Source organism: Bradyrhizobium sp. WSM471 (assembly GCF_000244915.1).
Lineage (GTDB): Bacteria > Pseudomonadota > Alphaproteobacteria > Rhizobiales > Xanthobacteraceae > Bradyrhizobium.
In genome coordinates this window covers 2,099,469-2,155,740 of record NZ_CM001442.1, presented here as the reverse complement: position 1 = coordinate 2,155,740, position 56,272 = coordinate 2,099,469, and the positions used below count along the sequence as shown (strand labels likewise).

The window sequence follows — 56,272 nt, the reverse complement described above, 5'->3', positions numbered from 1 at the left end:
ATCGTCCGTGGTGCGGAAAACGTTCTCGGACAGATCACGGAGCCGAGCAACGGCGAGTCCGAGGAAAAGACCCGCAAAAGCTGCGATCGGCATCACGAAGCTGAGCTTCGGCGCGCTCGCCTTCAGTGGACGAGACGCTTGCGTAATGACCCGCGCTTCGGTGATCGGAAATGACTGTTGCTGCACCGATTCCATGTAACGTTGCAGGAAGTTGTCATACAGCGCCCGATAGGTCTGCGACGAACTCTCAAGGTCACGCAGCGAAACTTGAGCCTGATTGGTGGCTTGAGACTCCGTTACCGCTAGTGATAGCTGCTTCTGAACACCAGCTTCACGCTGCGTTGCGATTTCGAGATCGCTTTTGTAGGACTCCGCCAGGCGACGCAGCTCATCCAGGATAGAATTACGAATTCCTTGCATCTGATTGCGCAGATTAACCGCCGCAAGATGGCCGCGGCCATAGCGCGCTGACCAATCGGCCTCGCGCGTCGCCAGGTCGAGATATTGCGATCGGAGCTTGCTCACCACTTGATTGTTCAAGGTATCGGCGACCGTTCCATCGACCGTCGATTCCGGCGAGTCCGTTTGGAGGACCGCCTGAATGCGATCCAATCGCGCCTTGGCCTCCGAGGCCTGCGCTCTCGCAACAACGAGCTGGCTGTTGAGCTCAGCGAGCTGTTGTTCGTTCATCAAGCGACCGCCTGACTCCACGATATTGTTGTTGGCCTTGAACGCGACCACGGCGCGCTCGGCTGCAGACGCTTGATCGCGAAGCTCCTTGATGCGGTCTTGCAACCAGACACTAGCCCGCTTGGTCGCTTTATATTTGGAGTCGAGTTGGTCGACGACGTAAGCCTCGGCGACCGCGTTGGCGATCTGGGCGGCGCGATCCGAAGAGAGGGACGTAAAGCTGATCTCGATGATGTAGGTGAGACCCACTCGGCGTACGGTCAGATGCTTGGAGAACGCCTCGGCCGTCCGTCGCAGGGTTTCAAAGTCAGAGCGACTTGCGTCCCCTGCAAACAGCCACGCGAGCCCGCCGGAAATCATCCCAAGCAGCCCCGACCTGCCACCGAATTCCGGATCATCGGTTAGATGAAGATCTTTGATGACGGCGAGCGCGATCGTTTCCGATTTGAGAATTTGAACCTGGCTTTCGACGGCCGCGCTGTCGATTGGAATGTCTCCCACAACCGACTGCTGCTGAAACAGCTGATTTTTGCGGGTATCGATGATCAAAGTGGCCGTCGCCGTATAGCTTGACGGCGTCGCGATCATATAAAGCAGCCCGAAACACAAGCTCGCCGCCACGATGGTCAGGATGAGGCGGTACTGCCGGCGCAGAAAACCGAGAAGACCCTTGACCGCTTCCGTGGACGAGGCGGCCTGATCCGTTGCCGCCCCGGCGTAGGCCACCGCCCGATCAAGACTGGGAAGTACGTTCATGGGTGTCCGCTATTCGAAGAAGGCCCGGCCTGTCGATCGTCGCATGGAGCGGTAGCGATCGATTGACCGCAATCGCGTCTATTGACTGGTACCAGTTGCAAGCAGAGTGGTCGTTCCCGACGTCGTCCCACCGCCGGAGACGCTGGAGGTGTAGCTGAAATTAGCGGTTGGCGTGTTGCCTCCTCCGATGGCTTGAGGCGCACCGGTGCTGCTTGGGGTCCCGGCAAGCGCGCTCGTCTGGCCGCCAACGCCGCCACCACCACCGGCGCCGCCACCGCCGGTTGCAGCGGTTCCCTGGTCTGGCGCAACGCCCGAATAAGCCAGGAAGACGTCCTGGTCCTTGGTCTTGGCGATCGCCTGCAGGATGTTGTTGGCATAGGCCTGGTCGGTCTTCACGACCACCTTTGCCGCCTGCCCAAGCGCCGAGCCGATTGCCGCCTTTTGGTCTTTGCTGGCGTTGGGGATAAGTCCCATGATCGCGTCAAGGGATTTGGGATCTGCGATCGCAATCTCGCGAAGCTGCGAGATCATGGCCGCGCCTCCGTTTGGAAATTGCTGCAAGATTTGCTGCGGATTGGCGTTGAACTGCTGGACCAGGCCCTGCTGCTGCTGACCCTGCTGAGCGAGCGCGCCCGCCGGCACAACCAAGGTGCAGGATGCCGAGACCGCCAGCGCGACAATCAAGCGTCGCGAACAAAACCGAGCGAAAGAGATCATATTCAACCCCTATTAAATATTATAATATCCATAACATGGCGGGTGGCAGCCCGCCAAGGCAAATGGCCGCTTCGAGCATTTCGAAAGAGCCTATCACTGGGTTAACCTTTACGCTGTGTCGCCTCCGTAACGTGCCTTGTCCGAGCTTGAGAGGACCGCTGAGCGAGCCCCATCCCGACAAGCGTCATCACGGTGACTGCCAGACCGGGCACCTGCAGCGAGAAGTCGACCATCGAATGCAGGACCGCCATGGCGCCGCAGACAAAGCCTGCAAGTGGAAAGATTGCCCCCTTTTGCCGCCGCAGCGCTCCGCGGAACAAGGCAACGAGCGCCAACATCCAGCCGAATCCCACGAGGGCCGCCAGCGGAATTCCGACCTCGGCGGCAATTTCGAGCAGCGTGTTGTGCGCGCGGTCCCAGATCCCCCAAATCGAAACATCGCCGCTCCGAAAACGCGGGAAGACGGATACAAAAGTCCCCAAGCCCGTTCCGGAATAGGGATGTTCGGAGATGATTTGCCAGGTCGAGGCATACGCCTCCCATCGCCCTCCACCGCTCAAGCCATATTGACCCAGGCGCTCCCCAACCTGACCGCCAAGCAAGAGGAAAGACAGTGCGGCGGCCCCAAGGACCGGCAGAACCAACCATAAGGCGGCCGGCCGGGATCGGATCTCTCGATTAAAAAGGAACGCGATTGCCGCGCATATTCCAATGAGCGAGATCGCAATTCCGGCCCTAGAGCCCGTCAACATCATTGCAAGAAAGCAAAGCAGGAATCCTCCACAAGAGGCGCTAAGGTTGACGTCCCAGCGCAGATTTACGATCCGCCATCGGCCCTCCCAGAATACGCGCTGATCGAGCATGTTGCGAAACACGCGCAACGTCCAAAGAGCCGAGCAAAGCCCAAAATAGATCGCCGCAGTATTGCGGTTTAGAAAGGTGCCGCTCAGCACCGACCGAAACAGGACCTTCTCCCGCCACAGCACCATTTCCGGCGCGACGATGTAGGTTGCTATACCGAAGGCGGCATAGACAACACCCGCCCATGCGATGATCTTTAGCAGGCTTTCGGCATTTCGCCTGCCCATGCAGACCAGGTAGGAGCAAAGCAGCGCGCCACTACAAGCAAGGGTGTTGCCAAGTGCAAAAAAAGGCTGATCCCTCACAACGGAGAGGGGCGCGCGCCCCTCGCCCAGCAGCGAGGACAATTGCAGCCAGGCCATGTCGGGCCGGCCTTGCAACCAGGGATTGGCACTTAGCTGCTCGTGTAGCACCAGGGCATATCCGATCGCGACGAGAGCAAGAAATGCAATGAAGCCAAGGTCCCGTGGTGTTCGTAATCGGGGCCGCACGCACAACAAGGCGATGCCCAGACCTGCAACCAAGGCGCTGACTGCACTGGGATCGGTCGCGCCAAAGGGAAGAGGCGCAACGGCAACCATTGCGCCAAGCAGCCCAGTCGCAAGGCGGTTTTCTTGCGAGCGCTGTCCGTTCTTGGCTTCAGGCGAGATGCTCACGTCCCCAGCTCGCGATCCGCCATGGCCGGGCCGCCGGGAGCGTGACCGACGTCAAGGCGCTGTCTTGATCGCCGTCCGAAGCAGGACAGCATTCTGCGCAGCCACGATCGGATCGTTGACAGTCGCTGTGACCAGTCGGATGAATTGCATTACCTTGGCTGCCTCAACCGACGACGCATTCGAGATGAACACGACATCCTTCGCCCGCATCTGGAATTTCGTCGCAAGGAAGAAACCGCTGGGATCGCGAAAATTCACGTTATAAATGACCGGAACGATATCGCCGGGAAACCGCCTGGTATCAACTCCGAGACGCTCTGCGACGTCGCGCATCTCTCCGCGATAGAGAAACACTGACGCTGGATCGGCCGAGCTGTCGTTCAACCCGCCAGCCTTTGCGACGCCCTCAGCGAGTGAAATTCGCCACGCGTCGAAATTGAACTGTCCCTGCGAGCCGGACGCGCCGAAGGCGACGAAATTTTGCGGCTCACGATAGACGTAGATAGTGTCGTTAGGTTGCACGTAGATATTGTTGATCGGTTCATAGACCAATTGCCCGAACGGCACCGTGGTGCGCCGTCCGCCCCGTTCCAGCATGACCCAGGTATCAAATCCCTGTCCTTTCGGGCCCCCAGCTCGGGTAATCGCGTCCAGAATTCGCTCGCCAGCGGCGTTTGCGGGAAAACGTGAAGGTGAGTTGACCTCACCCAGAACGCTGATCAGCGAGGTTCGCTGATCGATCAACGTCACCACGGCCTGAGGTTCGATGGCCCTGTTCTTGAGGGCTTCCACGATTGCCTGCTGGACCTCTGCTGGCGTCCTCCCCTTCGCGCGGATGGCACCTGCGTACGGCACGGAAACAAAGCCGTTGTGATCCACATTCTGATTCGGGATAGTCACGAAATTGCCCGGGCGCACACCTGCTTCCAGCGGAATGAACAGTCCACCAGCCGCCGCCTCGAAGATGGTGACGCTGACTACGTCGCCCACGCCGAATCGAATCTCGGTCGGATCGGAACGGAACGCCTTGGTCGCCTGGTTGGACAAACGCGGCGAAAACGCAGCGAGCACCGCCTCTACGTCCGGGGTTACTTTAACCAAGGCGTAGGGCAGACTTTCCGGACTTCCGGCTTCCGATGCACGAACCGCATCGCCCTGGGGACCGCTTGCCGGCATCATTGAGCAGCCCGCCGACAAACATGTCACCAGCGCAACCAAGCTCAGGCTCGCGATAGTCCGGAACTGCATCTAACCTCCAACCCTAACCCTGCCGTATCACGGCAGGATGGGTGAGGGTAGCATCGCAATCGCTAACTATTATTGGCAACGGAACGTTGATGGCGAGTGTTGCAACCACGCAACATTTAGTCAACTTGCTCAAATCACTTCCGTAATTCAGCCATCAGGCCGGCGTCGATGCTCGAACGGCGCAAGACTTGCGGTTTTATCCTTAGCGGTCCGTTAACAAAGATCGGTTTCGCCATCACGCCGGCTCTCTGCCCTAGGGTCTTGGCCTCTGTCGCTTGGCACGCTGGACGGTATCCGTAGGATTGAGGCACCTGGCGCCACCATGCCGAACCGCTATTGGCGAACCAAGGTGCCAACTATTTGGCCGCAAGGCGCGCCGCTGTTTGAGCCCGGCCCCGTCGAACGCCCGAATACGCGCACCCAAGAAGATGCGCAAACGAGACTTAGACCGCGACCTTCGACCAGAATTGCGGGTTTTGCGGCGACTGCATCCTGACCCACTGATAATTGGTCTTTGACCACGGCCGGACATTCGCGTTGAGGTTGTCGATGACAACGTCACCCGAGCGGGTTCTGACCACAACTACAAGATGATGCTCACCCGAGCCGGTCACGACTTCCGCCAACAGCAAGGCACGCGCCGGCCATCCTCGCTCGAGCAGCGCGTGGCGCTTAGTGACGGCGTAGTCGTTGCAGTCCCCCTGCGAAGGCGCCACGATCCATTCTTCACCGATAACGCCGCGCTCGTTGCGCACGGGCGTAATCGATCGATTGACGTCCGAGTTGATCTTGACGAGATCGGCATAGCGTTCTGCCGTCAGTTTCACACCGCCGCCGCGGAACAAGGGCTTGCCTGTCTTGCAGTCCGAGGGATAGCGAAGGCAGAAATTGATATGCGCCATCGGCGGCAGGACAGCGCCGGCGAGTTTAATCCGCTCAAACTGATATTTGAGATTGATCGGTGCACCGATCATTGCTGCTCGCGTATCCTGAACGGACAGAACAGCGGTAAAAAGCAACGCGAAGCAGATCCAGAATTTGCGCAACATCCCGCACTCCCCAAGCATCGTGATCCTTGAGGCAGTAATAACAGCGACAATTTAGAAACGCGTTTGGCCGGACGGTCGGACTTGCCTCAAATTGTGCAGGTCTGGACGAGGAGCTCTTAACCAAAACCGAGAGGCGGAGGCCGATCAGCTGGCGCGCTCGTCTTTATGAGCGATCCCCGGGGAGGACCCCTCTTCCAGCTGCAACTTCTCAAGCAATAGATCGGTAACGATCTTGCGGAGCCGTCTGTTCTCAAGGGTTAGCTCTTCAACCAGGCGATGCATATGCTCGGCACTTGGCTGTCCTTCCGGCCCCAAAGCCTCCATTTGGACAGCGTCCTCGCCGCTTTGGAACTCCCCGGGCCGGCGCGGAAGCCTGCGCCAACGATGCAGGGTCATCACACTGACACCGAGCGCCTTGCTGATCTGGACCTGGGAACTGCCTGCCTGAACCAGCGCATCCGCCTGGTTAAGCTTGAGGAATATTTCGTGTCTCGAATGCTTCTTCATCGATTTCGAAGGTCATCGAGCCTGCAGCTTCGAGACGGCGCAGCAGGATCGCTGCAGCGATTAGCCATCCAGCCAATGCGCGAACCATAAGGCAGTAAAGTTAACATATGGGAACTCAGGCAAGAAGCGCCCACCAGTTGCAGATCGATGCCCGACTCGCCCGCCGAGTGGCGGTCTGGCGCGATCGAAGGCTTCCGGCTTGATTAATCGAAACGCATTGGACAGTTTCGTGAACCGCCTGCAGTCCGCCGGCGGGTGGGAAACTGGGGGCTTTCGGACATCACATGCGGCGACGAGATTTATTAGCCGGTGGGCCGGCTTCGCTATTGGCCGCATCCGATGCAATGGCTCAATCGCCACCGCGTGCGCCGGGCACAAGCCCGACGCATCAGGTCGACGTCCGCCGCGATTTCGGTGCGGTCGGGAACGGTCTGGCTAACGATTGGGCAGCCATCGAGACGGCCGGGCTCTATTTGGAGCGCCTTGGCGGCGGCCGACTTTATTTCCCGACCGGCCGATATCGCCTCCCCGAAATCGCTAAAAACATCACAGTTCGCAGCAATGTCGAATACTACGGAGACGGGCACAGCTCAGTCATCATTGGATCGAACGCCGCCTTCATCAGCCCAGAAGATGCTGCCTTCGGACGGACGGCGTACGACTCCTACAAATACATGCCGATCAGTGACATTGTGGCCGGCGATCAATTCATTGATCTGCGGGATGCTCGCGATGCGGTGAATTTCAAGCCGGGCGACATCGTCATTGCGCGTTCGGTCAACGCGATCGTCACACCTGGCGACACCCTGCCCTATTACGTGGAGATGAACCGTGTCGTCGGCGTCGACGGACGACGCCTCTTGCTCGAGGATCCGGTCGATGACGGCTGGAGGGGCTTGATCGTGGCGAACGTCACGAAGCACATCGCGCAAGGTTACAGCATCCATGATTTGCGGATCGAGTGTGACAATGGATATCCGTTCTTCATCCAGGGAAGCTACAAGAGCGTCATTCGAAACTGCTGGACCCGTGGCTATGCCGTCGCTTGCTTCAATGCTTTCACGCGAAGCGCCGCACACGATATTAACGCCACGGTTCTGTGGAATGCAGCTGGAACGTCAGCCTCTTTGTTCGAGGTCGAAACCGGCTCCGTACGCGCCAATTTTCACGACATCGACGTTTACATGGCAGGCTCATCGAAGCCTGGAACGCAGTTTCCTCTGTTCTACTGTCAAGAATTCTCACGACGAACGTTGATACGAAACATTCGGGTGGCCGCCGCCGGTCTCGACGTTGGCATGGTGTTGCAGATCATGAGCGGAGGCCACCGGCTGGAGAACATCGAGGTCACGGCAAAATCAATCGACAAAGTCCTCGACTATTTCGTACCCGATCCGGGCGAATATCAGCTCGGCCATCTGGGGTTAACGCTTGCCAATACCTCGATCGAAACACTCGATCCTGCGAACGGATTTCACCACGGCTTTGTTCTGCATAACAATCACAACGATGGAGAAGTTCAAAACGTAACGATCAGTCATTGCTCGCTGCGTGGCGCGACTGACCAGAGCGAGCACAATTTGATATGGTTCTACAAGGGCGTTCAAAGGAATGTTATGCTCGACGGCGTCAGTGGGCCCGGATGCGTAACGATGGATCCACCTCCAGGCCTGGGTGTCCCAGACAAGCCCTATCAGTTTCATGGCGTCGTTCTACGGAATTGCGATTATACTCACATAGCGTCGCAAGCCCTGCTGGACCAAAGTCGGTTTGTTGCCTGCGCGCGAACTTTTGGCCGATTGCCCACAATAAGGCGGTTGTCCGAGTCGCCTTGGTCGAGCCCTGTAGCAACACCGGAGCTCGTGATGACCATTCCGCCCGATCCCTCGATCTGTAGAGGCGATGCGATCCTAATCGAGTTGTCCGGCTGGTACGCCCCCCTGCCGTTCCCGGCGTATGTCCAGGTTAAGGCAATGGGAACCGTCGTCGCCACGCTCGCCCTAACACCTCACGAATATCAGGACATCCGGTTGATGCTCAAACTTGAGTTCGTTGGCACGAGGTTTCTCAAGCCAGACAGGTACGTCATCCGTGGACCTATTATGATCAACAACAGAATGCTTTCCAACTGGAGTTACGTCGCGGGTTCGCTCGCTACACAGGAGCCGAACGCAATCGAACTTCTCGCTTGGATTGAAAAGCCGACGCGGTCAGGGGCCGCACTCAACGTGGGACACGCCAACATCACGTTTCGAGCGATTGAAGCAGCGCTCTGAGCCGCACCGGGTCGCCGCCCTAACCATGAATTTCATTGGCGACGGTTTGTGCCGAGAGAACAGGGCGATCGCACGCAGCACCCCCATCGGTGCGCGGTCCAAGGCGAAGATTCCGTTGGTCGGCCCCATTGGCGCCGACAGTGCGCAAGATGATCGGAAGGGCATTGCCGGACCTCACCTTCGTGAGCTTGCAGTCGATTTAGGAGGCGATCAGCCGCGCTACTTGTTAGCAATCAGCAGTCGTCTTCAAACTGGACCTCGACCAGCCTGGGGCTGCGGCCGATCGCCTCTACAATCGCGTTGGGCGGGGGTGATTGAGCAGCCTAAGCGCCTCTCAGCCGGTGTCCCCTTCCGGCATTGTAGGGACCTTAGTAGGCAAGGAATCGCCGGGGCCCCCCGTTACTTCCCCTAAACTGTCACGCGTTAATCTCGAAAAGTAACGCGTTAATCCGGTTCGATGGACCTCGAAAAAGTTCTCCGTCGGATCGCCAAGGCCGGTCGCTCGCTACAAATTCGAGACAGTGGCCATGGGCACATCCGCGGCTCCCCCCTGGTCTTGCGTCGTAGTGTAACGCCATAATCGAATTATTCAATTTCAGGGGCGCGCCTAAAGTCATGGACTCGAGGAGTTTTTGCCAGAAACCTGTTCCTTCACTGTAACACCATAATCTTCATTAGTAACGCTATACTCTTATTTTATCCCACGAACGAATAGAAGTGAATCGCGAAACTCCGGTGCTGTAACTACTTAATCCGCAATTGTAACGCGAAAATCGCGAGAATCACACGGTCACTCACGGCCAACCTACCGGCAAGCGACGGACACGATTCACCAGGCCATCAGTGGCGGCTGTCGAGGCCGCATTCCCGCGCAAGTGCGGAGCTTCGGAAAGCGGAAGCGCCGTTCAGCCGTACTCGACCGAAAGGAAGCCATAGTCGAAGTGCGGCGAAGAGATAGGGATCGGCCGCTACGGGTTGACGGCGACTGCCACTCATCGTCAACCGACAGTAGCGGATCCTGACCGCGCCGCTTTCGCTGATCCTATCACCGGACGGCCGGCCCCCACGGTTTCAAATCTACGACCAGGTGGTCCTATTTCGGCTCGAACCCTAGTCCACACAGCAAATCTCGGCCGTGATGCCGGCGCACTCCATTTGGCGCAGACGGCTCAGTTGATTGCGGCGCATAGCGTCCGCTTTCGCCTTTGACCTCGAAAGGACACCTTGCCGTCGCGAACGTGTAACAGATCGGAGACGCCGTCCCGGATGAAGTCTTCGCACATCGCCCGAACAATCTCGGCCAAGCCGTCCGCGCCAGTGCCTTTGAGCAAGGCACCCGAGTTCGCAAGTATCCGGGTCCTTCCTGTCGCCGAACAACAGCGGATAGTATCTGGTCGCGCGGCAGCTTTCTTCCGATGTGCGGCCCACACGTGGGGAAGCCCTCAATATCTCTTAGTGATCAGCGAGGTCCGCCAGAGCACGCAACAACCATCCAGTTGCGGCCCTGGAGATTCGACGCGGCATTCCAGCGCCGACTGCTCGGACGCCAGATCCGACGGTTCGTCGTCAAGACCCATCGCAATTCAGCTGGATCGCGACGGGCCACCACAGATGATTCCGCGCTCTAGTTGATTTTGCGAAGCGAGCCCTTGTCGAGCAGCTTTGAGCGCAACTCCGTCTCGGCGTTCTCGACACGCTCTCTCAATTTCAACAATTCTCGATATTGTATTTCGAGAGAATCTTGCGCGGATTGAGTTGCTGGCGCGCGATAGTTCGTTACACAGCTCGAAGAATATCTGATCATGAACTTGTTGCCTGCCCAATTGACGCAAGTAGTTGAGTTGCGGAAGGTCGCTAAAGAAGTTTGCCAATAGTTGATAGATGGCCGGAATTGCATAAGGCGGCAAGCCATCCCGCTTATTAAGATTGACGCCTACGCAAAAGCTTAAATCTGGAACCTCGCGTACTCCAGGGCCGTCACGGGCGATGGGACTTGTCGGTCTCCGGGCGTTTCCGACGCGCGCCGCTACGGCTTATCGCTGTAGCGGATGAGGCGAGAGCCTCCCTTTTCCATGCGCTTCACTTGCTTAGAAGTCGAACAACTCCCGCCGTCGCGGCTCCTGCGGATTTCGTACGGCTGATCCAAATTGCATAGAAACTTCCCTGAGTACCGCTCAGGCGCTGCGGCGCACATAGTAAATACCTGTGGGTAGAGCGATATATTCCCTCGCCGCGCGACTTCTTATCCCATGATTTGCGAATCACCGGATTAAGGGGTTCGCCATGGAGGTATGTGACTTTCAATCGATGTCCGTCGATGAGCTATGGATTATTCATCAGGAGTTGACGAAGAAGCTTGCTCGGATGATCGAGGCGGAAAAGTTCAAGCTTGAGCAAAGGCTTCGCGCGATTGAAGAAACCAACGAGGCCTGGCGACCCGATCGCGAGCGCCGCCCATATCCCGCCGTGCTGCCCAAATATCGAAACCCGAATAATCCGAACGAGGTATGGTCAGGACGGGGGAGGCAACCGCGCTGGATAGCTGCCAAGCTCCAGGCTGGGGCGCATCTCGAGGAATTTTTGATTTCGGAGGCTCGCGGAACGGACTCCTCCAAAAATATTTGATGTCGACCATTTGATCTCGTCGCTAAGGAGCGATGTCGCAATGCCGTACGTCCTTGATGGTTCGACCGAGTTTTTCGAGGCAATTGCGGCGCCCGCCGACCTAGGCTGCCTGGGCCATCCAATGGCGACTTTCCCACGATAGGAAAGATCGCAGGACCGGACATTTCCCCCACGCGACGTTAGCGACGATTGGTCCCGGTCCAAACTTCCGTTCCTGTGAGCCGATTAAATCACGGTTAGGATTGGCGTGCTCATTCTGGCCGAGTGCATTTTTTTCGGCGCGAGGCCATGACGTATTTAATCGCCACTTATCCGATCGCTTTCCTGTGGTCCGCCTTCGTCGCTGGCGTGTTTGTCGGCTACGCCATTCGTGCACTTATTTCCATGCAGCGGCGAAGAATTGCCCGCACGAGAAGGTACGATCTCTCCGAAGATTGATCAAGATTCCAAGCAATCGTCGTATGCGCGGTGAGAGGAACCCGGTCGCGCAGCCCCTGCCCTGGTGCATTGCGGTCCCAAGTTTGCCGACAAAACCTTCAGAACGCTCGTAAGCAGCCGCAGGATCGAGCAAGCCGCTCCACGCGAAAGGCGCAGCCGCCCTCAAGCGAGAATAACTTGCGAGTGCACGGCATCACCGGTTGATGGTGCCGCCTTTCACGACGCGTTTGGTCGACCGAGTCCGCGGGCGCTCGGCCTTCGCAGAGCTCAGTGGACCAAACACGGTGACGGCCACCCGGGGAGCGCTCCCCGACGGCCTTCCTCTATTCACTGGCTGCTGGAGTGCAAGAGATCCGGCTCGGATGGCGTTATCTCGGTCGAAGCCCGCGCGTCAGCGCGGACTGAGTGGAACGAATTCGTTCCACTCTCCCTCAGGACCCGTTCGCCGTTTAAAGACGAGAAATCCTTTGCTCGTCGACACGATGTCGCCCGGCTCCAGCGTCGTGTCGTTCATGGCTCGCTCCAGGGCGCGCTCTGCGGCTATTTTCGCCAGATCCTGTTCGGCGGGAGCTCGTAACCCGAGGCGTCGCTCGCGACGTTCGGCGGCAATCCGTCTACGAGCTTCCTCGATCTGTATCTTCCATTCTTCACGCGACATTTCAGTCGACGTCTCGCCCACTGGCTCCTCCGTCGCCGACCCGGCCGGTTGTTCTGCAAGACACGCCGTCGCGCTCACCGCAAACGACAGAGTTGTCGTCCCAACTTGCACCCAGTGGCGAAAAAACATGTCGTCGGCCCGAGCTTGGCTCCGCGCGCAGAGGCGGTCATCACCGGTTTCAGCCACCAGTCGGACAAACGCCTAGGATCAGCAATCGCAAGAGCGGGAGGCCTGCAATTTACACTGCTAGCAATGAAAACGACGCTTTGATCAGGACGACGAGCGGTCAACTGCCCGACTGGCTGAAATAGCCGGGAAAACGCGTCAGCATTGCGGATCTGACGAATTTCAAATGCGAGACGGACACGTCAAGTTCCTTGAGCCGCCTCTGACCATTGGAGATTTCGGCGCCAAAAAGGTCCTGATGATGATTGTCCAGCGCTTCCCGCTCTAGATATTCATCGTCGCCATTGCCGAAGGTCACGGCCGCACGCGCGAGCGCATCTTCCACGCGACTGCTCAGCCCCGCTTGCTCGTTTTCGGCAGCCTGCAGAGCGACGTCAATCGCCGTCATGATCGAAGCAACACGCTCGCGATCGGTCTGCGCATCACGTTCGGCCGAACGCGCTTGGAAGCGCTTGTTCTGCGCGAGCGGATTGTTCGTTCGGGCTTTCAGAAGACGATGGAACATCTGGCATATCCTGTTTGTGCCCTTGGGCCCAAGGATCGACCCGCCATGGTTAAAAAAGGGCTAAACTGGAAACCGCTTCAGTGCGGCTTCGCGCGATCCAGATGCGCCAGGCATCTTCATGCTTGGTATAGAGTTCCGACCATCGATCGACGTTCACGCAGGTCGAACCGCTGCCACCTATCGCGCTCCCTTCCTCCGCCCGCGACGGAGGATCGTCGAGCATTTCGAATTCTGCGGTTTCCGCGCGCGAGAGGCCGATGAGGACGCGATGTCCATCAGCATTGACAAAATACCGTCGCGGTCCAGCGTTCCAATGAACCAGCATTTTGGCTCCTCAAGGCACCGGCTTCCAAAAACTCGGGCCCAGAATTCGCCTTGACGAACCACACGACCCAACGTGACCAGCACTTCAAATGATCGAAGCCGTACTAAACTGACAATATGCAGAATTATTAGGCGTCCGGCGAAGCTGCTGCAAGCGTGGTGATCACTCAAGGTAACTTGGAAGCCGTACCGCCAGAGCCAAGCGTTAACAGAAAGAGTTGACGGGCCCGGCGGCCACAACGCGGGACACCGGCGCTCCTGCATGCGTCGGTAACGTCAGAGCTCGTTCACTCACGATCCTGCGCATCGACGCGCCTCACATTTCCGCCTGTCTCGCGTTCCCTTCGATCGCGCGCTCTCATTCCACTCGATTGGCCGGGTCGATGACGCGGAATGAACGCCGCCGTTTGCCCTGGAGCCGCAGAAAAGGCGGCGGCCAATTACTGCCGTTGCGGGAAGCACTACCTAGCGCGGCTTTCCTCGCGCTTCCAGCGCCGATTGTCGCAGACCATGCAACTGCTCCGACGGCTCCGTACCGCGCGGCTCGTCCATGGAGATTGCATCGAGGCCCGCGGCATAAACGCGCCAGCCGTTTGGCTCCGTCGAAGTCAGATGCAGGACGCTCGACGAACCTCGACTTTTGTCGTCATTCGCTTCGGGATCCACATCCGTATATCCACGGACGAACGCGACGCGCACGCTGCAGGTAAGGTTGAGCGGTTAGCTTAATACACGGTGTTGCTTGCGAGATTTCGCCGATCGCATATTCATTTTCGCACCGGGCTTCCCCAAGGCCTGGCCCCACCCAAGCAAAGCCGTCGAGCGAATCTGGGTCGCTTGGCGGCTTTTTCGTCTTATTTTGTAAATGAGGATTCTTTGAGTATGGCGCGCGAGCCCTGGTCGTTCAAGGAAGACCGCAAGTTGATGGAACTGGCCAAGTCTTCAGTCTCTTTGGAAGAAGCCGCGAAACAGCTCGGCCGGACACCTGATGCAATCAAGCGCATGGCATTGCGCCTGGGTCTTTCGCTTAGGTCGAAGAAGCCGAAGCAGGGCTGAGCAACAAAAGCCCGAAGGACCCGATCATCTGCCGGGATGATGCAGCCCGCTTCCGACAGCGCGTTCAAAGTCCGCGATTGGAGCATTGCGGATCACAAAGCGGAAGCAAGAGCGTCTTATCGAGGCGCAGTCGAATGTTGGGTCGCGCCCGGATAATGGCAGAGGGGATGCGGACTGATCCCGAGTTGTGCCTTTTGCCGTGTCTTTCCGATCTTCGAGCACGATTGGCCATCAACATTGTCGCCATCGCACGGTAACACGCAGCGAGTTACCGTGCGATACGACTCATCTAGAAAAATAAACGATTCTTTGATGGCGTGTTTCGCTCTCCCACAGGACACGAAGAGTTCGACAAAGAATCGTTTTAAATTATCAAAAATCCGTTTTTGTTCTGGGTCGGTAACGGGGGGTGTCGCGAAATTGGAATGGGACGAGCTCCTACCCTGGACGCGTGAAAAGCGATCATTCGGCGACACCGCTGATACATGCTGAGGGGGGAACAGCGGCAAACAGGGACGACTGGCGACGCATGCCCAAATCGGGCTGAAATGGAACGTCAAGCCTAAAACTGGCCCCGATGACCTGATGGCAACCCCACTTTGAGGCCGACCATCCCGGTGCCGCCGGCTTCAACGCCGGTATGACCACCGCGCGGATTTCGCCACCAAGGCTCCTGTGTCTCGGGGCGCATTGATCACGGCTGAAGCGCCGCCGATGGGTTACAGCGGAATCTAAATCGCGCTGGTCAACGAAAATAGACAGCCCGACGACCAGGCAGAATTAGGCCTGTCGACAAGGGCAGCGCAAAATGGCGCGTTACCGCAACGCAAGGGCTTGCTGCGTAGCAGCTTCGGCTTCGCCCAAAATTGCGGTGTGTCCTCTTCGGCTCGAACTACCGGAAGCTTTTGACCACAACCTTGTCGTAGCCCTCACCGTCGGTGCCAAACCAATCTGAGTTACGGCATCGTCAGCGATGCGGGGCCCCGTCCATCTATCTGGGAAGACGGGCGTTGCAGGCCGAGCCGGTGGATTGTCCGCTGGGAAAAGGCTTAAGCCGAGTCGGCTCCATGTCGAGACGTTCAACGGGGCGCAACGGGTTGTCGAACGGATATCACCTGAGCACCGGAAATTTGCGACGCAAACCGCAGGGACGGCTCGCCGGCCGGCGTACGTCTACTGCGGCTTTTGCTTCGCTATTGCCTGTAGCTTCTCGAGTTGCTCTTCCGCATACAGGATGATCAAGCGCCTTACGTCCTGGTCGGATATTTTCTGAAAAGCCTTGATCAGACGTAGCATCTGCAGATCGTCGACGTTCGGCATGGCAAAGAGCTCATCGGATAAAGCGGCGGCTGAAATAACAGAAACTATGCGATTGTTCTCGACGAATAGAAATAGCCAACTTCAGCCAGAGTAAACTCGTTGCCTTGCCACGGAACCGGAGAGGTTACTCTTCTGCCCACCTGCTTAAGCGTGAGTGTGGTCCTTTAGAGATCGCGCCTTGAAACGCCCCTGAATCATGGATGCCTCGTTGGCGCCAGCAGGAACTTAACGATATCTGGGCTTTTTGATCCCGATCGGTAGCCAACCGGCTACGCTGCCGGCATGCGCAGAAACCACTTGATTGCAGCCGTATGCATCTGCCTGGCGCTCATTGTCTACGCCACCTTTGCAAAGTTGGCAGGACGCCCTGCGCTAATGGGGCATCACGAAGCCTATTGGGTCGTCGTGATCGAGCGCTTCAGCGCTTATGGGCTGCTCGGATTTCTCCTGTCGTTCCTGCTGCCGGGACGGTTCGCTTTAACCTGCTCTTTCGTTATCGCGGTCGCCATAGGGCTGGAGATCATGCAAATGCTCACACCCGACCGGGATCCGGGCCTGCTTGACGCCCTCCAGAAAGTCGCCGGAGGTCTCGTGGGTGTCATGCTCGCCCAGACGATTTTGGCCTTCTTGCCCAGACCTCCGACCTGAGGCAACAGGGAGGGAACCGCCCGAGCCATCCCGATCGGTGGGCAGAACAAGGCAACTTTGGTTCATCCTCGGGCTACGCGGTTCGCCACCCTGGCTTGTGATGCCGAAGAGCGCACCGCTCTGCCCCAAACCGGGCTACCCACGCCTCCCGCCCCCGCTGCCCCCCAAATGGGCAAGACTCGTTGGGTTCCGCGCCGCGTTTGTGTGTCCCAATTAGACCCTATCTTAGCCCGTCCTGACTAGGATCTGCAGGAGCGTCCTTCGATCTCCGCGCGGGCAGGATGAGACTACAGCGACCGACCTTTGTGTTTGCGGCGCTCGTGCTTGCGAGCACAATGGCGTCCGGGCTGGGCGGGCATTTCGCAGCCGAAAGCATCATCCGGCGTCAGCAAGCCCATCAGCTCGACGAATTGACTGAGGTTGTTCTGCGTCGCGCCGAATTTGCAATCGATTTTGCCGGCGCGAGCCTGGGCGAACTTGCGCGGCGCGACCTTGCCGATTGCGGGCCCGCGACGCTGCAGGCGATCCGCCTCCACGTCTACCAGCGTTCCGCAATCAAGGATGTGCGCCTCGTTAACCCTGATGGCTCGGTGATCTGTTCGGCCTATTCCGAAACGCTGGAATTCGACAAGGGATGATCGACCGCCGCGATATGCTTCCCGCGCGCGACAAGAGCCTTTCGCTCTTCCGTGTCGAGCAATTCGGCGGCGATGCTCTGGGCGTGCTCAAAGACATCAATGGCAACGCCGCATTGGTCGCCATTCTTGGCGTCAACGCCAGCCTGTTCGACATCATGCCCGCCGGGTTGCGCGTCCATAGCGAAGTGATCCTCGCCTTGAGCAACGGCGAGAAACTTGGCGAATTCCTGCTCGATCCCGACAAAGCCTTGCAGGCCCCGATCGATCTCGACAAAAACTCCACTCGATTCCCACTCCATGCGACCATCCGCCTCGAACGCGGCATCCTCTCGACGTGGAACAGCGAGGCCTACTGGCCGACGCTGGCCGTAGCGTTTGCAATCGGCGCGCTTTTCGGCAGGCTTTCGTAGGTCGCCTCGGCCTTGCCCGTTCCAGGCGAGTTGTTCGGAGGCACTTCATTGCCGCCTTTGAGATCGGCCTGCAACTTCACGAGTTCTGCGCTCGCCGTTGCGGCTGTCATGATGATCAGCCCCCCAGCATCGCCGCTCCCACCAGTGTCGCGTAGCCTCGATCGCTGTCGTTCCTCATGGCATCCTCCTGCAAGCTCTGCGGCCCGCTGCGATTAAACCCGGCCCGCAATGGAAATTCCGGATGGAGATTTACGCCTGATTTGGAACAACTATCGCGAGATCTCGGCTCCTTATACCCGGAGCTTGAGAAATCACGTGCGGGGGCTAAGCCGAGCGGCGCTGGCCCAGGAACTGGTTCGGCGTCAGGAGTTCTGCCATCTGATGATGGGTGGCCTGGAGCGCCTCGATGGCGCCGTCCAGATCAAAATCGGCGTCCCGGACAGATGCGAAAAATTTAGCCGTCAGCGCGAGATCGAGCTTAACGCGGGTTGCTCCATCGCGGCTTTTGCGGCGGTCAAGTGACAAATGGATGGCCCGCATTCTGGCCTCGGCAGGCGTGCAGCCACTCAGCCCGGCGAGTTCGTCATAAGTCATCCAGATCTGTGCCATGTTCAGTCACTCCTTTACTCGGCCTCAGCTTATTTTTCGTGCTTAAAGCTTCGGTTGCCGCCGCGCGCGCGCCGACCATTTCGCAGCCATAGGGTCAATGCGAGCTAAACGAAGAAGGACTATCGTGCCGAGCCCCCGGTGGGTTGCATACAGCGAAGATCGATCTATGCTCACCCGATCGATCAACCCTTGAACTGAGGCAATCGCATTGGGACAGATCACTTCGGAAGCCCTCTCCTTGAGTGATGTCCTGTCTCGTGACGCCACGCGGCATGTCCCCGCCTTCGGCAAACGTCCCGCATGGCTGACGCTTTGCGGTGCTCGTGCTGTGTGCCGATTTGTTGCTGGCGGCGGTTGCCTGGATAATCGTTGATTTCGCTCTGAGGTAAGCACACATGAACGACCGACCGACTGTCCTCGTTACGGGAGGCGCGGGCTATATCGGCTCGCATGCCTGCCGCGCCCTGACCGCCGCCGGCTATCAGCCCGTCGTTTATGACAATCTGTCGACAGGTCATCGCGGCTTCGTCGCCGGTCCGCTGGTAACGGGCGATCTGCTCGACGGCGCCACGCTGGCGCGGGCCTTCGCCGAGCATAAAATCACGGCGGTCATGCATTTCGCGGCGGCGAGCCTTGTCGGCGAGTCCATGACGGACCCGCAAAAATACTACATCAACAATGTGCAGGGCACGCTGTCGCTATTGCAGGCGATGCGCGATGCAGGTTGCCACCGTATCGTGTTCTCCTCGACCGGCGCCGTCTACGGCAACGCAGACTCCAAGGAACTGCCGGAAGATTTCCCCTGCGCGCCGATCAACCCCTATGGCGCATCGAAGTGGATGATCGAGCGCATGCTGGCCGATTACCGGTCGGCTTACGGCTTCGGCGCGTTCTGCCTACGCTATTTCAACGCCAGCGGCGCCGATCCGGCCGGCGGCATCGGCGAATTGCGTGACAACGAAACCCATCTCATTCCGCGCGCCATGATGGCGTTACAGGGCCATGTCGATTTTGCCGTGTTCGGCGAGGACTACGACACGCCCGACGGCACCGCGATCCGCGACTACATCCATGTCACCGACCTCGCCGCGGCGCATGTCGCGGCGCTGAAACTGCTGGAACAAGGGCATGCCGGCGGCAGCTTCAATCTGGGCACCGGCTCCGGCTTTTCAGTGCGGGAAATCCTGACTGCCATCAGGCAGGAGACCGGGCGCGAGGTGCCCCACACCGTCAAACCGCGCCGCGCCGGCGATCCCACCTATCTGGTTGCCGATCCCTCCGCAGCGCGAAAAGTGCTGAATTTCGTGCCGCGACATTCGGATCTACCGACCGTGATCCGCACCGCCTGGGCCTGGCACCAGAGGGCTCATCCGCTTAAGCAGGCCTGACAACATCGTCGACGTCGATCTGGCCTTATGGTCTATTCCGTTCTGAGCCAAGCGATCCCGGCGCAAACGGATGGCGTGATCGCGAACGGCCGTCGAGCCCCTTGGGCAGCTTGTCGGCATTGAGCTTCACGACCGCACCTCTGGCGTCAGCGGCCGGCACCTCGTCCTGGCTATAGATCAGCGTCGCCTCGAAGGTCACATCGGGGGCCTGCTCGGCCGTACCGGAACAGGTCGCCATCGCGCCGCTGCACACGCCCGAGAGCTTGACCTCGACTTCGTCGAGCCCGAACACGGTCGGCGGCCCCTCGGCATGTCGCCGCGTGGTCAGAACCGCCGTGAAGCGCTGCTCGTCGATTCGGTAAGAGCCGCCATACGTGAAGAAGCTATCGCTGCCGGAGATTCGTCCCTCCGCCAGATGCACGACGCCCGTGCCCTGACCGCGCGGGGTCCTGAACCAGGCCGCATATTTGCCGTCTCTCAGCATGAAAATATCCGCCGTAAAACTCAGAACGCATTTGCAACCAATACTAGGGCGCGACAATGATCCGCGCGGAGAGCATTCCGCCACGGTTAACACCCTGGAAAGCGAGCCAGTCAAATTGCTACCGACGCGCAGCGACGCGGGCAGCGCAGGCTCCTCCGCGCAGCGGGCAAGAAAGCTGGACCTCGTTGCATACCGCGCTAAAAACGATCGGCGTGCCGACCTCGTTTGGCAGCTTGCATATAACCGCTATCAACTCAGCCTTCGTGACAGCTAGCCTTCCTGTCGCGCTGGGAGGAAAGTGGTCGAGATCGCCGCCGGTCAGCAGGCGACGCCGTATCAGAAGACCGAGGCCACGCTCGCGCCCATTACAGGTATAGAGAGTGCAGCGGAGGGCCACCCGGTCGAGGCCGTCCCAGCCGAATGAAATTATCCATTGGCCAACAGCTTGCCGGCGCACTGTTTTCTCCGGTCGCCGGTTTGAACCTCTTCCTGATAGAGTGCACCAATATCTGAGAGTGATTCCGGTCACACTTGCCTGGGCGTTTCGCTGCTAAGCATCGGCTCTGGACGGGGACCGGGCAAATATCGGTCGAATCGGATGAGATTTCCCATGAAAAGCCTGATCGGCGCTGTTGTCGGCGCGTGCTGTCTTGCTGCCCCCGCTTTGGCGGAGACCCCGGCCGCCATCGTCGAGGACGTGCAAGGCAAGGTCGACGGTGTCGCGTTCATGGATTATGTGGCGCCGGGCAAGATCATCAAGCTGGGGCCCAAGGCAACCATTACGCTCAGCTATCTCAAATCGTGCCAGCGCGAGACCATCAGCGAAGGCGTCGTCATGGTCGGCACCGAGCAGAGCACCGTGCAACTCGGCGAGGTCAAGCGGGAAAAGGTGCCCTGCGATACCAACGCGGCAAAACTGTCGGAGCGGGAGGCGAACCAGAGTGCCGCGACCACCTTCCGCACCATGCGGTCGGACGCCAAGGGCAGCGCTCCGGCCAAGCTGCCGACGCTCTACGGCATCGCGCCGTTGGTGCAGGCCAAGAGCGGCAGCACCCTGGTGATCGAACGCACCGATGGCAAGGAGCCCACGATCAGCGTGCCGCTCAAGAGCGAGACGATGGTCGGCGGCAAGTTCTATGACTTCGCCAAGGCCGGGAAGTCGCTGACGCCGGGCGGCAGCTATCTCGCCATCCTCGGCACCAAGCGTTACGCCTTCCAGGTCGATCCCAGCGCCACGTCGTCGCCGACGCCGATCGTCGGACGCCTGCTGCGGCTCGAATAGGCAGCTAGCGACGAGGCGATGCGGCGGATCGGCAGACGGGACATCGTTGCAGCGATCCTGATTGCGCTTCTTGCAGGCGCCATCGTGACGTCTCCGCCGCTGCAGACGCTGCAGGGCCTGTCGCTCGACATCCTCACGGCACTGCGGGGCAAGCTCGTCGGCGACCACCGCGATCCCGCGACATCACCGGTCGTCGTCGTGGCCATCGACGGCGAGACCTACGACACTCCGCCGTTCAAGGGATCGCCAACGCAGACCTGGACGCGCGAGATCGGCCGGGTTCTCGGCAGCATCGACGACGGCGGCGCCAAGGTCATCGGCTTCGACGTCATCTTTCCGAGCTCGATCGAGCAGTCGGAGATTCCCTTCGGCGACGCGTCGCTGGGCAGCCGCATGAGAGGCTTCGATCGGGACTATCTCATCGCCCTGCGGAAGCTGTCCGACAGCGGCAAGCTGGTGCTCGGCGAGATCCTGAGCAACGACCATCAGGAAAGGCCCGACCGCGCGCAGCAACTGGCGGTGAGAAACAATATCCGCGCCCTCAACGTCCATACCGACACCGACGACGTGATCCGGCGGATGCCGCTGAGCTTCTCGATCGACGGCAAGCCGGTCCCCGCGATGGCGGTCGAGCTCGCCGCGCGCGCGCTCGCTGTAAAGCCCGAGATTGCACCGTCCGGAACGACCGAATTGTCCGGTTATGCAATTCCGAGCGCGGTACCAAATACACTGGCGCTCAATTTTCGTGGACTGGGCCGCGACATTCCGACTTTCTCCTTCGCCGATCTGCGAGCCTGCGTCGAAAAAGGCGACAGCGATTTCTTCCGCCGCGCCTTCGGCGGCAAAGTCGTGCTGCTCGGCACCGCCCTGAATTTCGATGATCGCAAGCTCACCTCGATGCGACTGTCCGGCGGATATGACGGAACGCCGGGGCCCCGATGCGCCCAGCCCGCCCCGGCAAGCACCGCACAAAAGGCCCGCAGCGACATCGCCGGTGTCCTCGTGCATGCCAACGCGGTACGAAATCTGATCGAACGCGATGCGGTGACCGAGCTCGGCTTTCCACTGCGGAGCATTCTCACCATCGTGTTGGCGGCGATCGTGGCCTGCGCGGCTTGCGTGCTCGCACCGGGTGGCGCACTGATCGCATGGCTCGGCCTCATCGCGGTATACGCCGCTGTGGCCGTCGGTGCATTCGTCTATGCCTTGGCGCTGCCGCTGACGGAGCCCGCGCTCGCGAGCCTCGCCGCGCTCGCGATGATGATCGGCTACCGTTTCGTGCTGGCCGATCGTGACGAGCGATTCCTGCGCAAGAGCTTTGCGTTTTATCTCGCCCCCGAAGTGATCGACACCATGGTTGCCTCCGGCAAGATGCCGGCGCTCGGCGGCGAAATGCGCAACGTCACCATGTTCTTCTCCGACCTGAGTGGCTTCTCCTCCATCGCCGAGACGATGACGCCGGGCGAGCTGGTGACGCTGATGAACGAATATCTGTCGGCCATGACCGACATCATCGAGAGCCATGGCGGCTATGTCGACAAATATATCGGCGATTCCATCGTCGCCATGTTCGGTGCGCCCGCCGACGATCCCGCGCATGCGCGCCACGCCGTCCATGCGGCACTGAAATGTCACGCAAAGCTGGCGGAGCTCAACGCCGGCAGCGCCGCCTTCGCCGGCCACGGCCTGTCGCACCGCATCGGGCTCAACAGCGGCGAGGCCGTGGTCGGCAATATCGGCTCCCGCCGCCGCTTCAATTACACCGTGATGAGCGACACCGTGAACGTCGCCTCGCGGCTCGAAGGCGCCAACAAATATTATGGCACCGCAATCATGGCCTCAGAAACGACTGTCGCGCAGACAGGCAATACTTTCAAATGGCGCGAGCTCGACTCCATCAAAGTGATAGGACGCGGCGAGGCGATCAAGGTGTTCGAGCCCCTCGCGGAGAAGGGCACGGAGAGTGCCGGGCAGACGAAGGTTGCCGCCGCGTATGCAGAAGGGCTGGCGTGCTGGCGGGCAAGCGAGTTTGCGAAGGCGGCTGATGCGTTCGGGCGAACGGCGGAAATGGATTCGGCGTCAGCGCTTTTTGGCAAGCGCGCGACTGCGCTCGCTACAAATCCACCGGCGTCGGATTGGACGCCGGTGAACATCCTAGAAGGAAAGTAGCGCAGCGTCGCACCGCTTTTCGGGTCCACTCCACGCTAGAACGGCAACCCCACATAATTCTCCGCCAGCAGGCGCTGCGCCGTCTCGGACGACAGCAGATACTCCAGCTCCGTCTGCTGAAGCCTGTCTTCATACTCGGAACGGTCGGGGAAGCGATGCAGCAACATCGTCATCCACCACGAGAAGCGTTGCGCCTTCCAGATCCGCGCCAGCGCCTTGGCGGAATAGCCCTGAAGCCCGGAATCATCGCCGTTCTGATAGTGCGCGAGCATGGCGTGGTAGAGATAATAGATGTCGGAGGCGGCGCTGTTCAGCCCGCGCGCGCCGGTCGGCGGCACGATGTGGGCGGCATCGCCGGCGAGAAACAGGCGGCCGTAGCTCATCGGCTCGGCGACGAAGCTGCGCAACGGCGCGATGCTCTTCTCGATGGACGGCCCCGTGATCAAGCGGCCGCCTACCTCGTCCGGCAAACGACGCTTCAGCTCGGCCCAGAACGCATCGTCGCTCCAGTCCTCCACCTTGTCGGTGAGCGACACCTGGACGTAGTAGCGGCTCAGCACTTGCGACCGCAAGGAACACAGCGCGAAGCCACGCTCGTGCTTCACATAGATCAGCTCCGGCGAGACCGGTTTCGTGCGCGACAGCACGCCGAGCCAGCCGAACGGATAGATCTTTTCGTATTCCCGCAGCACGTCCTTCGGGATCGACCTGCGGCTGACGCCGTGAAAGCCGTCGGCGCCGACAATATAGTCGCAATCGACTCGAACGGTCTCCCCATTCGAACGATAGGTCACGTACGGCCGGTCCGAGGTCAGGTCATGCGGCGTCACGTCCTCGGCATTGTGCACGACGTTGCCGCCGAGGCGGTCGCGCGCCTCGTAGAGGTCGCGCGTCAGCTCGGTCTGGCCGTAGACCAGCACCGAATTGCCGCCGGAATGCTTGTAAAGGTCGATCTGGGAGAGCACGCCGTCATGGGCGATCTCGAATCCCTTGTGGATCTCGCCCTCGCGGTCCATCCGCTCGCCGCACTGTGCCTCGCGCATCAGCCTGGCGAAGCCGTGCTCGAGCACGCCGGCACGGATCCGGGCAAGCACGTGGTCGCGGCTGTATTTTTCCAGCACGACCGTGTCGATGCCCTTGAGGTGCAGAAGCTGGGACAACAGCAGCCCGGACGGCCCGCCGCCAATGATACAGACCTGGACTTTCATTTTTGCGTCCTCCTCGGCACTTTCTTGCAGATTCAGCGCCGCTGACCGATGGAGGCTTTCGTCTTTATCTTGTACTATTCGAACATGAGAAGCGCAGCCCCCGCCCCGGCGATCCGGGTCTACAATTTGTTCGGCGAGTCCGGCGATCTGCCCGATGTCGTGCATTGCGAGACGATAGCGTCGCGCTCGGTGCTGCACGACTGGACGCTGGCCGTGCACCGCCATGCCCGGCTGCACCAGGTGCTGCTGATCGAGCGCGGCGGCGGCGAAGCCACGCTCGACGGGCGCGTGGTGCAGCTGAAGCCGATGCAGATCGTCAACGTACCTGTCGGCCACGTCCATGGCTTCCGTTTCGTTCCTGATACCCAGGGCTGGGTACTGACCATCGCCGCGGAAATATTGGACGAAGCGCTGCTCGCCTCCGAAGGACTGCGCGGCGCCTTATCGCGCTCGGCCGTGATGCGCGGCACGCCGCAGATCCGGACCACCATGAAGCAGATCTTTGCCGAACATGCCGCGCGCGATTTCGGCCGAGCGCATGTGCTGCGTGCACTGTCGGCGGCCATGATTGGGCTGGTAGCCCGCGCGCTCACCGGCGAGAGCGGCGGCAACGGCACGGCTGAAAGCGGTCTATTCCGCCGCTTCGAAGCGCTGCTGGAACAGCATCATCTGGAACGCTGGAGCGTCGCGGACTATGCGGGTGCGCTGTCGATCACGCCGACCCATCTCAACCGGGTGACGCGGGCAGCAACCGGCGACACCGCCTCTCACCTGATCCTCAACCGGTTGATCCGCGAAGCGCGGCGCAACCTCGTCTACACCAATTTGCCGGTCTCGACGATCGCCTATGCGCTGGGCTTCGAGGACCCCGCCTATTTCAGCCGGGTCTACGCCGCCGCCACGGGCGTGTCACCGCGCGCCTTTCGCGCGCAGCTCCACGGCGAGGAGACCTGAGACGATCACACGTCGAAGAACACCGTCTCTTCCGGCCCCTGCAAATTGATCGTGAAGGAATACACGATCTTTCCGGCGCGTTCGCTGCGCCTTGCGATCAGAGTCGAGCGCCGGACCTGCTGCTCGATCAGGTTGAGCACGGGGTCGGCGGCGTTGGCGGCCTCTTCGTCCGAGAAATAAAGGCGCGTGTTGAGACCGATGTTGATACCGCGCGCGACAATCCAGACATTGATGTGCGGAGCGCCTCTGCGGCCCGTCTTGTCGATGATCGCGCCCGGTTTGATGGTTTCGAAGGTGACGAGACCGCTCTCGAAGTCGGAGCCGGCGCGGCCCCAGCCACGAAATTCCTCGACCAGCGAGCCGATCGACCGATCGGCCGCATGGTTGTAGCGGCCGGCCGCGTTCGCCTGCCAGATCTCCAGCAGCACGTCGCGCAGCGGCGTGCCGCTGCCGTCGATCACCTTGCCCTCCAGCGTGATGCGTTCGCCTTGCGTGTTCGGCGTCACCAGCACGTTGGAGAAGTTCTTCTCGAAAATGTCGAAGCCGGCCATGGCCGGGATCAATCCGATATGCACGTAGGGCCCGGCCGTCTGCGAGGCGGTTTCCTTGAGGTAGTTGAGCGGCTGCGGCATGGACCTAGTTCCCTGCGGTGCGATTTTCGAAGTAAGTGGAGCGCCGGCCGCGCAAGATGATGTCGAAGCGGTAGGCCAGCGAGTCGAACGGAGCCGATGCGTTGAGGTCGAGCGGCGCGACGAGGCGCTCCAGCGCATCCTTGTCCGGGATCGTCGTCAGGATCGGGCAGACCGGGATCAGGGGATCGCCCTCAAAGTACATCTGGGTGATCAGGCGTTGTGCGAAGCCCGAGCCGAACACCGAGAAGTGGATGTGAGCAGGACGCCAGCTGTTGACGTAGTTGCGCCAGGGATAGGGTCCAGGCTTCACGGTGCGGAAATAATAGTAGCCGGTGTCGTCGGTCAGCGCGCGGCCGCAACCGCCAAAATTCGGATCGATCGGCGCCAGATACGTGTCTTTCTTGTGCCGGTAGCGGCCGCCGGCATTGGCTTGCCAGAACTCGACCAGCGTATTCGGGACGCCGCGGCCGGTCTCGTTCAGCACGCGGCCGTGGACGATGATGCGCTCGCCGACGGGGTCGCCGTCCTTGGCGTAGTTGCGGATCAAATCGTTGTCGAGGGGGCCGAGGTCGTTGTGCCCGAACACCGGCCCCGTGATCTCCGAGACCGAGTTCTCAAGCGACAGCAGCGCCTGGCGCGGCGAGCGCAGCACCGAGGATTTGTAGCCCGGCGCGTGCGCCGGCGGATGCATGGAACGGTCGCGCTGGAAGAAGCCACCGTCACCAAGCGGTGGCGTGAACGGCGCGGGGCGGTTGAGGCGGGGATCCCGCAAGGCTGGCGCCTGGGCATGCATCGGCGTTGTCTCTCCCTCTGGCGCCCCGTTGGGGCGCACGGCTTATCGGGAGATGATGACGCAGGCTATTCTCAAGATAAATAGATCGATTACAATGAATACCATGAAAAAAATCGATCATTTGGCGCTCGATGGCCACGCGCTGGAGCTGTTCCTAGCCGTACTGGAAGAAGGCTCGGTGACGGCGGCCGCAACGCGGCTCGGCCTGACACAATCCGCGGTCAGCCACGCCCTGAATAAGCTGCGGCGGATCGTCGGCGATCCGCTGTTTGCCAAATCCGGCCGCGGCATTGTGGCTACGGCGCACGCCCAGGCGCTCGCCGCAAAGGCGCGAGCGCTGATCGACGAGATGAGGAGCTTTGCCGGTGGCGTCACGTTCCAGCCGGCGAGCGCGCAGCTTTCGCTGACAATCGCGGCGAACGACTTCCAGCGCGACCTGCTGCTGCCGCGGCTCTTCGATCATGTCGCCGCGCAAGTGACGAACCTGAACCTGCGCGTGATCCCCTCGCAGTCGCCCTCGCCGGCGATGCTGCGGGAAAACCGCTGCGACCTGCTGATCACGCCGCTACCGCCATCCGGCGTGGACATCGTGCAGAAGCGCCTGCTGCAAGACCATTACGTTTGCTACTATGACTCCAAAGCGCGTGCCGCGCCGGCTACGCGCGGCGCCTATCTCGCGGCGCGTCACATCACGGTGGTCTACACTGACAATGAGCGGCTCGACTTCGATCGCCGGCTTGCAGCCGACGGCTTCCACCGCGACATCGCGATCTCCGTGCCGAGCTTCTCCGGCGTGCCGTCCTTCCTGCGTGGCTCGCAGATGCTGGCGAGCATGCCGAGCCTGTTGGCGCCCGGCGTGATGCACGGCTTCGCGCATGTGCGGATTCCGCTGGCCTCGCGCACGCGAACGCTGGCCGAGCTGCCGATGTTCATGGTCTGGCACCAGCGCTATCAGAAGGACCCGGCGCATCGCTGGATCAGAAGCCAGCTCGAGACCGTGGCGGCGACGGCCTCGCACCCCGTCCCCGCGAAAACCTGATCCCCGTCAAACCCACTGGTTGCGCCGGGGCGGCCACGCTAGAATTCCCCCATGACAGTGACCGACATTGCGAGCCGGACCTACAATCACAGCTGGCGGCTGGATCCCATCATCCGCAGCCTGCTTGATACCGACTTCTACAAGCTATTGATGTTGCAAATGATTCGGGAATCTTACCCGAACCAGCAGGTGACATTCTCGGTCATCAACCGATCGCGCCATGTCCGGCTCGCCGAGATCATCGACGAGGGCGAGCTGCGCGCCCAGCTCGACCACGCCCGCACCATCCGCTTCACCAAGAAAGAGCTGATCTGGCTTGCCGGTAATACTTTCTACGGCAAGACCCACATGTTCTCGGCGGACTTCATCCGCTGGCTCGCCGAATTCCGGCTGCCCGAATACGAGCTTCGCAAGGTCGAAGGCCAGTACGAGCTGCACTTCCACGGGCCGTGGAGCCATACCACGATGTGGGAGATTCCTGCGCTCGCCATCCTCAACGAATTGCGCTCGCGCGCAGCGATAAAGGGCCGCGGCCGCTTCGAGCTCGACGTGCTCTATGCCCGCGCCAAGGCAAAGCTGTGGACCAAGGTGGAGCGCCTGCGCAAGCTTGATGGCCTCCGGCTCTCCGACTTCGGCACCCGTCGCCGCCATGGCTTCCTCTGGCAGCGATGGTGCGTGGAGGCCGTGAAGGAAGGCCTGGGCCCGTCCTTCATCGGCACCTCCAACGTGCTGCTCGCGATGGACAATGATCTCGAAGCCATCGGCACCAACGCCCATGAACTGCCGATGGTCGCGGCTGCGCTGGCCAGGGACGACGAGGAGTTGCGCTGGGCGCCCTACCGCATCCTCGACCAGTGGCGCCAGACCTATGGCGGCAACCTCTTGATCGCGCTCCCCGACGCTTTCGGCACCAAGGCGTTCCTGCGCGATGCGCCGGAATGGGTCGCAGACTGGACCGGCTTCCGCCCCGACAGCGCGCCGCCGATACAGGCCGGCGAGGAGATCATCAAATGGTGGGAGCAGAAGGGCCGCAATCCCAGGGACAAGCTGCTGGTCTTCTCCGACGCGATGGACGTGGGCTCGATCGAGGAGACCTACCACCACTTCGCCGGCCGGGTACGGCTCTCCTTCGGCTGGGGCACCAATCTCACCAATGATTTCGTCGGCTGCACGCCGGACGGCTCGTTCAACCTCGATCCGATCTCGCTGGTGTGCAAGGTGTCGTCGGTCGACGGACATCCGGCCGTCAAGCTTTCCGACAATCCCGAGAAGGCGACCGGCCTGCCTTCCGAGATCGAACGTTATTTGCGCGTCTTCGGCGACGCCGGCCGCGTGCGCAAGCCGGTGCTGGTCTAGCGCCAGAGCAATCTCTCCATCAGGTAAACCACTTGGGGCAAATGCGCGACATCGGCGCGCCGATGCCGCGTCAGTTCCGGTTCGGCGGCATTTGCGACGATCTGCAAGCATCCAGTTCACAACGCCTTCACCCTGCGACGCAGTCTCCTGGCATTTTCAAGTCGAGTTAAGCACCTTTCGTGGGTCATCCGCGTTATGAGCGGATCGCTCCGCTGGGGTCGTTGAGCGACTTGGGGAACGCAAAGTGTTTCGCAGAACAGCGCCGTCGACAAAGGGACGCAGCTTCCTTCACGTCATCAAGCTCGTTTCGCCTTTCGTCACGGTCGTTCTGCTGCAGGCGGCGATCGCCGGGTTCAGCCTGGAGGTGATGTCCTCGGTTCGCGCCTATGTCGCGGGCGAAGCGCTATGGTCGCGCTCGCAGAAGAACGCCGTCTATTTCCTCAATCTCTATCTGCATTCGGGCGACGCCAGCCAGTTTGCGCAATATCAGACCTCGCTGGCCGTTCCCATCGGCGACGAGTTCGCACGCTGGGCGCTCGAGCGCGATCCGGTCGACGTCGAGGCCGCCCGCATCGGCTTCCTGCAAGGCGGCAACCATCCCGATGACGTGCCGGGACTGATCTGGCTGTTTCGCTACTTCAAACAGGTCAGCTTTCTCAAGGAAGCGATCCGCGAGTGGGCTGCCACCGACCCTATGCTGCTGGAGCTGAGCGTGTTCGGCGAGGTCATCCGGTCAGAATTGAAGAACGGGGCGATTCAGGACGGCAACCGCCTGCAATTATTGTCGTCGCGGCTCTCGGAGCTCAACACTCAGTTCACGGTCCACGCCAACCGGTTCTCCACCGTCCTCGGCGAAGGTTCGCGCGCCATCAAGATGACGCTGACTGGCATCAATGTCGTCACGGCCGTGACGCTGATCCTGCTCCTGATCTGGCACACGCGGCGATTGGTGCTGCAACGACACGCGTTCGAGGACGCCTTGCATGCCGAGAAGGAGCGCCTGGCCTGGCAGGCGTCGCACGACTGGCTGACCGGCTTGTCCAACCGCCGCGCCTTCGAGGCCCGCCTGCAAAGCGAGTTGGACGACACCGCGGCGGGTTCGCTGGGCCTGATCCTGCTCGATCTCGACCAGTTCAAGGAGGTCAACGACAGCTGCGGTCACCTCGCCGGCGACCGCCTGCTCTGCCAGATCTCGCGTCTCCTGCAACAGGAGCGGCGGCCGCATGACCTGGTAGCCCGGCTCGGCGGTGACGAATTCGGCTTAATCCTTCCGCAATGCACGCCGTACGACGCCGTGGATATCGCCGAACGGCTGCGCCGGTCGCTCGAGCTATCCGTCTTCGCGTGGGATGATCGTTGCTTTGCAGTGACGGCCAGTATCGGCGTTACCTGCATCACCGACGGCAACACCACCCTCGAGGACGCTATGCGGCGTGCGGATGCCGCCTGCTATCGCGCCAAGGAGAACGGACGCAACATTGTTCAGGTCGACAACGGGACGACGGACGTCATCGTCGTCACCTCGCGGCAGCGCAAGGCCGCCAGCGCGTAGCAGCGCTCAGCACTTTATCGTACTCGCAGAATCCCGAGCCCCGCGAGATGCGCATCCAGAAATTGCTCGACCTGCTGGCGCAGCATCTGCGGTGGCACGGCCAGCATGCGCTCTTCGAGGCCGAGCGAGATGATCCCGTGCACGGCGGAAAACAGGGTGCGTGACAGCAGCGCGATCTGCACGTCGTCTGCATTCGGAAGCAGCCGCACCAGGGGCGCGTGCATCAACGCGAAGGCGTCCATCACCATCTGAAGGATGTCATCGGGGTAAGGGCGGTCGTCCTCCATCCGATGTTCGAACAGCGAGCGCAGCAGATTGGCGTGCCCCGCGAAGAATTCGAGGTAGGTCGCAGCCAGCCCGTAGAGCTGGCGAACCGGATCCTCGGCCGGAACCTGGCGCAGCCGCACCGTCAGCGCATTAACGGTCTCCCGATTCACGGTCAGGATCACGCCGTCGAAGTCGCCGAACTCGTTATAGACACTTCCAACCGAGCAGCCGGCGGCGTCCGCGACGTCCCGGACTTTCAAGGATTTCAGTCCTTTAGTCGCAATAATGCTGCGAGCGATCTCCACGATCTGCTGCCGCCGTCGAGATTTTTTTCGGTCCCGCAACGATTCGTCTTGAACATTGTTCATTTTCAGGATACTCATTTGAACAATGTTCAATTTAACCCGGAGACCTGCAAAATGCAAATCCTCGCTGTTGATATCGCCTCCACCCTCGTCGATGACGCCACAGCTCTCGTGACCGGATTTGGCCGCGCCTTCCTACGGTTCGCGACGGGGCCGATCGATCGCATTGCAAATGCCTGCGACATTGCCGGCGTCCTGACGGAGCGCCGGGCGACCTTCCGGATGTGGCGGGCCAACCGCGGCCGTGCCCGTCATGAGGGCCGCCGCATCAGCCTGCTCGGCCGCCTCTCGCCCTTTCGCAGCCTCGCCCATCTCACCTGAGGCGCGCACGCCACCCTTGCCGGCGCGTGATAGAGCCGCGACCGACCATTTGCGAACCAAACGTCGCCACGCGGAGACCAACAGGATCGGAAGGCAAAGGCGCAGAGCAGGCCGGGGACGATCGTCGTCAACCCGCAAATGCCCGTCGCATCTCTTCCGGTCGACGGCCCACCCGACAATGAAACAAGCTCAGACAGCGTTTCCAAAACAGGACTAGTCATGATCAGGGATTTGATGTCGTCACGCCGCTTCGCGCCGCTGTTCTGGGCGCAATTCTTCTCGGCGCTGAACGACAACGTTCTGAAGAACGCACTCGTCATCATCCTGCTTTACAGCGCCGCAACCGGCCACGGAGATGCGCTGGTGACGGTCGCGGGCGCCGTCTTCATCTTCCCCTATTTCATCCTGTCCGGGCTCGGCGGCCAGCTCGCCGACAAATACGTCAAATCCGTCGTCGCAAGGCGGCTCAAATTCGCCGAGATCTTTGCCGCGGGCTTTGCCGCGGCCGGCTTCTTCCTGCACTCGGTGCCGCTGCTGTTCGCCGCGCTCGCACTGTTCGGCGTCATCGCCGCGCTGTTCGGTCCCGTGAAATACGCGATGCTGCCGGATCAGCTCGAGCTCGGCGAACTCGCGACCGGCAACGCGCTGGTCGAAGGCGCGACCTTCATGGCTATCCTGCTCGGCACCGTTGCCGGCGGCCAGTTCGTGGCCGGCTCCGCACATATGGGCTGGGTCGCATCGGCCGTGGTCGTGCTGGCCCTGCTGTCCTGGGCCTTCGCCTCCCGCATTCCCGCGACGACGCCGTCCGCGCCCGATCTGCCGGTCAACGGCAATCCCTGGACCTCGACGCTCGGCCTGTTGAAGACGCTGCACGCCGACCACCGGCTGTGGGACGGCACCGTGATCGTCTCCTGGTTCTGGCTGGTGGGCGCCATCGTGCTCTCGCTGCTGCCGGCGCTGGTCAAGGAGGTCATCGGTGGTACCGAGGGCGTGGTGACGTTGTGTCTCGCGATCTTCGCAATCGGCATTGCCATCGGCTCGCTGTTCGCCGCGAATCTGAGCCACGTTCGCCCGAACCTCGCGCTGGTGCCGATCGGCGCCATCATGATGGGGTTTGCCGGCATCGACCTCGCCTGGGCGATCGGCGTGACCGCCAAGGGGCAGGACATCACCGCGGGCGACTTCGCAACCTCGTTCGCGGGACTGCGCATGCTGGTCGATTTCGTCGCTTTCGCATTCGGCGGCGGGCTGTTCGTCGTGCCGTCCTTCGCCGCCGTCCAGGCCTGGTCCGCCCCCTCCGAGCGCGCCCGGATCATCGCCGCCGGAAACGTGCTGCAGGCCGCCTTCATGGTGGCCGGCTCGCTTTTCGTCGCGCTGCTGCAGGCCGGCGGATTGCACATCGGCTGGATCTTCTTCGGTCTCGGCGTCGCCAGCTTCGGCGCAGTCTGGTTCGTGCTGACGAAGTGGGGCAAGGAAGGCGTGCGCGACTTCGGCGGGCTGCTGTTCCGCGCGCTGTTCCGCACCGAGGTCCGCGGGCTGGAGAACCTGCCGCCTGCTGGCACGCGCATGCTGATCGCGCCCAACCATGTCAGCCTGATCGACGGCCCGCTGCTGCACGCCGTGCTGCCGATCGACGCGAGCTTCGCCGTTGATACCGGCATCGCCAAGGCCTGGTGGGCCAAGCCGTTCCTGCGGGTGGTCAAGCACTACACCATGGACCCGAGCAAGCCGCTGGCCGCGCGCGACCTCATCAAGCTCGTCGCCGCCGGAGAGCCGGTGGTGATTTTCCCCGAAGGACGCATCACCGTCTCCGGCTCGCTGATGAAGGTCTATGACGGCACCGCGATGATCGCAGACAAGTCGGACGCGGTCGTCGTCCCGGTCCGCATCGAAGGCGCCCAGCGCTCGCATCTCAGCTATCTCAACGGCAGCCAGATCAAGCGCTCGTGGTTTCCGCGAGTGACCGTGACCATCCTGCCGCCGGTCAAGCTTCCGGTCGACGCGGCGCTCAAAGGCAAGGCGCGCCGCAATGCCGCCGGCGCGGCACTTCAGGACGTGATGATCGACGCCATGGTAAAGAACGCCATGCTCGATCACACCCTGTTCGAGGCGCTCGGACACGCCTATCGCGACCGCGACACCGGCAAGGTCATCGTCGAGGACGCGCTCGGCACCAAGCTGACCTATCGCAAGCTGATCCTGGGCGCCCAGGTCTTGAGCCGAAAGCTGGAGAACGGCACCGCTGTCGGCGAGAATGTCGGCGTGCTGCTGCCGAATTCCGCAGGCGTTGCCGTCGTCTTCATGGCGCTGCAAAACATCGGCCGGGTGCCGGCGATGCTCAACTTCTCGGCTGGCCCGGTCAATGTGCTCGCCGCCATGAAAGCCGCACAGGTCAAGACCGTGCTGACGTCGAAAGCTTTCATCGAGAAGGCCAAGCTCGACAAGTTGATGGCCGCGATCTCCGCGGAAGTTCGCGTCGTCTATCTCGAGGATGTCCGCGCCTCGATCGGCACGGGCGACAAGATCAAGGGCCTGCTCGCCGGTACTACGCCGCGCGTCGTTCGCCAGGCGAGCGATCCGGCCGTCGTGCTGTTCACGTCGGGTTCGGAAGGCACGCCCAAGGGCGTGGTGCTGTCTCACCGCAACATCCTTGCGAACGCCGCACAGGCGCTGGCGCGGGTCGATGCCAACGCCAATGACAAGGTGTTCAACGTGCTGCCGGTGTTCCACTCCTTCGGGCTGACCGGCGGAATGATGATGCCACTGCTCGCGGGCATTCCGATCTACATGTATCCCTCGCCCCTGCACTACCGGATCGTGCCCGAGCTGATCTACCAGACCGGCGCCACGATCCTGTTCGGCACCGACACGTTCCTCACCGGCTACGCGCGCTCGGCGCATGCCTATGACTTCCGTACGCTGCGCCTGGTGATCGCCGGCGCCGAGGCAGTCAAGGATCGCACCCGGCAGGTCTTCATGGAGCGCTACGGCATCCGCATCCTCGAAGGCTATGGCGTCACCGAGACGGCGCCGGTGCTGGCAATGAACACGCCGATGGCCAATCGTCCCGGCACGGTCGGACGCCTGTCGCCGCTGATGGAAAGCCGCCTCGACCCGGTCCCCGGCATCGAGGAAGGCGGACGCCTCTCGGTGCGCGGACCGAATGTGATGCTCGGTTATCTCAGGGCCGAAAATCCCGGCGTGCTCGAACCGCTCGCCGAGGGCTGGCACGACACCGGCGACATCGTCGCCATTGACCCGGCCGGCTTCATCACCATCAAGGGCCGCGCCAAGCGCTTTGCCAAGATCGCCGGCGAAATGGTCTCGCTGTCGGCGGTCGAGAACATCGCGACGACGCTGTGGCCGCAGGCCGCATCGGTCGCGGTGTCGATCCCGGATCCCCGCAAGGGCGAGCGCATCGTGCTGCTGACGACAGAGAAGACTGCCGAGCGCAGCGCAATGCAGGGCCAGGCCAAAGCGATCGGCGCGTCCGAGCTGACCGTTCCCGCGGCGATCATGGTGGTGGACAAGGTGCCGCTGCTCGGCACCGGCAAGACCGACTACGTCACCGCAACGACGATGGCTCGCGAGCAGGCCTCAGGCGCGGAACGCGCGGTAGCGTGAGCGAGATGCGCGAGGCGCCTCAATCAGGCGAGGCGCGATGCCCTCATCGGTCGCTTCCGATCGTCTGAATCTCAGGAGCCGGCTTCACTGCGTCGCTCCTGCGCGTAACGCACCAGCGCCGCGAAGCGATAGATGCCGTGCACGAACTTGCCGTAGGGCGTGGTGATGAACAGCGCGAACACTGCACCCAAATGCAGCGCCAGCAGCGGCCCCATGGCTGCAGTCTCGCGCAGAATCAGAAGCAGCATGCCGGTGAAGCCGGTTAGGAACAGCATGGCGATGAAGCCGACATCCATGCCGTAGCGCTGCTCGTCGAGCAGCGCCGGATCGCGCCGCATCTTGGCGACGAACAGGCCGATCGGGCCGATGATCAGGCCGAGGCCACCGAGCGTGCCGAGCACCACTGGCAAATCCCACCACGGATACGGCGCCTCGCGGCCGAGCAGATAGTGATACAGCGTGGCGACCGAGGTCGCGGCGAAGCAGAGCAGGAAGCCGTAGAAGGTCAGGTGATGGAAAAGCTTGCGCCGGTCGGTCGGCTTGTCATCCTCATTGTAGCAGCCGACGCCGCCACCATGGAGATAGCGCAACTCACCAGCGTCCCGCATCGCCTGAAAGATGGAGCCACCGTCCGCACGGCCGCCGATGGGCGGGCCGATATCCCGCCAGAAGGCACGCACGCTCATCACCAGCGCGAAGATCGCATAAAGGAAGGCGGCGCTGAACAACGCCGCCATCGCGTTGTGCGGCATCAACTTGTAGAACGCGCCGGGGCCGGTGTGCACGCCAAACAGCACGCTGCGGTCGTTCAGGGCTGCAAAGCCGAGGATGAAAGCGGCCATGCTCAGCGCGGCGACGATGCTGATGACGAGACCGTTGCGTGCGAAGGCACCGGACAGCGCCTGCGGCCAGGCATAGACCGCATAGGATTCCGCGCGCGCGATCGCCAGCGTCCGCGGGACGTTGACGTTGAATTCGTGCGGGGGCGAGAACTGGCAGTCGACGTAGCAGGCGCCGCAGCCATGGCAGAGATTGGCGAGATAATTGAGGTCGCCGTCGGAGAAGGCGCGGCGCATCTCCATGGCGGGAAATACCGCGCAAAGACCCTCGCAGTAACGGCACGAATTGCAGACCGTCATCAGGCGGTCGGCTTCGTCGAGAATTCTAGTTCCGTGCATGTTTCGCCGCTTCCCGTCCTGCGATCCGCCCGAACACGCTGCCGATGGTCATGCCCATGCCGGCCGCATAACCCTTGCCGAGCACGTTGCCGGCCATGATCTCGCCGGCCGCGAACATGTTGGCCGACGGCTTGCCGTCAGCCATCAGCATCCGCGCTTCCCTGGTCACGCGCGTGCCGAGATAGGTGAAGGTGATACCGGGCCGCACCGGATAGGCAAGATAGGGCGGCGTCTCGATCCGCCGCGCCCAATGCGTCTTCGGCGGTGTCATGCCTTCGGTGCGGCAATCGTCCAGAATGGTGTGGTCGAAGGTGCCGGGCTGCACCGCCGCGTTGAATTCGGTGATGGTCTTTTCCAGCGCGGCCGGATCGAGCTCGAGCTTGCCGGCGAGTTCGGCAATCGTCTGCCCTGCGATCGGAGGGAACAGCGTCGGCATGAAGCTGGTGACAACGGTCGAGTCGAAGATAATGTAGGCGATCTGGTCGGGCTGCGCGGCCACCAGCCGGCCCCAGATCGCGTAGCGCTTCGGCCAGATGTCCTCGCCCTCGTCATAGAAACGCTGGGCGTGCTTGTTGACGACGATGCCGAACACAACGGAGTCGTGGCGCGTGATGATGCCGCCGTCGAATTTCGGCGCGCGGGCGTCGATCGCGACCGCATGGCACTGGGTGGGATCGCCGACCTCCTGCACGCCCTTGTCGAGCAGCATCTTCAGGATTGAGCCGCGGTTATAGGGCGTGCCGCGGATCAGGAAATTGTCGGCGGCCTCGCCCCAATATTGCTTCAGCCATTCGATGTTGGCCTCGAACCCGCCGGCGGCGGCGACCAACGACGTCGCGCGGATCTCGGTGTCGCCCTTGATCGGCCGTTTGAGGCGGGCGGCGAGGAACATGCCGTCCTCGATCACGAGGTCGGTGACCTCGGCGTCGTATTCGACCTCGACGCCGAGCTTCTCGGCGGTGAGATAAAGTGCGTTCAACATCGCGCGGCCGCCACCGAGAAAGAAGGAGTTGGTGCGACCGAGGCTCAGCGTGCCGCCGAGCGAGGGCTGCCAGCGCACGCCCTGCTCGACGATCCAGTTCAAAATGTCCTTGGACTCACGGATCATGTGCCGGGCGAGCGCCTCGTCGGTTTGGCCGCCGGTGACGCGCAGCAGATCCTCCCAAAACTCCTCCTCGCTGTAGGGGCCGGTGAGGATTTCGGTCGCCTCGTTATGGGCGCAGCGCATGTTGCGGGTGTGGCGGGTGTTGCCACCGCGATAGAATTTTGGCGCGCCTTCGAGCACCAGCACCGACGCCCCACCGCGTCGCGCGCTGATCGCCGCGCACAGCGCCGCGTTGCCGCCGCCGATCACCAGCACATCGTATTTGCTGCTCATGCCGTCTGCCCGATGCGACGAAGTTGGAGACATTCTGCCGCCGGCGGCCCCGGTCAATCCGGAACCATTGCGCACCTTTGTATACAAAGATATACGGACGTCCGGCAAGTGGCACCGCTGCATGGGCAGGATGCGCGTGGCGAGCCCACGAGGATGCATGGCACGACGCCCGACAAAGGCAGGCGGCTCGATCTCGCGCGGCGGCGGCGTGGCGCTCGGCGAAGCCGTGTTCCGCTCGCTCTGCGAGGCGCTGCAGGCCGGCAGCTACCGCGCGGGCGACCGCCTGCGCGAGGAAGAGGTTGCCCAGCGGCTGAAGGTCAGCCGTACGCCGGTGCGGGAGGCTCTGGGGCGGCTTGCGGCACGCGGATTCGTCGAACCTGCCGGAGGCCGCGGCCTGATCGTACGCAACCTCGACATCTCGGAGGTGCTCGAGCTCTACGCCATGCGCGAGATCATGGAGGGCGCCGCCGCCCGACTTGCCGCGGAGCATGCCTCGACGCCCGAAATCGATGCACTCAGGGATATCGAGCAGGCTTTTGTCGAAGCGTCCGAGACCGACGCGGCCGAGATGGCAGGAGAAATGGCAAGAGAAATGGCAAGGCTCAACCGCGCCTTCCACGAAGCGATCTGCCGCGCCGCGCGCAACCGCTATCTCGATAACGCTTCACGGGAATTGCAGGACTGGATCGCCCTGCTCGGTCCAACCACGTTCACGGTATCCGGCCGCCCCTCGACCAGCCACAGTGAGCACCAGGCCATCATCGACGCCATCGCGGCTCGCGACGGCGGCAAAGCGGAGCAGCTCGCGCGCACACACATTCGCGAAGCGCTACGCTGTCGGCTAAAGCTGTTGCAAAAGCAGTAGCAGAGCCCGGCGCTCAGGCGACCAGTTCTGCGGCAATCGCCTTCAACACGTCCCGCACATCGCCTGGACTGAGCCGCACCTGCAGCCCACGCTGACCGCCATTGACGTACACTTGGTCATGCGCGAGCGCGCTTCTCTCGATCACGGTGCGCACGGGCTTCCGCTGCCCGAACGGGCTGATGCCGCCAACCTTGTACCCCGTGAGGCGCTCAGCCTCCGGCGGCTTCATCATCTGCGCCGACTTGCCGCTTGTCGCGGCGGCAAGCTTTTTCATCGAAACTTCCTGGTCGGACGGGACGATCACGCAGACCGGTTTGCCGTCGACCAGCGCCATCAGCGTCTTCAAGACGCGCGCGGGATCTTCGCCGAGTGCAGCAGCCGCCTGGAGGCCGATGCTCTCGGCATCGGGATCATAGTCGTAGGTATGGACGGTGAAGGCAACGCTTGCGGCTGTGAGCGCGCGTGTGGCTGGGGTGGCTTTGGACATGGACGATGTTTACCACCGCCGCTGCTAGGAGCGAAGCGACGGGTACGGCGCACTCTCTCTCCGAGTCGTCCTGGCGAAAGCCAGGACCCATTGCCCCAGGGAGGTGTTTGGCGAAAATTCTAGCCCGGTACTGCGACCAGCCACAATCGATGGATCACGCGGTATGGGTCCTGGCTTTCGCCAGGACGACGCCGGATATTGGATGGATCCTCGCGCCGCCTAACGACCGCCCGCCGTCCTACTCCGCCGCGTCGCGCATTTCGGCGCGCTCGGCCCTGGCCGCGCAGAACTTGAACTCCGGGATCTTGCCGAACGGATCGAGCGCCGGATTGGTCAACAAATTCGCCGCCGCTTCCGCGTAGCAGAACGGCATGAACACCATATTCTCGGGAACGTCGCGGTCGGACCGGACCTTGACCTCGACCGCGCCGCGGCGGGTCTCGAGCCGGATGAAATCGCCCGGCGCGAGCTTCTTCCTGTGCATGTCCTTTGGCGACATGAACGCAACCGCCTCGGGCTCGATCTGGTCGAGCACCTGCGCGCGGCGGGTCATCGAGCCGGTGTGCCAATGCTCGAGCACGCGGCCAGTCGAGAGCACCATCGGATATTCGGCGTCGGGGATCTCGTCCGGCGGGATAACGTGAGCCGGCACGATCTTGCCGCGGCCGCTCGCCGTCGGAAATCCCGTCGTGAAGATGATCTCGTTGCCGGGCTCGTCGGGACTGTCGACCGGATAGGTCACCGCGCCTTCGCGCACAAGCCGCTCCCAGGTGATGTTCTTCAACGACGGCATCAGTTCTGCCATCTCGGTGAAGACATCGCCGGGCCCGGCATAATTCCACGGCAGGCCCATGCGCTTGCCGATCTCCTGGATGATCCAGAGATCCTGCCGCGCATCGCCCGGCGGCTTGATCACCTGGCGCGCGAGCTGCACGCGGCGATCGGTGTTGGTGAAAGAGCCTTCCTTTTCGGCAAACGCCGAGGCCGGCAGGATGACGTCGGCGTGGAACGCGGTCTCCGTGACGAAGAGATCCTGCACCACGAGATGATCGAGCATCGCGAGCGCCTGGCGCGCATGTTGGAGATCGGGGTCGGACATCGCGGGGTTCTCGCCCTCGATATACATGCCCTTGATCTCGCCGGCATGGATCGCATTCATGATCTCGACCACGGTCAGGCCGCGCACGGGATCGAGATCCTGGCCCCACAGCTTCTCGAACGCATCGCGCATGTCGTCGCGGCCGACCGGCTGATAGTCCGGCAGGAACATCGGGATCAGACCGGCATCGGAAGCGCCCTGAACGTTGTTCTGGCCGCGCAGCGGATGCAGGCCGGTGCCGGGGCGGCCGACCTGGCCGGTGATCAGCGCCAGCGCAATCAGGCAGCGCGCATTGTCGGTGCCGTGGACATGCTGGCTGATGCCCATGCCCCAGAAGATGATCGACGATTTTGCCCGCGCATACGTTCGCGCGACCTCACGCAGGGTCTGCGCCGGGACGCCACAGATCGCCTCCATCTTCTCCGGCGTGAACTCCTTGATCTTCTCCTTGAGGTCCTCGAACCCCTCGGTGTAGCCGGCGATGTACTGGTCGTCGGTCAGCCCTTCGGTGATGATCGTGTGAATCATCGCGTTCAGCATGGCGACATCGGAGCCCGGCTTGAACTGCAGATGCTTGGTCGCATGGCGCGACAGCGTCTGCCGACGCGGGTCCATGACGAACAGCTTTGCGCCGTTCTGCTTGACCGCATTCTTGATGAAGGTCGCGGCGACAGGATGATTCACGGTCGGGTTTGCGCCGATCACGATGATGACTTCGGCGTCCATCGCAGCCGAGAACGGCGCCGACACCGCGCCCGAGCTCAGGCCTTCGAACAGCGCCGCGACCGACGAGGCGTGGCACAGACGGGTACAATGGTCGACGTTGTTGGAGCCGAAGCCGGTGCGCACCAGCTTCTGGAACAGATAGGCCTCCTCGTTGGAGCCCTTCGCCGAGCCGAAGCCGGCAAGCGCCTTCACGCCCTTCTCGTCGCGGATCTTGACGAGGCCCTTGGCCGCGATCTCGAGCGCTTCTTCCCAGCTCGCTTCGCGGAAATGCGTGAAGGGATTGGCCGGATCGACCTGGTCGTTGGAATCCTTCTTCGCGTTCGGCAGCCGCACCAGCGGCTTGGTCAGGCGATGCGGATGGTGGATGTAGTCGAAGCCGAAGCGGCCCTTGACGCAGAGACGGTTGCGATTGGCCGGGCCGTCACGGCCCTCGGCATAGATCACCTTCTCGTCCTTGACCTCATAGGTCACTTGGCAACCGACGCCGCAGAACGGACAGAGCGAATCCACCTTCTTGTCGGCATAGGTGACGCGGGTCTGCTTCTCGTCCAGCATCACCGCCGGCATCAACGCCCCGGTCGGACAGGCCTGCACGCATTCGCCGCAGGCGACGCAGGTGGACTCGCCCATGGGATCGTCGAAGTCGAACACGATCTTCGAGCCATGACTGCGATAGGCCATGCCGATGACGTCGTTGACCTGGACCTCGCGGCAGGCGCGCACACACAGGCCGCACTGGATGCAGGCGTCGAGATTGACGCGCATTGCCGGATGGCTGGCATCGGTCGCCCAACGCTCGGCGGCGGGGAAGCGGCTCTCGGTGACCCCAGTGGTTTCGGCCCAGTGCCAGAATTTGGAGTCCGGATCGTGCGAGGTCTCGCGCGCCGGTTGATCGGCGACCAGCAGCTCCATGACCATTTTTTGCGCGGAAACCGCGCGCGCGCTCTCGGTCTTCACCTTCATGCCGACGGATGGCGTGCGCTTGCAGGACGCCGCAAGCACGCGCTCGCCCTCGATCTCGACCATGCAGGCGCGGCAATTGCCGTCGGGGCGATAGTCCGGCGCGGGCGAATAGCACAGATGCGGAATCTCGCGACCCTGGCGTTTTGCGACCTGCCAGATCGTCTCGCCTGCATTGGCCTCGACCTGCTTGCCGTCGAGCTCGAACGTAATCTTCGTCATTCGGCCGCTTCCTTGAACTCGTCAGGGAAATATTTGATCACGGTGGACAGCGGATTCGATGCCGCCTGTCCAAGCCCGCAGATTGAGGCATCGCGCATCGCTTGGCTCAATTCGTCCAGCAGTGCGCGGTTCCAGACCGGTTGCTGCATCAGCAGCGCAGCCTTCTGGGTTCCGACGCGACACGGTGTGCACTGGCCGCAGCTCTCGTCCTCGAAGAACTTCATCAGGTTCAACGCGGCCGCGCGCACGCTGTCTTTTTGCGACAGGATCACGATCGCCGCAGAGCCGATGAAGCAGCCGTATTTTTCCAGCGTGCCGAAATCGAGCGGGATGTCGTCCATCGCCGCCGGCAGGATGCCGCCGGACGCACCACCGGGGAGGTACGCGTAGAACTGATGGCCATCGGCCATGCCGCCGCAATATTCGTCGATCAGTTCGCGCACGGTGATGCCAGCAGGCGCGAGCTTCATGCCCGGATTCTTGACGCGGCCCGAGACCGAGAAACTGCGCAGGCCGTGCCGCTCATGGCGGCCGTGGCCCTTCCACCAGTCAGCGCCTTTCTCGACGATATCGCGCACCCACCACAAGGTCTCGATGTTATTGATCAACGTCGGCCGCCCGAACAGGCCGACCTGGAATGGATAAGGCGGCTTGTGCCTGGGCAGGCCGCGCTTGCCCTCTATGCTCTCGAGCAGCGAGGATTCCTCGCCGCAGATATAGGCGCCGGCGCCGCGGCGCATATGCAATGTCGGACCGCCCGGCGGGAGCTTCGCGATCTCGCGTTCGAGGATTTCGCGCGATGCCGGATATTCGTCGCGCAGGTAGATGTAGATATCCGAGGCCTGCACCACATGGGCGCCGATCAGCATGCCCTCGATGAAGCGGTGCGGATCGCTCTCGAGATAGACGCGATCCTTGAACGTGCCGGGCTCGCCCTCGTCGCCGTTGATCGCCATCAGCCGCGGGCCGGGTTCACCAAGCACCGCGCGCCATTTGCGCCCCGTCGGGAAGCCGGCGCCGCCGAGACCGCGCAACGAGGCCTCATCGAGCGCCTTCAGCAGGTCGTCCGTCGGCAGCTCGCCCGAGCGCAGGCGATTGAGCAGCTTGTAGCCGCCGCCCGCGACATAGGCGTCATAGCCGACATATTCGGGCAGATGCGCGTGGGTGTCGCCAGCCTTCGCCGCCGCCATGACATTGGCGACCGTGGCGTGGTCAACGAAGTTGTGTCCGACTTCCGCGGCAGGCGCCGTATCGCAGCGACCGACGCAGGGCGCACGCACCACGCGGATGCCGGGACCGGACGCATCTTGCAAATCGGCGAGCAGCTTCTCTCCGCCGAGCATCGCGCAGGTTAGCGAATCGCAGACGCGGATCGTCAGCGGCGCGATATCGGGCTCGCCTTCCTTCACCACGTCGAAATGCGCGTAGAAGGTTGCGGTCTCGAACACCTCGGCGAACGCGAGCTTCATCTCGTCTGCGAGCGCAGCGAGATGCGCAGCCGAGATCTGGCGATACTTGTCCTGGATCAGATGCAGATATTCGATCAAGAGGTCGCGACGCCGCGGTCTGTCGCCGAGCAGCTGCGCGATCTCGTGCGCGGCGGTGGGATCGACCTGCCGTCCCTTGGGCGTGGATTTGGCGCGCTTCCGTCCCTGGCCGGGATGTTCGAACTCGCGAACCTTGTGAACGTCGTCGTTGCTGCTCATGGAGACGTCGCGTTCTCTTCAAATGCGTGGTGAGTTTGGACCGGACCGCCAAGGCGATCAGCCTTCATTTCCCGACTCGATCAGCGGAACCACCGGTTCCCGCGTCCCGCCGACCAAGCCAAATTCAACGCAACTCTAATCTCTGGCATGCCAGATGCAAGACAATTTAGAGCGTCTCTAGAATGATTTAGGAGGCAGGCGGTCGCCCGCCATGCCCCTTTTATGCAAGCGTCGGACGGAACCTGATCTCAGGTCTTGCTCATGCACTCTTCGATGTAGAACCAGCGGTCATCGCCGGCGAGGCCCTTGGCTTTCACGTCGGCGCGACAGGCCTTGAGCTTCGGCTTGTTGGCCGCCCACTTCGCCTTCATGTCTTTCAGCTTCTGCATGGTGAGCTTCATCTTGCCAGGCTTGGCTTCGGTCGTTGCAGCAGGCGCTGCAGGTGTCGTTGTCGTCTGCGCGGATGCGGCATGAAGGCCAGCGACGACCAACACGGCCGCAAGGCAAATTCGAAGGCAAGTTCGGTTGCGAATCATTTCAATCCCCTAAGTCCCATTCTTGATGATGTCTGAAAGGCCAACGAAGCGGGACGCCTGATGAGCATCCCGCTTCCGTCTCGACGGCGGTCAGAAGATCTTGACCGCGCTCTCCAATGTCTTCCAAACACCCCAAAGCAGGGGGACGCCGACGAAGGCCCAGAACATCGCCGCCTTGGCGTCAAGCCCGCCAAATCCGATGCCGTAGGAGCCGTGTGGTCCCGCGGCGGCGGCGCTGGCGCTTGCCGCCTGCAACTTCGCGACATCGGCCTCCTTCATGTGCCATTTCGAATCGACTGGCTTGATCAGATAGTTGCAGATCAGGCCAGCGATCAGCATCGCACAGAGGATGTACATCGTCGTGTTGTAGAGCTGATCGCGCGGCACACCCGCCGCAAGCTGGAACTCGCGGATGTAGTTGACGACGACGGGGCCGATGATGCCCGCGGTAGACCACGCCGTCAGCAGCCGGCCATGGATGGCGCCGACGAACTGGGTTCCGAACATGTCGGCGAGGTAGGCCGGCACGGTGGCGAAGCCGCCGCCATACATCGACAGGATGATGCCGAAGCCAAGCACGAACAGCAGCTTCGAACCCATCGCCGCAAAAGTCGGCGCCAGCGCGTAGAGCACGATGCCGAGGATGAAGAACGTATAGTAGGTGTTCTTGCGCCCGATCTTATCCGACAGCGATGCCCAGAAGAAGCGGCCGCCGATGTTGAACAGCGACAGCAATCCGGCGAAGCCCGCGGCGATCGCGGCGATCTGCGCTTTCTGTCCCGCATCGAGCGCGTTGAAGCCGACGTTAGGCAGGCCGATCAGCTTGCCGGCGAAGATCTCCTGCAGCATCGGCGAGGCCATGCCGATGACGCCGATGCCGGCCGACACGTTCAGGCACAGCACCCACCAGATCAGCCAGAATTGCGGAGTCTTGTGTGCATCGTTGAGATGGACGTTGGCCTTCGAGATCATCGCGTTGGCCTTCGACGGCGCGGTCCAGCCCTCGGGTTGCCAGCCGGGCGGCGGCAAGCGATAGCGGAACGCGCCGATCATCATGAACGCGAAGTAGATGACGCCCATCGTGACGAAGGTCTCCCAGACGCCGACCGAGGTCGGGGTCTTGAAGTAGTTCATCAAGAGGTTCGCCAGCGGCGCGCCGATCATGGCGCCGCCGCCGAAGCCCATGATGGCCATGCCGGTCGCCATGCCGCGACGGTCCGGGAACCACTTCACGAGCGTCGAGACCGGCGAGATATAGCCAAGGCCGAGACCGATACCGCCGATCACGCCCGAACCGAGCCACAACAGCCAGAGCTGATGGGTGTAAATCCCGATCGCACCGAGGAAGAGGCCGCCGCACCAGCACAGCGCCGAGACGAAGCCGGCCTTGCGCGGGCCTACGCGCTCCAGCCAGCCGCCCCAGACTGCAGCCGCGATACCGAGCAGCACGAAAAAGAGCGTGTACATCCATCCCATGCTGGCGACCTTCCAGTCGCAGCTGGTCGTGAACAGCTCTTGAAACAGCGACATCTCTGCGCACGCCTTCGGCGCGGTCACGCCGATCGCGCGCGACAGCGGCAGCCAGAACACCGAGAAGCCGTAGGCCATGCCGATGCAGAGATGGATGCACAGCGCGGCCGGCGGTACCAGCCAGCGATTGAACCCGGCGGTCGCGATAGTCCGCTCGCGATCCAGAAAACCTGCGCCGGCACCCGAAAGTGTTCCCGCGCTCTCGATGGTAGACATGCATTCCTCCCCTAAAGCCGCCCTTCTGAACGGCCTGCCACGATGGTCCTGTTCCTCAGCCGTTGCAGCGCAGCCTTTGTCCCTGCTGCTCCGCACAATGATCGACGCGCGCCAGGATCGTCACGCGCATCCGAGACGTTAAACCCCTTGCCTTGGGGACTATGCCCGACGCCACGGCCGGGCTTCTTTCGATGGCCCATTTGCTCCGCATATCGCAGGCACGACTCGACCTCCGCGTCTCGGCGGAGGAAGTCGATTGGGGCAGAAGTGATGATCGATGTCGATAGACAAAAGGTAGGTATCAACCGAGTGACTGCCGGCTAAGTGGGCAGCGCACCATTGATATTTTCTATCGAGCGATCGGCCTTCTCTATCAAGAACACGATGCGCGCGTCGTTGCGCTCGGTGATCTCTACCGTGTCGCCGGTCTCTCGGATCAGGTTTGGAATGTCAATCACCGACAGGGGATCGGTGCAGTACACTTCGAGCTGATCGCCCGGCTGCAGCGGCTTCAGCGCTTTGCGCGTCTTCAGGGCGGGCAACGGGCATTTCAGTCCGGTGAGATCGAGCGTCGTTCTGGTCATCGGCGCAACATGGCGGGAGGGGTCGATGACGTCAACGCCAACACAACATCCAGACTCAGAGCAGATCGGCATAGGACAAGAAACCCACGCTCTGCCCCGGCTCGACACGCGTGACCTCCTCGCCGAGCTCGATGAGGCCGTCGGTGTCGACGAGAGAGGACAACAGCCCCGCTCCCTCGCGTGGAAACTTGATTGCCTCGAGTGCGCCGTCCTGCATGCGCCGCAAGGAGGCGCGAACATATTCCCGTCGGCCCGCCTTCTTCTTGTAGGTGAATGCCGCGCGCACCGGGATCGGCAACGGCTGCTCCGGCAGGCTGCCCGCAAGCGCAAGCACCGTCGGCCGCACCACATGCACGAAGGTGACGAAACTCGCGACGGGATTGCCCGGCAATCCGATCAGCGGCGTGCCGTCGATGATGCCCATCGCCACGGGCCGTCCCGGCTTGATCGCCATCCGCCACAACACCAGCGAGCCGATGCTCTCGACCGCCGCCTTGACGTGGTCCTCCTCTCCGGTCGAGACGCCGCCGGTGGTGAGGATCAGATCGTGCGTGCCTGCGACTTGCTTCAGGCCATTCGCAAGCGAGATACGTTCGTCGCGCAAAATGCCAAGATCGCTGACGTCGCAGCCGAGCCGACGCAGCATCGCCATCAGCATGAAGCGGTTCGAGTCGAACAGCTGCGAGGCCGCGCGCGGCTCGCCGGGAGAGGCCAGTTCATCACCGGTCGAGAACACCGCGACGCGGATGCGCCTGACGACGTCGAGCCCGACAAGGCCGAACGCCGCCGCGAGCGCGACATGCTGCGGCAGCAAGCGCTGGCCTGCGCGCAACGCAATGTGGCCCTGGGGAATGTCCTCTCCCGCAGGGCGGACGTTCGCGCCCGGCTTCAGCCCCGGCGGCAGCACAATTCGGCCGGCATCGTCGAGGCGGACATCTTCCTGCATGAAGACCGTTTCGGCATCCGGCGGCATCGGCGCGCCGGTGAAGATGCGCGCGGCGTGGCCGGCCTTGATCGGCGCCAGTGCCAGACCGCCGGCCTGGATGCGGCCGTCGAGCGGGAATGCCCGCTCAACGCTATCAGGAAGATCGGCGTTGCGCACGGCGTAGCCGTCAACAGCGGAATTGGTGAAGGGCGGCAGCGGCAGCGGCGCCGCGATATCGCGGGCCAGCACGCGCCCATCAGCGTCGATGAGCGCCACGGTTTCGAGATCGACAATCGCGTTGACGCGCGTCGTGATCAGGCCAACGGCCTCGTCGACCGACATCATTGGTCCGCCGAAGGCAAAACAATCGTCCGACAACTGCGCCATGGTGCCTCGTCAACGCATCGCAGCGCTTTTCGCGACCGCTTCCTCGACCGGCATCGCCGCGCGCAGCAGCAATTCCGCGGCCGCGGCGATATCGTCGAGATGGACGGTCGGCAGTCGGGTTTCAATGGCGACATCGGCCGCGATTCCGAAAATTCCGGGGTCATCGGGAAACAGCAGCGGCTTGTCGTTGGCGGCGCGATGCACCTCGATCTTGCGATGCGGCTCGCGCTTGAAACCCTCGACCAGGACGAGATCGACAGCCGACAATTTGCTCAACAGTTCCGGCAGACGCGGCTCTGCCGCCCCGCGCAACTCGTGCATCAGCGCCCAGCGATTTGACGAAGCAACCAGCACCTCGGCCGCGCCGGCCTCGCGATGGCGCCAGGAGTCCTTGCCGGGAACGTCGACGTCGAACTGGTGATGCGCATGCTTGATGACCGAGACGCGCAAGCCAAGCGCATTGAAATGCGGGATCAGCCGCGTCAACAGCGTGGTCTTGCCCGCACCGCTCCAGCCTGCAAGGCCGATGACTTTCATTCCAGCTCCGTCTCCGCGAGCGACCCGGTCCTTGATGGAACCACTCTCTCCTCCGTCATTGCGAGCGCAGCGAAGCAATCCAGGAATGCATCCACGGCGGCAGCCTGGATTGCTTCGCTGCGCTCGCAATGACGAATAGGCGGCATTTCGTTCTCTCGCTAGCATGCTTATATCGGCTTGACCCGAATGTCATGCTAACGTCGCGGCCATGATGAAGATCGACAAAGCCCCAGCGCCCCTGATCGTCCCTGACACCGACGACCCGCGCCTCACCGAGAGCGTGACCGGGACCGACCAGTCCGGCGCCAGGATCGAGATCAAGGTGCCGGTGGAGCGCCCGCTGACGCTCTACCTGAATTCGCAGGAGATCGTCACCATGATGACGATCGGCGACTATCCGGAATATCTGGCGCTGGGCTATTTGCTCAACCAGAACATGCTGAAATACAACGACGCGGTCACCGATGTCGAATACGACGACGACCTCCAGGTGGTGGTGGTGCGCACCGAGCACCACACCAATTTCGAGGCCAAGCTGAAGAAGCGCACGCAGACATCGGGCTGCGCGCAGGGCACCGCCTTCGGCGATCTGCTGGAGGCGGTCGAGAGCGTCGCGTTGCCGAAGGCGGAGCTGCGCACCTCCTGGCTCTACCAGATGACTCAGACCATCAACACCATGCCCTCGCTCTATCTGGAGGCCGGCGCGATCCACGGCTGCGTGCTGTGCAGGGAGGGCGATCCGCTCTGCTACACCGAGGATGTCGGCCGTCACAACGCCGTCGACAAGATCGCGGGCTGGATGTACCGCCACGGCGTCGATGCCTCCGACAAGATCCTCTACACTACGGGACGGCTCACCTCGGAGATGGTGATCAAGACGGTCCGCATGGGAATTCCGATCCTGGTGTCGCGCTCCGGCTTCACCGCCTGGGGCGTCGATCTCGCCCGGCAGGTGGGCTTGACGCTGGTCGGCCGCGCGCGCGGCAAACGGTTCATCGCGTTGTCAGGCGAGGAGCGCATCGTCTACGACCAGAACCTCGCTTATGTCGAGGAGGAATCGGCCAAGCACAAGCGCAAGGGTGAAGGTGGTGACGATTAGCTTTCCGAGCACGCAAGGCGTGCTGCTCGCCGGCGGCCTCGCCCGGCGCATGGGCGGCGGCGACAAGCCGATGCGCACCATCGGCGGCCGCACCATCCTGGAACGCGTGATCGCGCGCCTATCGCCCCAATGCAGCGGGCTGATCCTCAATGCCAACGGCGATCCCGCCCGCTTCGCCGCGTTCGGTTTGCAGGTCGTCGCCGACGACGTGCCCGGCTTTCCCGGTCCGCTCGCCGGCATCCTTGCCGCGCTCGACTGGACCGCCGCGAACCGGCCTGAGGTGGAATGGGTGCTCAGTGCCGCCGGCGACTGCCCGTTCCTGCCGCGCGATCTGGTCGCGCGCTTGCACAAAGAACGCCTCGCCGCGAATGCCGAGCTCGCCGTCGCGGCATCGGACGGCCAGTCGCATCCGGTGATAGGCTTGTGGCGCGTTGGTTTGCGCGACGAACTGCGTCACGCGCTAGTGGTCGAAGACCTCCGCAAGATCGACCGCTGGACCGCGCGCTACCCGCTCGCGACGGTGACGTGGCCGACCGAGCCGCTCGATCCGTTCTTCAATGCCAACACGGTCGAGGATATCGCGGAAGCCGAGCGGCTGGCCGCGCTGGATGCGGCGTCTTAATCAAGCTCTACGCCGGCCGGAATCCCGCGCGCTCCAGTGCGGCACGCGCCTCGTCCGAGCTGAGTGCGGCGAGAAAGGCCTGCACCGCAGGCCGCTGCTTGCGTGCCGTCACCAGCGCAAAGTCATAATGCTCCTCCGCGAGCGGAATGAAACCGAGGCCTACCGCATGGGCGACCGGAGCAATGGTCATGCCCCAGTCGGCGCGGTGCTGTGCGACCGCCGCGGCCACCGCGTTGTGCGAGCGTGGCTGGTTCCAGTAGCCCTCCGGGCGCGCACCACCGAGCAAACGATCGATCAGGATGCGCGTGCCGGCGCCTTGATTGCGGTTGACCATGATGCAGGAGGGATCAGCGAGCGCCGCGACGACGGCGTCCCTCGCACTGTGGCCTTCGAAACGCTTGTCGCCCTTGCGGAACACGATGCCCTGCATCCGCCGCCAGCCCGGCACGAGCTCAAGCCCCTCGATCAGGTAAGGCGTATTGTAGGTCTCGCTCTTGTCGTCGAACAGATGGATCGGCGCCAGATCGCATTCACCGCGCCGCGCCGCCGCAAGTCCGCCGAGACTACCGACGGCGATCGAACGCACGGTCAGGCCGGCATGCGCGAGTTGCGCCGTGACGAGATCGAGCCCGGTGCAATGGCTGCCGACGATGACGAGATCGGGCACCCGCACATGTGGCGTGAACAGCGTCACCTCGGCCTCGGTTCCGGCCGGCATCTGGTCGGCGAGCGCGTCGATGCGCAGAAAACCGTCGGCCTGCGCGAACGACGTGATCGCACCCGACCCCTTTCCGGAGGGATAGGCGATCAAGCCGTCCTTGCCTCCGACCAGCGAGACCATGACGAATTCGGTGCGGCCGAGCTCGGAAGCAATGCGCACCGGCACGGTCGCGTTCACCTTGGCATCGGAGCGCGGCGGCAGTCCGGCCATTTTGCGCAGCATTGGCACGATCATGTCGTGGAAGGTGAACATCGCGGAGGTCGGAAAACCCGGCAGGATCACCACCGGCTTGCCGTCGCACACCGCAAGGCACAGCGGCTTCCCGGGCTTGAGCGCAATGCCATGCGCGATGATGCCGGGCTGGCCGAGCCGGCCTATGATGCGATGGGAGAGATCGCCCGCGCCTTTCGACGTGCCGCCGGAGAGCACCAGCATGTCGGCGTCCGCCAGCGCACGGCGCATGGCGGCTTCGAGCTGGGCTTCGTCGTCGGGAATGGCGCCGAGGAAAACCGCCTCACCGCCGTTCTCGTCGATCGCAGCAGTGACGATCGCGCCGTTGGTGTCGTAGATCGCAGCGGGCGCGAGCACCTCGCCCGGCTGAACCAGTTCGTCACCGGTGGAGATCACGGCAACACGAGGTTTGCGCACCACGCTCGCCTCGGCAAGACCGCAGGCCGCCAGCATGCCGACCTCGCGCGAGCCGATGATCGTGCCGGCGCGCAGCAGCGCCTCGCCGCGCGCGATATCGGACCCTGCGTAGGATATGAATTGCCCGGGCGAGGCCGCGCGACGGACGTCGATCGCACCCGATCCCGCCGGCTGGGTATGCTCGACCATGACCACGGCATCGGCACCGCGCGGCAGCGGACCACCGGTGGCAATCGGCGTTGCCGTTCCCGCCTCCACTTGCAGCGCCGGTACGGTGCCGCAGTGAATGGTCTCGCCATTCAGCCCGAGCCGAACCGGCGCGCCTTCGCCGGCTGTCGCAAGGTCCGCTGAGCGCACCGCAAAACCGTCGACATTGGAACGGTCGAACGGCGGCACGTCGATCGGCGCAGTGATGTCTTCAGCGAGCGACGCACCGAGCGCAGCACCGAGTTTGCGCGTTTCGCTCAAAAGAGCGCGCGGGAACAGCTCGGCCTCGAAGCGAGCCAAGGCGTCCTCGCGGGAAAGGATCTTGAGGAACTGCTCCTGCTCGAGCGCGCTGCGGGTTTGCGATTGCGGGATCATCGTCATGCCAAGACCCATATCATTCCCGCATCAGATAGGCATCGACCGGCGCGCTTGCTGGAAATCCCTCGTGGCTGGCGGGAACAAGCAGCCATGCATCCGCACCGGCCATTGCCTGGAGCGGCCATTCTCCTACCGCAAGCGGCACCCACGCATGATGTTCCTCCGCCAGCAGAACCATTTCGGCGATACCGACGCTGGATGCAATCTTGCGCGCGAGCGGCAAAGTTAACTGTCGGCGCGGCAGCCGCGCCGACAGCCGCTCGACGAGCGGCAGCACGAGCGCAAGCCAGACCGCAAGCGCATGATCCGGCGATCCCGGCAAGGCGACGACAGGAACGGTTCCGAGCCGCCCGACCGCGGCGGTGCGTCCGGGCTGGAGCGCAAGACCATGGGCGATCACGTCACCACGCTGGGCCAGCGCCGTGACCGCTGCATCGTTGCGACCGACACCGCTGCCGCCGATCGTCAGCAGGAGATCGCAGGTGGGCACGCCAAACGCCTCCGCGATCGATCCCGCGTCTCGCGCGCCGGCCTCGCTCGTGTGCACATCCAGTCCTGCGGCGCGAGCGATCTCCGCAATCAGATGCATGGTCCCCGTTGCGCCTGGTACATTGACAATGCGCAGCCGCGGACGGCGCACGTTCAGTCGGTCCAGTCCGGCGGCGCGCGCGAGCAGCAGAGCGCCAGGACCGACCGGATACCCATCTGCCGCGGCAGGCGTGCGTCCGTCGATATCACTTCCAGCGCGCCTGACGCCCTGCCCCGGCACGCCCTCCGCCAACACCTGGACGAGCGGACCAGACAGCTCGACTGCGTCGGCATCGAGCACACAGTCGCATCCCGCCGGCATCGCGTCGCCGGCATCGACCCAGGCGCGCGCTCTTGCGAGAGCTAGCGGTGAATAGGAGGACGCGCCGACCAGATCATTGGCGCGTAACGCCCAGCCATCGGCGGCAGCGACGTCACGGGACGGTCGCGCCGCGAGCAGCGGATTGCCGGCCGCGATGCAGCCGGCCGCTTCGCCCAGCGGCAACTCCACCGGCGCGAGCGGATCACACCCTGTCAGCAACGCGGCGAGCGCGGAGTCGAGCGGCGTCAGCGATGGCGGCAGGCGCTGGGTCATGCGTCATGATGGACCATGCATCGCCCGGTTTGGCAACCGCTGGCAATACGACCGTCAGCCGCCCGACTTGTCCGCATTGGGGAAGAACAGCTGTTGTCCGTCGACCTTGTATCCGGCGATCGCCGCCTGCCCGGCGGGCGAGATCAGCCAGTCGATGAAGTCCTGCCCCAGCTCCTTCTTGACGTTCGGGAACTTCACGGGGTTCACCAGCATCACGCCGTACTGATTGAGCAGACGCTTGTCGCCTTCGACGACGATGTCGAGATCGCCACGCTCCCGAAAAGCGATCCAGCTGCCGCGATCGGACAACACATAGGCCTTTGCCGTGCGCGCTGCATCGAGGGCGGAAGCCATGCCCTGCTTGGCCTCGCGGTACCAGCCGCCTTTGGTGCTCGCGATGTCGATGCCGGCGACGATCCAGAGCGCGAGCTCCGCGGCATGCGTGCCCGAGCGGTCTCCGCGCGTCACGAACGGCGCGCCCTTGGCCTCGATCGCCTTCAGCGCGGTCGCGATGTCCTTGCCCTTGACGCCGGCGGGATCGCTCTTCGGCCCGATCAGCACGTAATCGTTGTACATCACGTCGAAGCGCTTCGCGGCAAAACCGTCGGCCACGAATTTCTCCTCCTGCGGCCGTGCATGCATCAGCACGACGTCGACTTCGCCCCTGCGTGCCCCCTCGAGGACCTCGTCGGCGCGCCGCGCGATCACCGTCACCTCGATGCCGGTCTTGTCACGGAAGATCGGCAGCAGGTAATCGAGCAGGCCGGACTCCTGCGTCGCTGTGGTCGTGGCGAGCACGATCGCGCGTTCCTCCGCGGATGACGCCGCAACGCTCGCGGCGAGGCCGCAGAAAAGCGCGAGTGCAACGGAGAGGCGGCGGACGGCCATGATCGGGTTCCCACAGGCTATGACGCGATCATGATGATGATCGATTGCGCCGCACTCGTGACGCGTCTGCTCATTGTGCCCGCCGTGTCGGGAAATTCCGGCAATGCGGCGCGCGCGACAGCCGCGAGGTCCGCGCCACGCGAGCGATTCAGGATCGTTCACCAAAGCAGAGATCGCGCGTGGGGATGTGTTGCAAAGCAGCGAGATGATCAGGCATGGTCGTAGCGGACAAAACTGGAAATGCAGAATTCCACCTGCGTCGAGCTCCAAAAAGAAGCAAGAATTTGCATAGGAATGCAGGATGGAATTCCTGACGACCAGCGAAGCCGCCGACTATCTTCGGCTCGGCGAACGCAAGCTATACGAACTCGTCACCACCGGTGCGATCCCCTGCACCAAGGTGACCGGAAAGTGGCTCTTCCCGCGGCACGAGCTCGACCTCTGGGTGCTGTCCGGACTGGCGCGTCCGGCCGGCATGCTGATTGCTGAGCCGCCGCCGGTCGTCGGCGGCAGCCAGGACGAGCTTCTGGATTGGAGTCTGCGCGAATCCGGCTCGGGGCTGGGATCGATGAGCGAGGGCAGCGCGCGCGGGCTCGAGCGCTTGCAGCGCGACGAGGTGATGGCCGTGGCGGTGCACTTCCACAGCCTCGATGCCGATGGCAATCTTGCCGCGGACGCCAATGCGACGGTTCTGCGAGACGCTCCGGACCTGCATGATGCATTGCTGGTCGCGTTCGTGCGCCGCGAGCAGGGTCTCGTGCTGCCGCCGGCCAATCCCAAGCGGCTGCGCGGCCTCTCCGACGTGCTCGCGCTCGGGGCCAAAATGGCGATGCGGCAACAGGGCACGGGCGCGCAAATGCTGCTGGATGTGTTGCTGAAGCGCGCCGGCGCCTCGACGCGCGATTTGCGCCGGATCGAGACGCCGGTCCTGACCGGGCCGGATCTCGCCGAGATCGTCCGCGCGGGACAAGCCGATTGCGGAATCGCGACGCGTGCGGCGGCGCGCTCGGCCGGCCTCGATTTCGTGCCGCTGGTCTGGGAGAATTTTGACCTCGCGATGCGGCAGCGCAGCTATTTCCGCCCCGCCATGCAGGGCCTGATCCGGTTCCTCAGCGAAAAGCGGTTGCTCCAGCGCGCCGAGGAGCTGACCGGCTACGATCCCTCCCCCGCCGGACAAATCCGCTTCGCCGGCTGACGTTGACGCCCGCCCCCAAATAGTTGCAAAAGAAACCAATTCAGCCGGGCCATACCCGGGGGTACACCGGCCAACGCGCCGGATCAGGGGAGGACAAGCATGAAGCCAACGAAATTTGGACTGCCGGTGGCTGCCGGCATTGCAGCGACGTTCCTGGCGACGACGTTCCTGGCGACGACGCTGCTGCCGGGCGCCGCAGTGGCGCAGGTGTCCGACGACGTCGTCAAGATCGGTGTGCTTACCGACATGAACGGTCCGGCCTCGGCGCCGACCGGCCAGGGCTCGGTGACGGCGGCGCAGATGGCGATCGACGATTTCGGCGGCACCGTGCTCGGCAAGCCGATCAGCATCGTCGTCGGCGACCACCAGCTCAAGGCCGATATCGGCGGCGCGATTGCACGGCGCTGGTACGACGTCGACCAGGTCGATCTGATCGTCGACGTG

50 protein-coding genes (2 of these 50 only partly in view) are annotated in these 56,272 nt (G+C 62.4%); 21 read left to right on the top strand and 29 right to left on the bottom strand.

Features of this window, described 5'->3' with window-relative positions:
* From BRA471DRAFT_RS09460 to BRA471DRAFT_RS09435, 6 genes are all read right to left on the bottom strand, one after another.
* Positions 1 to 1,446, bottom strand: the 5' portion of a protein-coding gene (locus BRA471DRAFT_RS09460; RefSeq protein WP_007606591.1) for a polysaccharide biosynthesis tyrosine autokinase. The gene continues 822 nt to the left of window position 1, outside the view; only the first 1,446 of its 2,268 coding nucleotides appear in the window; its start codon is at positions 1,444 to 1,446; the stop codon falls past the left edge of the window.
* A gap of 78 nt (positions 1,447 to 1,524) precedes the next feature.
* Positions 1,525 to 2,130, bottom strand: a complete 606-nt coding sequence (locus BRA471DRAFT_RS09455) for a hypothetical protein (RefSeq protein WP_035973763.1) — start codon at positions 2,128 to 2,130, stop codon at positions 1,525 to 1,527.
* A 134-nt stretch (positions 2,131 to 2,264) separates the two neighbouring features.
* A complete protein-coding gene (locus BRA471DRAFT_RS09450; RefSeq protein ID WP_157234040.1) occupies positions 2,265 to 3,680 on the bottom strand; it encodes an O-antigen ligase in 1,416 nt (471 codons plus the stop codon).
* A gap of 51 nt (positions 3,681 to 3,731) precedes the next feature.
* On the bottom strand, positions 3,732 to 4,928 hold the full coding sequence (locus BRA471DRAFT_RS09445) for a polysaccharide biosynthesis/export family protein (protein WP_007606583.1): 1,197 nt from the start codon (positions 4,926 to 4,928) through the stop codon (positions 3,732 to 3,734).
* Positions 4,929 to 5,371: 443 nt separating this feature from the next.
* The gene (locus BRA471DRAFT_RS09440) at positions 5,372 to 5,977 is read right to left on the bottom strand and encodes a transglutaminase-like cysteine peptidase (protein ID WP_035973760.1); all 606 of its coding nucleotides are present in this window, start codon (positions 5,975 to 5,977) and stop codon (positions 5,372 to 5,374) included.
* Between the two features lie 144 nt (positions 5,978 to 6,121).
* On the bottom strand, positions 6,122 to 6,484 hold the full coding sequence (locus BRA471DRAFT_RS09435) for a helix-turn-helix domain-containing protein (protein ID WP_007606580.1): 363 nt from the start codon (positions 6,482 to 6,484) through the stop codon (positions 6,122 to 6,124).
* A gap of 284 nt (positions 6,485 to 6,768) precedes the next feature.
* Between BRA471DRAFT_RS09435 and BRA471DRAFT_RS09430 the strand changes: the two genes are divergently transcribed.
* From BRA471DRAFT_RS09430 to BRA471DRAFT_RS38200, 3 genes are all read left to right on the top strand, one after another.
* A complete protein-coding gene (locus BRA471DRAFT_RS09430; RefSeq protein WP_157234039.1) occupies positions 6,769 to 8,760 on the top strand; it encodes a glycosyl hydrolase family 28-related protein in 1,992 nt (663 codons plus the stop codon).
* A 2,307-nt stretch (positions 8,761 to 11,067) separates the two neighbouring features.
* Positions 11,068 to 11,385, top strand: coding sequence for an H-NS family nucleoid-associated regulatory protein (locus BRA471DRAFT_RS09425; RefSeq protein WP_245266047.1), 318 nt, complete (start codon positions 11,068 to 11,070; stop codon positions 11,383 to 11,385).
* A gap of 288 nt (positions 11,386 to 11,673) precedes the next feature.
* Positions 11,674 to 11,823, top strand: coding sequence for a hypothetical protein (locus tag BRA471DRAFT_RS38200; protein WP_157234038.1), 150 nt, complete (start codon positions 11,674 to 11,676; stop codon positions 11,821 to 11,823).
* A gap of 391 nt (positions 11,824 to 12,214) precedes the next feature.
* Here BRA471DRAFT_RS38200 and BRA471DRAFT_RS38795 read toward each other — a convergent pair whose 3' ends face one another.
* The 3 genes from BRA471DRAFT_RS38795 to BRA471DRAFT_RS09410 form a co-directional block, all read right to left on the bottom strand.
* The gene (locus tag BRA471DRAFT_RS38795; protein ID WP_198287875.1) at positions 12,215 to 12,502 is read right to left on the bottom strand and encodes a hypothetical protein; all 288 of its coding nucleotides are present in this window, start codon (positions 12,500 to 12,502) and stop codon (positions 12,215 to 12,217) included.
* Positions 12,503 to 12,767: 265 nt separating this feature from the next.
* Positions 12,768 to 13,172 carry a hypothetical protein gene (locus BRA471DRAFT_RS09415; RefSeq protein WP_007606567.1) on the bottom strand — a complete coding sequence of 135 codons (405 nt, stop codon included), beginning with the start codon at positions 13,170 to 13,172 and terminating at the stop codon, positions 12,768 to 12,770.
* A 49-nt stretch (positions 13,173 to 13,221) separates the two neighbouring features.
* On the bottom strand, positions 13,222 to 13,497 hold the full coding sequence (locus BRA471DRAFT_RS09410; protein WP_007606566.1) for a hypothetical protein: 276 nt from the start codon (positions 13,495 to 13,497) through the stop codon (positions 13,222 to 13,224).
* An 881-nt stretch (positions 13,498 to 14,378) separates the two neighbouring features.
* On the opposite strand from BRA471DRAFT_RS09410, the gene BRA471DRAFT_RS38790 reads away from it, so the two are divergent.
* Positions 14,379 to 14,552 carry a hypothetical protein gene (locus BRA471DRAFT_RS38790; RefSeq protein ID WP_007606565.1) on the top strand — a complete coding sequence of 58 codons (174 nt, stop codon included), beginning with the start codon at positions 14,379 to 14,381 and terminating at the stop codon, positions 14,550 to 14,552.
* A gap of 1,173 nt (positions 14,553 to 15,725) precedes the next feature.
* Here BRA471DRAFT_RS38790 and BRA471DRAFT_RS38785 read toward each other — a convergent pair.
* Complete coding sequence (locus tag BRA471DRAFT_RS38785; RefSeq protein ID WP_007606564.1) at positions 15,726 to 15,872, bottom strand: hypothetical protein; 147 nt, start codon at positions 15,870 to 15,872, stop codon at positions 15,726 to 15,728.
* A 282-nt stretch (positions 15,873 to 16,154) separates the two neighbouring features.
* Between BRA471DRAFT_RS38785 and BRA471DRAFT_RS09400 the strand changes: the two genes are divergently transcribed.
* The 3 genes from BRA471DRAFT_RS09400 to BRA471DRAFT_RS39620 all read left to right on the top strand — a co-directional run bounded on the left by BRA471DRAFT_RS09400 (position 16,155) and on the right by BRA471DRAFT_RS39620 (position 17,568).
* On the top strand, positions 16,155 to 16,520 hold the full coding sequence (locus BRA471DRAFT_RS09400; protein ID WP_007606563.1) for an antibiotic resistance protein VanZ: 366 nt from the start codon (positions 16,155 to 16,157) through the stop codon (positions 16,518 to 16,520).
* A 335-nt stretch (positions 16,521 to 16,855) separates the two neighbouring features.
* The gene (locus BRA471DRAFT_RS39625) at positions 16,856 to 17,158 is read left to right on the top strand and encodes a CSS-motif domain-containing protein (RefSeq protein WP_231171067.1); all 303 of its coding nucleotides are present in this window, start codon (positions 16,856 to 16,858) and stop codon (positions 17,156 to 17,158) included.
* Positions 17,155 to 17,568 (top strand): hypothetical protein, encoded by a 414-nt coding sequence (locus BRA471DRAFT_RS39620; protein WP_007606561.1) that lies wholly within the window; start codon positions 17,155 to 17,157, stop codon positions 17,566 to 17,568. Before BRA471DRAFT_RS39625 ends, BRA471DRAFT_RS39620 begins: the two co-directional genes overlap by 4 nt.
* Before the next feature lie 324 nt (positions 17,569 to 17,892).
* On the opposite strand, the gene BRA471DRAFT_RS36640 is transcribed toward BRA471DRAFT_RS39620, so the two are convergent.
* Positions 17,893 to 18,177: a hypothetical protein gene (locus tag BRA471DRAFT_RS36640; protein WP_007606560.1), complete on the bottom strand. Its 285-nt coding sequence runs from the start codon at positions 18,175 to 18,177 to the stop codon at positions 17,893 to 17,895.
* Between the two features lie 395 nt (positions 18,178 to 18,572).
* On the opposite strand from BRA471DRAFT_RS36640, the gene galE reads away from it, so the two are divergent.
* Complete coding sequence (gene galE, locus BRA471DRAFT_RS09385) at positions 18,573 to 19,565, top strand: UDP-glucose 4-epimerase GalE (protein ID WP_007606558.1); 993 nt, start codon at positions 18,573 to 18,575, stop codon at positions 19,563 to 19,565.
* Positions 19,566 to 19,590: 25 nt separating this feature from the next.
* Here the strand turns inward: galE and BRA471DRAFT_RS09380 are convergent, their stop codons facing one another.
* Entirely contained in the window at positions 19,591 to 20,049 is a 459-nt protein-coding gene (locus tag BRA471DRAFT_RS09380) for a hypothetical protein (protein ID WP_007606557.1), read from the bottom strand.
* Between the two features lie 610 nt (positions 20,050 to 20,659).
* Between BRA471DRAFT_RS09380 and BRA471DRAFT_RS09375 the strand changes: the two genes are divergently transcribed.
* Positions 20,660 to 21,331, top strand: coding sequence for a hypothetical protein (locus tag BRA471DRAFT_RS09375; protein WP_007606556.1), 672 nt, complete (start codon positions 20,660 to 20,662; stop codon positions 21,329 to 21,331).
* Positions 21,332 to 21,349: 18 nt separating this feature from the next.
* Positions 21,350 to 23,500, top strand: a complete 2,151-nt coding sequence (locus BRA471DRAFT_RS09370) for an adenylate/guanylate cyclase domain-containing protein (RefSeq protein WP_007606555.1) — start codon at positions 21,350 to 21,352, stop codon at positions 23,498 to 23,500.
* 35 nt (positions 23,501 to 23,535) lie between these two features.
* On the opposite strand, the gene pobA is transcribed toward BRA471DRAFT_RS09370, so the two are convergent.
* Positions 23,536 to 24,708, bottom strand: coding sequence for a 4-hydroxybenzoate 3-monooxygenase (gene pobA / locus BRA471DRAFT_RS09365; protein WP_007606554.1), 1,173 nt, complete (start codon positions 24,706 to 24,708; stop codon positions 23,536 to 23,538).
* Between the two features lie 48 nt (positions 24,709 to 24,756).
* On the opposite strand from pobA, the gene BRA471DRAFT_RS09360 reads away from it, so the two are divergent.
* Positions 24,757 to 25,662: a helix-turn-helix domain-containing protein gene (locus BRA471DRAFT_RS09360; protein ID WP_007606553.1), complete on the top strand. Its 906-nt coding sequence runs from the start codon at positions 24,757 to 24,759 to the stop codon at positions 25,660 to 25,662.
* 5 nt (positions 25,663 to 25,667) lie between these two features.
* On the opposite strand, the gene pcaG is transcribed toward BRA471DRAFT_RS09360, so the two are convergent.
* Positions 25,668 to 26,294 carry a protocatechuate 3,4-dioxygenase subunit alpha gene (pcaG, locus tag BRA471DRAFT_RS09355; RefSeq protein WP_007606551.1) on the bottom strand — a complete coding sequence of 209 codons (627 nt, stop codon included), beginning with the start codon at positions 26,292 to 26,294 and terminating at the stop codon, positions 25,668 to 25,670.
* Positions 26,295 to 26,298: 4 nt separating this feature from the next.
* Positions 26,299 to 27,087, bottom strand: coding sequence for a protocatechuate 3,4-dioxygenase subunit beta (gene pcaH / locus BRA471DRAFT_RS09350; RefSeq protein WP_007606549.1), 789 nt, complete (start codon positions 27,085 to 27,087; stop codon positions 26,299 to 26,301).
* A 94-nt stretch (positions 27,088 to 27,181) separates the two neighbouring features.
* Between pcaH and BRA471DRAFT_RS09345 the strand changes: the two genes are divergently transcribed.
* The 3 genes from BRA471DRAFT_RS09345 (at position 27,182) to BRA471DRAFT_RS09335 (ending at position 31,034) form a co-directional block, all read left to right on the top strand.
* Positions 27,182 to 28,126: a LysR family transcriptional regulator gene (locus BRA471DRAFT_RS09345; RefSeq protein ID WP_007606548.1), complete on the top strand. Its 945-nt coding sequence runs from the start codon at positions 27,182 to 27,184 to the stop codon at positions 28,124 to 28,126.
* A 51-nt stretch (positions 28,127 to 28,177) separates the two neighbouring features.
* Positions 28,178 to 29,482: a nicotinate phosphoribosyltransferase gene (pncB, locus tag BRA471DRAFT_RS09340; protein WP_007606547.1), complete on the top strand. Its 1,305-nt coding sequence runs from the start codon at positions 28,178 to 28,180 to the stop codon at positions 29,480 to 29,482.
* A gap of 244 nt (positions 29,483 to 29,726) precedes the next feature.
* Positions 29,727 to 31,034, top strand: coding sequence for a GGDEF domain-containing protein (locus tag BRA471DRAFT_RS09335; RefSeq protein WP_007606546.1), 1,308 nt, complete (start codon positions 29,727 to 29,729; stop codon positions 31,032 to 31,034).
* A gap of 14 nt (positions 31,035 to 31,048) precedes the next feature.
* On the opposite strand, the gene BRA471DRAFT_RS09330 is transcribed toward BRA471DRAFT_RS09335, so the two are convergent.
* Complete coding sequence (locus BRA471DRAFT_RS09330) at positions 31,049 to 31,669, bottom strand: TetR/AcrR family transcriptional regulator (protein ID WP_007606545.1); 621 nt, start codon at positions 31,667 to 31,669, stop codon at positions 31,049 to 31,051.
* 51 nt (positions 31,670 to 31,720) lie between these two features.
* On the opposite strand from BRA471DRAFT_RS09330, the gene BRA471DRAFT_RS09325 reads away from it, so the two are divergent.
* The gene (locus tag BRA471DRAFT_RS09325) at positions 31,721 to 31,987 is read left to right on the top strand and encodes a hypothetical protein (RefSeq protein ID WP_007606544.1); all 267 of its coding nucleotides are present in this window, start codon (positions 31,721 to 31,723) and stop codon (positions 31,985 to 31,987) included.
* A 219-nt stretch (positions 31,988 to 32,206) separates the two neighbouring features.
* Positions 32,207 to 35,611: an acyl-[ACP]--phospholipid O-acyltransferase gene (locus BRA471DRAFT_RS09320; protein WP_007606543.1), complete on the top strand. Its 3,405-nt coding sequence runs from the start codon at positions 32,207 to 32,209 to the stop codon at positions 35,609 to 35,611.
* A gap of 71 nt (positions 35,612 to 35,682) precedes the next feature.
* Here the strand turns inward: BRA471DRAFT_RS09320 and tcuB are convergent, their stop codons facing one another.
* Together tcuB and tcuA are read right to left on the bottom strand one after the other, a co-directional pair.
* The gene (gene tcuB / locus BRA471DRAFT_RS09315; protein WP_007606542.1) at positions 35,683 to 36,789 is read right to left on the bottom strand and encodes a tricarballylate utilization 4Fe-4S protein TcuB; all 1,107 of its coding nucleotides are present in this window, start codon (positions 36,787 to 36,789) and stop codon (positions 35,683 to 35,685) included.
* Positions 36,776 to 38,167, bottom strand: coding sequence for an FAD-dependent tricarballylate dehydrogenase TcuA (gene tcuA, locus BRA471DRAFT_RS09310; protein WP_007606541.1), 1,392 nt, complete (start codon positions 38,165 to 38,167; stop codon positions 36,776 to 36,778). Before tcuA ends, tcuB begins: the two co-directional genes overlap by 14 nt.
* 157 nt (positions 38,168 to 38,324) lie before the next feature.
* Between tcuA and BRA471DRAFT_RS09305 the strand changes: the two genes are divergently transcribed.
* Entirely contained in the window at positions 38,325 to 39,032 is a 708-nt protein-coding gene (locus BRA471DRAFT_RS09305) for a GntR family transcriptional regulator (protein WP_007606540.1), read from the top strand.
* Positions 39,033 to 39,045: 13 nt separating this feature from the next.
* On the opposite strand, the gene ybaK is transcribed toward BRA471DRAFT_RS09305, so the two are convergent.
* From ybaK to mobB, 8 genes are all read right to left on the bottom strand, one after another.
* The gene (gene ybaK / locus BRA471DRAFT_RS09300; protein WP_007606538.1) at positions 39,046 to 39,519 is read right to left on the bottom strand and encodes a Cys-tRNA(Pro) deacylase; all 474 of its coding nucleotides are present in this window, start codon (positions 39,517 to 39,519) and stop codon (positions 39,046 to 39,048) included.
* 238 nt (positions 39,520 to 39,757) lie between these two features.
* Entirely contained in the window at positions 39,758 to 42,526 is a 2,769-nt protein-coding gene (gene fdhF, locus BRA471DRAFT_RS09295) for a formate dehydrogenase subunit alpha (protein ID WP_007606519.1), read from the bottom strand.
* Positions 42,523 to 44,232: an NADH-ubiquinone oxidoreductase-F iron-sulfur binding region domain-containing protein gene (locus BRA471DRAFT_RS09290; RefSeq protein ID WP_007606517.1), complete on the bottom strand. Its 1,710-nt coding sequence runs from the start codon at positions 44,230 to 44,232 to the stop codon at positions 42,523 to 42,525. The genes fdhF and BRA471DRAFT_RS09290 overlap by 4 nt, the downstream gene beginning before the upstream one ends.
* 248 nt (positions 44,233 to 44,480) lie before the next feature.
* Complete coding sequence (locus tag BRA471DRAFT_RS09285) at positions 44,481 to 44,768, bottom strand: hypothetical protein (RefSeq protein ID WP_007606515.1); 288 nt, start codon at positions 44,766 to 44,768, stop codon at positions 44,481 to 44,483.
* Positions 44,769 to 44,858: 90 nt separating this feature from the next.
* The gene (locus tag BRA471DRAFT_RS09280; RefSeq protein ID WP_007606514.1) at positions 44,859 to 46,514 is read right to left on the bottom strand and encodes an OFA family MFS transporter; all 1,656 of its coding nucleotides are present in this window, start codon (positions 46,512 to 46,514) and stop codon (positions 44,859 to 44,861) included.
* A 320-nt stretch (positions 46,515 to 46,834) separates the two neighbouring features.
* Positions 46,835 to 47,098, bottom strand: a complete 264-nt coding sequence (locus BRA471DRAFT_RS09275) for a sulfurtransferase TusA family protein (protein ID WP_007606513.1) — start codon at positions 47,096 to 47,098, stop codon at positions 46,835 to 46,837.
* 55 nt (positions 47,099 to 47,153) lie between these two features.
* Positions 47,154 to 48,410 carry a gephyrin-like molybdotransferase Glp gene (gene glp / locus BRA471DRAFT_RS09270; protein ID WP_007606512.1) on the bottom strand — a complete coding sequence of 419 codons (1,257 nt, stop codon included), beginning with the start codon at positions 48,408 to 48,410 and terminating at the stop codon, positions 47,154 to 47,156.
* A 9-nt stretch (positions 48,411 to 48,419) separates the two neighbouring features.
* A complete protein-coding gene (gene mobB, locus BRA471DRAFT_RS09265) occupies positions 48,420 to 48,947 on the bottom strand; it encodes a molybdopterin-guanine dinucleotide biosynthesis protein B (protein WP_007606511.1) in 528 nt (175 codons plus the stop codon).
* A gap of 208 nt (positions 48,948 to 49,155) precedes the next feature.
* Between mobB and fdhD the strand changes: the two genes are divergently transcribed.
* Positions 49,156 to 50,046: a formate dehydrogenase accessory sulfurtransferase FdhD gene (gene fdhD, locus BRA471DRAFT_RS09260; RefSeq protein WP_007606510.1), complete on the top strand. Its 891-nt coding sequence runs from the start codon at positions 49,156 to 49,158 to the stop codon at positions 50,044 to 50,046.
* Positions 49,991 to 50,668 (top strand): molybdenum cofactor guanylyltransferase MobA, encoded by a 678-nt coding sequence (gene mobA / locus BRA471DRAFT_RS09255; RefSeq protein ID WP_198287874.1) that lies wholly within the window; start codon positions 49,991 to 49,993, stop codon positions 50,666 to 50,668. Before fdhD ends, mobA begins: the two co-directional genes overlap by 56 nt.
* Positions 50,669 to 50,675: 7 nt before the next feature.
* Here the strand turns inward: mobA and BRA471DRAFT_RS09250 are convergent, their stop codons facing one another.
* From BRA471DRAFT_RS09250 to BRA471DRAFT_RS09240, 3 genes are read right to left on the bottom strand one after another with little or no spacing between them, the layout of a single operon-like run.
* Positions 50,676 to 52,625, bottom strand: coding sequence for a molybdopterin biosynthesis protein (locus BRA471DRAFT_RS09250; RefSeq protein WP_035974796.1), 1,950 nt, complete (start codon positions 52,623 to 52,625; stop codon positions 50,676 to 50,678).
* Positions 52,626 to 52,638: 13 nt separating this feature from the next.
* Positions 52,639 to 53,745, bottom strand: a complete 1,107-nt coding sequence (locus tag BRA471DRAFT_RS09245) for a molybdopterin-binding protein (protein WP_007606502.1) — start codon at positions 53,743 to 53,745, stop codon at positions 52,639 to 52,641.
* Between the two features lie 54 nt (positions 53,746 to 53,799).
* Positions 53,800 to 54,633, bottom strand: coding sequence for a substrate-binding domain-containing protein (locus BRA471DRAFT_RS09240; protein WP_007606500.1), 834 nt, complete (start codon positions 54,631 to 54,633; stop codon positions 53,800 to 53,802).
* 301 nt (positions 54,634 to 54,934) lie between these two features.
* Between BRA471DRAFT_RS09240 and BRA471DRAFT_RS09235 the strand changes: the two genes are divergently transcribed.
* Positions 54,935 to 55,828 (top strand): helix-turn-helix transcriptional regulator, encoded by an 894-nt coding sequence (locus BRA471DRAFT_RS09235; RefSeq protein WP_007606498.1) that lies wholly within the window; start codon positions 54,935 to 54,937, stop codon positions 55,826 to 55,828.
* 99 nt (positions 55,829 to 55,927) lie between these two features.
* On the top strand, positions 55,928 to 56,272 hold the beginning of the coding sequence (locus tag BRA471DRAFT_RS09230) for an ABC transporter substrate-binding protein (RefSeq protein WP_007606496.1). Its footprint extends 900 nt past the window's final position; 345 of the gene's 1,245 nt are visible here — the first part of the coding sequence; the start codon lies at positions 55,928 to 55,930; its stop codon lies beyond the right edge, outside the window.

What these genes read in the sequence shown, in the direction of transcription:
- BRA471DRAFT_RS09445 (WP_007606583.1), bottom strand. Translation starts at nt 4,928, where the DNA reads ATGCAGTTCCGGACTATCGCGAGCCTGAGCTTGGTTGCGCTGGTGACA.
- BRA471DRAFT_RS09440 (WP_035973760.1), bottom strand. Translation starts at nt 5,977, where the DNA reads ATGTTGCGCAAATTCTGGATCTGCTTCGCGTTGCTTTTTACCGCTGTT.
- BRA471DRAFT_RS09435 (WP_007606580.1), bottom strand. Translation starts at nt 6,484, where the DNA reads ATGAAGAAGCATTCGAGACACGAAATATTCCTCAAGCTTAACCAGGCG.
- BRA471DRAFT_RS09430 (WP_157234039.1), top strand. Translation starts at nt 6,769, where the DNA reads ATGCGGCGACGAGATTTATTAGCCGGTGGGCCGGCTTCGCTATTGGCC.
- BRA471DRAFT_RS09425 (WP_245266047.1), top strand. Translation starts at nt 11,068, where the DNA reads ATGTCCGTCGATGAGCTATGGATTATTCATCAGGAGTTGACGAAGAAG.
- BRA471DRAFT_RS38200 (WP_157234038.1), top strand. Translation starts at nt 11,674, where the DNA reads ATGACGTATTTAATCGCCACTTATCCGATCGCTTTCCTGTGGTCCGCC.
- BRA471DRAFT_RS09415 (WP_007606567.1), bottom strand. Translation starts at nt 13,172, where the DNA reads ATGTTCCATCGTCTTCTGAAAGCCCGAACGAACAATCCGCTCGCGCAG.
- BRA471DRAFT_RS09410 (WP_007606566.1), bottom strand. Translation starts at nt 13,497, where the DNA reads ATGCTGGTTCATTGGAACGCTGGACCGCGACGGTATTTTGTCAATGCT.
- BRA471DRAFT_RS38790 (WP_007606565.1), top strand. Translation starts at nt 14,379, where the DNA reads ATGGCGCGCGAGCCCTGGTCGTTCAAGGAAGACCGCAAGTTGATGGAA.
- BRA471DRAFT_RS38785 (WP_007606564.1), bottom strand. Translation starts at nt 15,872, where the DNA reads ATGCCGAACGTCGACGATCTGCAGATGCTACGTCTGATCAAGGCTTTT.
- BRA471DRAFT_RS09400 (WP_007606563.1), top strand. Translation starts at nt 16,155, where the DNA reads ATGCGCAGAAACCACTTGATTGCAGCCGTATGCATCTGCCTGGCGCTC.
- BRA471DRAFT_RS39625 (WP_231171067.1), top strand. Translation starts at nt 16,856, where the DNA reads ATGGCGTCCGGGCTGGGCGGGCATTTCGCAGCCGAAAGCATCATCCGG.
- BRA471DRAFT_RS39620 (WP_007606561.1), top strand. Translation starts at nt 17,155, where the DNA reads ATGATCGACCGCCGCGATATGCTTCCCGCGCGCGACAAGAGCCTTTCG.
- BRA471DRAFT_RS36640 (WP_007606560.1), bottom strand. Translation starts at nt 18,177, where the DNA reads ATGGCACAGATCTGGATGACTTATGACGAACTCGCCGGGCTGAGTGGC.
- galE (WP_007606558.1), top strand. Translation starts at nt 18,573, where the DNA reads ATGAACGACCGACCGACTGTCCTCGTTACGGGAGGCGCGGGCTATATC.
- BRA471DRAFT_RS09380 (WP_007606557.1), bottom strand. Translation starts at nt 20,049, where the DNA reads ATGCTGAGAGACGGCAAATATGCGGCCTGGTTCAGGACCCCGCGCGGT.
- BRA471DRAFT_RS09375 (WP_007606556.1), top strand. Translation starts at nt 20,660, where the DNA reads ATGAAAAGCCTGATCGGCGCTGTTGTCGGCGCGTGCTGTCTTGCTGCC.
- BRA471DRAFT_RS09370 (WP_007606555.1), top strand. Translation starts at nt 21,350, where the DNA reads ATGCGGCGGATCGGCAGACGGGACATCGTTGCAGCGATCCTGATTGCG.
- pobA (WP_007606554.1), bottom strand. Translation starts at nt 24,708, where the DNA reads ATGAAAGTCCAGGTCTGTATCATTGGCGGCGGGCCGTCCGGGCTGCTG.
- BRA471DRAFT_RS09360 (WP_007606553.1), top strand. Translation starts at nt 24,757, where the DNA reads ATGGAGGCTTTCGTCTTTATCTTGTACTATTCGAACATGAGAAGCGCA.
- pcaG (WP_007606551.1), bottom strand. Translation starts at nt 26,294, where the DNA reads ATGCCGCAGCCGCTCAACTACCTCAAGGAAACCGCCTCGCAGACGGCC.
- pcaH (WP_007606549.1), bottom strand. Translation starts at nt 27,087, where the DNA reads ATGCATGCCCAGGCGCCAGCCTTGCGGGATCCCCGCCTCAACCGCCCC.
- BRA471DRAFT_RS09345 (WP_007606548.1), top strand. Translation starts at nt 27,182, where the DNA reads ATGAATACCATGAAAAAAATCGATCATTTGGCGCTCGATGGCCACGCG.
- pncB (WP_007606547.1), top strand. Translation starts at nt 28,178, where the DNA reads ATGACAGTGACCGACATTGCGAGCCGGACCTACAATCACAGCTGGCGG.
- BRA471DRAFT_RS09330 (WP_007606545.1), bottom strand. Translation starts at nt 31,669, where the DNA reads ATGAACAATGTTCAAGACGAATCGTTGCGGGACCGAAAAAAATCTCGA.
- BRA471DRAFT_RS09325 (WP_007606544.1), top strand. Translation starts at nt 31,721, where the DNA reads ATGCAAATCCTCGCTGTTGATATCGCCTCCACCCTCGTCGATGACGCC.
- BRA471DRAFT_RS09320 (WP_007606543.1), top strand. Translation starts at nt 32,207, where the DNA reads ATGATCAGGGATTTGATGTCGTCACGCCGCTTCGCGCCGCTGTTCTGG.
- tcuB (WP_007606542.1), bottom strand. Translation starts at nt 36,789, where the DNA reads ATGCACGGAACTAGAATTCTCGACGAAGCCGACCGCCTGATGACGGTC.
- tcuA (WP_007606541.1), bottom strand. Translation starts at nt 38,167, where the DNA reads ATGAGCAGCAAATACGATGTGCTGGTGATCGGCGGCGGCAACGCGGCG.
- BRA471DRAFT_RS09305 (WP_007606540.1), top strand. Translation starts at nt 38,325, where the DNA reads ATGGCACGACGCCCGACAAAGGCAGGCGGCTCGATCTCGCGCGGCGGC.
- ybaK (WP_007606538.1), bottom strand. Translation starts at nt 39,519, where the DNA reads ATGTCCAAAGCCACCCCAGCCACACGCGCGCTCACAGCCGCAAGCGTT.
- fdhF (WP_007606519.1), bottom strand. Translation starts at nt 42,526, where the DNA reads ATGACGAAGATTACGTTCGAGCTCGACGGCAAGCAGGTCGAGGCCAAT.
- BRA471DRAFT_RS09290 (WP_007606517.1), bottom strand. Translation starts at nt 44,232, where the DNA reads ATGAGCAGCAACGACGACGTTCACAAGGTTCGCGAGTTCGAACATCCC.
- BRA471DRAFT_RS09285 (WP_007606515.1), bottom strand. Translation starts at nt 44,768, where the DNA reads ATGATTCGCAACCGAACTTGCCTTCGAATTTGCCTTGCGGCCGTGTTG.
- BRA471DRAFT_RS09280 (WP_007606514.1), bottom strand. Translation starts at nt 46,514, where the DNA reads ATGTCTACCATCGAGAGCGCGGGAACACTTTCGGGTGCCGGCGCAGGT.
- BRA471DRAFT_RS09275 (WP_007606513.1), bottom strand. Translation starts at nt 47,098, where the DNA reads ATGACCAGAACGACGCTCGATCTCACCGGACTGAAATGCCCGTTGCCC.
- glp (WP_007606512.1), bottom strand. Translation starts at nt 48,410, where the DNA reads ATGGCGCAGTTGTCGGACGATTGTTTTGCCTTCGGCGGACCAATGATG.
- mobB (WP_007606511.1), bottom strand. Translation starts at nt 48,947, where the DNA reads ATGAAAGTCATCGGCCTTGCAGGCTGGAGCGGTGCGGGCAAGACCACG.
- fdhD (WP_007606510.1), top strand. Translation starts at nt 49,156, where the DNA reads ATGATGAAGATCGACAAAGCCCCAGCGCCCCTGATCGTCCCTGACACC.
- mobA (WP_198287874.1), top strand. Translation starts at nt 49,991, where the DNA reads ATGTCGAGGAGGAATCGGCCAAGCACAAGCGCAAGGGTGAAGGTGGTG.
- BRA471DRAFT_RS09250 (WP_035974796.1), bottom strand. Translation starts at nt 52,625, where the DNA reads ATGACGATGATCCCGCAATCGCAAACCCGCAGCGCGCTCGAGCAGGAG.
- BRA471DRAFT_RS09245 (WP_007606502.1), bottom strand. Translation starts at nt 53,745, where the DNA reads ATGACCCAGCGCCTGCCGCCATCGCTGACGCCGCTCGACTCCGCGCTC.
- BRA471DRAFT_RS09240 (WP_007606500.1), bottom strand. Translation starts at nt 54,633, where the DNA reads ATGGCCGTCCGCCGCCTCTCCGTTGCACTCGCGCTTTTCTGCGGCCTC.
- BRA471DRAFT_RS09235 (WP_007606498.1), top strand. Translation starts at nt 54,935, where the DNA reads ATGGAATTCCTGACGACCAGCGAAGCCGCCGACTATCTTCGGCTCGGC.